The organism is Thioclava sp. F36-6 (genome assembly GCF_002020305.1).
In the GTDB taxonomy this organism is placed as follows: Bacteria; Pseudomonadota; Alphaproteobacteria; order Rhodobacterales; family Rhodobacteraceae; genus Thioclava; species Thioclava sediminum.
Map to the genome: position 1 here is coordinate 112,650 of NZ_MPZX01000001.1, position 54,860 is coordinate 167,509.

Annotated in this window: 60 protein-coding genes (2 of these 60 cut by a window edge); 33 read left to right on the forward strand and 27 right to left on the reverse strand. The window is 63.7% G+C overall.

Features of this window, described 5'->3' with window-relative positions:
* Positions 1-462, reverse strand: the beginning of a protein-coding gene (locus BMI88_RS00525) for a lytic transglycosylase domain-containing protein (protein ID WP_078545110.1). Its footprint begins 1,485 nt before the window's first position; only the first 462 of its 1,947 coding nucleotides appear in the window; the start codon lies at positions 460-462; its stop codon lies beyond the left edge, outside the window.
* A gap of 153 nt (positions 463-615) precedes the next feature.
* On the opposite strand from BMI88_RS00525, the gene dapA reads away from it, so the two are divergent.
* On the forward strand, positions 616-1,488 hold the full coding sequence (gene dapA, locus BMI88_RS00530) for a 4-hydroxy-tetrahydrodipicolinate synthase (RefSeq protein ID WP_078545113.1): 873 nt from the start codon (positions 616-618) through the stop codon (positions 1,486-1,488).
* Positions 1,489-1,564: 76 nt separating this feature from the next.
* Here dapA and BMI88_RS00535 read toward each other — a convergent pair whose 3' ends face one another.
* The 3 genes from BMI88_RS00535 to BMI88_RS00545 form a co-directional block, all read right to left on the reverse strand.
* Entirely contained in the window at positions 1,565-2,719 is a 1,155-nt protein-coding gene (locus BMI88_RS00535) for a flagellar motor protein MotB (RefSeq protein WP_078545116.1), read from the reverse strand.
* A 200-nt stretch (positions 2,720-2,919) separates the two neighbouring features.
* A complete protein-coding gene (locus tag BMI88_RS00540) occupies positions 2,920-3,384 on the reverse strand; it encodes a MucR family transcriptional regulator (protein WP_078545118.1) in 465 nt (154 codons plus the stop codon).
* Positions 3,385-3,553: 169 nt separating this feature from the next.
* Positions 3,554-3,823, reverse strand: coding sequence for a MucR family transcriptional regulator (locus BMI88_RS00545; RefSeq protein WP_078545121.1), 270 nt, complete (start codon positions 3,821-3,823; stop codon positions 3,554-3,556).
* 322 nt (positions 3,824-4,145) lie between these two features.
* Between BMI88_RS00545 and BMI88_RS00550 the strand changes: the two genes are divergently transcribed.
* From BMI88_RS00550 to BMI88_RS00575, 6 genes are all read left to right on the forward strand, one after another.
* Positions 4,146-4,895 carry a winged helix-turn-helix domain-containing protein gene (locus BMI88_RS00550; RefSeq protein WP_078545124.1) on the forward strand — a complete coding sequence of 250 codons (750 nt, stop codon included), beginning with the start codon at positions 4,146-4,148 and terminating at the stop codon, positions 4,893-4,895.
* A gap of 348 nt (positions 4,896-5,243) precedes the next feature.
* On the forward strand, positions 5,244-5,651 hold the full coding sequence (locus BMI88_RS19400) for a hypothetical protein (protein ID WP_146673441.1): 408 nt from the start codon (positions 5,244-5,246) through the stop codon (positions 5,649-5,651).
* Between the two features lie 240 nt (positions 5,652-5,891).
* Positions 5,892-6,635 (forward strand): sigma-70 family RNA polymerase sigma factor, encoded by a 744-nt coding sequence (locus tag BMI88_RS00560; protein WP_078545128.1) that lies wholly within the window; start codon positions 5,892-5,894, stop codon positions 6,633-6,635.
* 10 nt (positions 6,636-6,645) lie between these two features.
* Positions 6,646-7,410 carry a hypothetical protein gene (locus tag BMI88_RS00565; RefSeq protein ID WP_078545130.1) on the forward strand — a complete coding sequence of 255 codons (765 nt, stop codon included), beginning with the start codon at positions 6,646-6,648 and terminating at the stop codon, positions 7,408-7,410.
* Positions 7,411-7,423: 13 nt separating this feature from the next.
* Positions 7,424-8,794 carry a flagellar hook-length control protein FliK gene (locus tag BMI88_RS00570; RefSeq protein WP_078545132.1) on the forward strand — a complete coding sequence of 457 codons (1,371 nt, stop codon included), beginning with the start codon at positions 7,424-7,426 and terminating at the stop codon, positions 8,792-8,794.
* Between the two features lie 10 nt (positions 8,795-8,804).
* Positions 8,805-9,479, forward strand: coding sequence for a flagellar hook assembly protein FlgD (locus tag BMI88_RS00575; protein WP_168173916.1), 675 nt, complete (start codon positions 8,805-8,807; stop codon positions 9,477-9,479).
* 39 nt (positions 9,480-9,518) lie between these two features.
* Here BMI88_RS00575 and BMI88_RS00580 read toward each other — a convergent pair whose 3' ends face one another.
* Genes BMI88_RS00580 through flgF form a run of 5 tightly spaced genes read right to left on the reverse strand, consistent with a single transcriptional unit; the run spans position 9,519 to position 12,943 of the window.
* On the reverse strand, positions 9,519-9,953 hold the full coding sequence (locus tag BMI88_RS00580; RefSeq protein ID WP_146673442.1) for a hypothetical protein: 435 nt from the start codon (positions 9,951-9,953) through the stop codon (positions 9,519-9,521).
* A 9-nt stretch (positions 9,954-9,962) separates the two neighbouring features.
* Positions 9,963-10,718, reverse strand: coding sequence for a flagellar basal body L-ring protein FlgH (gene flgH, locus BMI88_RS00585; protein WP_332836458.1), 756 nt, complete (start codon positions 10,716-10,718; stop codon positions 9,963-9,965).
* Positions 10,715-11,392, reverse strand: coding sequence for a flagellar basal body P-ring formation chaperone FlgA (gene flgA / locus BMI88_RS00590; protein WP_078545138.1), 678 nt, complete (start codon positions 11,390-11,392; stop codon positions 10,715-10,717). Before flgA ends, flgH begins: the two co-directional genes overlap by 4 nt.
* 4 nt (positions 11,393-11,396) lie before the next feature.
* A complete protein-coding gene (gene flgG / locus BMI88_RS00595) occupies positions 11,397-12,182 on the reverse strand; it encodes a flagellar basal-body rod protein FlgG (protein WP_078522000.1) in 786 nt (261 codons plus the stop codon).
* A gap of 23 nt (positions 12,183-12,205) precedes the next feature.
* The gene (flgF, locus tag BMI88_RS00600) at positions 12,206-12,943 is read right to left on the reverse strand and encodes a flagellar basal-body rod protein FlgF (protein ID WP_078545140.1); all 738 of its coding nucleotides are present in this window, start codon (positions 12,941-12,943) and stop codon (positions 12,206-12,208) included.
* 170 nt (positions 12,944-13,113) lie between these two features.
* Between flgF and BMI88_RS00605 the strand changes: the two genes are divergently transcribed.
* The 4 genes from BMI88_RS00605 (at position 13,114) to BMI88_RS00620 (ending at position 18,820) form a co-directional block, all read left to right on the forward strand.
* Positions 13,114-14,868, forward strand: a complete 1,755-nt coding sequence (locus tag BMI88_RS00605) for a hypothetical protein (RefSeq protein WP_146673443.1) — start codon at positions 13,114-13,116, stop codon at positions 14,866-14,868.
* Positions 14,869-15,001: 133 nt separating this feature from the next.
* Entirely contained in the window at positions 15,002-16,300 is a 1,299-nt protein-coding gene (locus BMI88_RS00610; protein ID WP_078545144.1) for a flagellar hook protein FlgE, read from the forward strand.
* 27 nt (positions 16,301-16,327) lie between these two features.
* On the forward strand, positions 16,328-17,740 hold the full coding sequence (gene flgK, locus BMI88_RS00615; protein ID WP_078545146.1) for a flagellar hook-associated protein FlgK: 1,413 nt from the start codon (positions 16,328-16,330) through the stop codon (positions 17,738-17,740).
* A 12-nt stretch (positions 17,741-17,752) separates the two neighbouring features.
* A complete protein-coding gene (locus BMI88_RS00620; protein WP_078545148.1) occupies positions 17,753-18,820 on the forward strand; it encodes a flagellin in 1,068 nt (355 codons plus the stop codon).
* Positions 18,821-18,829: 9 nt separating this feature from the next.
* On the opposite strand, the gene BMI88_RS00625 is transcribed toward BMI88_RS00620, so the two are convergent.
* Positions 18,830-19,582, reverse strand: a complete 753-nt coding sequence (locus BMI88_RS00625) for a response regulator transcription factor (protein ID WP_078547203.1) — start codon at positions 19,580-19,582, stop codon at positions 18,830-18,832.
* Positions 19,583-19,734: 152 nt separating this feature from the next.
* On the opposite strand from BMI88_RS00625, the gene BMI88_RS00630 reads away from it, so the two are divergent.
* The 7 genes from BMI88_RS00630 (at position 19,735) to BMI88_RS00660 (ending at position 24,473) form a co-directional block, all read left to right on the forward strand.
* Entirely contained in the window at positions 19,735-20,892 is a 1,158-nt protein-coding gene (locus tag BMI88_RS00630) for a flagellar basal body P-ring protein FlgI (protein WP_078545150.1), read from the forward strand.
* Positions 20,892-21,209 (forward strand): rod-binding protein, encoded by a 318-nt coding sequence (locus tag BMI88_RS00635; RefSeq protein ID WP_078545152.1) that lies wholly within the window; start codon positions 20,892-20,894, stop codon positions 21,207-21,209. Before BMI88_RS00630 ends, BMI88_RS00635 begins: the two co-directional genes overlap by 1 nt.
* Positions 21,202-21,696 (forward strand): hypothetical protein, encoded by a 495-nt coding sequence (locus BMI88_RS00640; RefSeq protein ID WP_078545154.1) that lies wholly within the window; start codon positions 21,202-21,204, stop codon positions 21,694-21,696. Before BMI88_RS00635 ends, BMI88_RS00640 begins: the two co-directional genes overlap by 8 nt.
* Positions 21,697-21,815: 119 nt before the next feature.
* Positions 21,816-22,643 (forward strand): flagellin, encoded by an 828-nt coding sequence (locus BMI88_RS00645; protein ID WP_078521982.1) that lies wholly within the window; start codon positions 21,816-21,818, stop codon positions 22,641-22,643.
* A 159-nt stretch (positions 22,644-22,802) separates the two neighbouring features.
* Positions 22,803-23,204, forward strand: a complete 402-nt coding sequence (locus BMI88_RS00650) for a flagellar biosynthesis regulator FlaF (RefSeq protein WP_078545156.1) — start codon at positions 22,803-22,805, stop codon at positions 23,202-23,204.
* 13 nt (positions 23,205-23,217) lie between these two features.
* Positions 23,218-23,652 (forward strand): flagellar biosynthesis repressor FlbT, encoded by a 435-nt coding sequence (locus BMI88_RS00655; protein WP_078521978.1) that lies wholly within the window; start codon positions 23,218-23,220, stop codon positions 23,650-23,652.
* Positions 23,646-24,473, forward strand: a complete 828-nt coding sequence (locus BMI88_RS00660) for a DUF1217 domain-containing protein (protein ID WP_078545158.1) — start codon at positions 23,646-23,648, stop codon at positions 24,471-24,473. The genes BMI88_RS00655 and BMI88_RS00660 overlap by 7 nt, the downstream gene beginning before the upstream one ends.
* 24 nt (positions 24,474-24,497) lie before the next feature.
* On the opposite strand, the gene BMI88_RS00665 is transcribed toward BMI88_RS00660, so the two are convergent.
* From BMI88_RS00665 to fliF, 5 genes are all read right to left on the reverse strand, one after another.
* Positions 24,498-25,514 carry a flagellar motor switch protein FliG gene (locus tag BMI88_RS00665; protein ID WP_078521974.1) on the reverse strand — a complete coding sequence of 339 codons (1,017 nt, stop codon included), beginning with the start codon at positions 25,512-25,514 and terminating at the stop codon, positions 24,498-24,500.
* A gap of 124 nt (positions 25,515-25,638) precedes the next feature.
* A complete protein-coding gene (gene fliP / locus BMI88_RS00670; protein WP_246831834.1) occupies positions 25,639-26,460 on the reverse strand; it encodes a flagellar type III secretion system pore protein FliP in 822 nt (273 codons plus the stop codon).
* Between the two features lie 38 nt (positions 26,461-26,498).
* Positions 26,499-26,900: a FliM/FliN family flagellar motor switch protein gene (locus BMI88_RS00675; RefSeq protein WP_078545162.1), complete on the reverse strand. Its 402-nt coding sequence runs from the start codon at positions 26,898-26,900 to the stop codon at positions 26,499-26,501.
* Positions 26,901-27,551 (reverse strand): FliH/SctL family protein, encoded by a 651-nt coding sequence (locus tag BMI88_RS00680; RefSeq protein WP_078545164.1) that lies wholly within the window; start codon positions 27,549-27,551, stop codon positions 26,901-26,903.
* 1 nt (position 27,552) lies between these two features.
* Positions 27,553-29,205 (reverse strand): flagellar basal-body MS-ring/collar protein FliF, encoded by a 1,653-nt coding sequence (gene fliF / locus BMI88_RS00685; RefSeq protein WP_216644138.1) that lies wholly within the window; start codon positions 29,203-29,205, stop codon positions 27,553-27,555.
* A 195-nt stretch (positions 29,206-29,400) separates the two neighbouring features.
* Here fliF and BMI88_RS00690 point away from each other — a divergent pair, with 195 nt between their 5' ends.
* The 4 genes from BMI88_RS00690 to BMI88_RS00705 are packed head-to-tail and all read left to right on the forward strand — an operon-like array spanning position 29,401 to position 31,880.
* Positions 29,401-29,937 carry a flagellar basal body-associated FliL family protein gene (locus BMI88_RS00690; protein ID WP_078545166.1) on the forward strand — a complete coding sequence of 179 codons (537 nt, stop codon included), beginning with the start codon at positions 29,401-29,403 and terminating at the stop codon, positions 29,935-29,937.
* Positions 29,938-29,939: 2 nt separating this feature from the next.
* Entirely contained in the window at positions 29,940-30,893 is a 954-nt protein-coding gene (locus BMI88_RS00695; protein WP_078545168.1) for a FliM/FliN family flagellar motor switch protein, read from the forward strand.
* Positions 30,877-31,254 (forward strand): hypothetical protein, encoded by a 378-nt coding sequence (locus tag BMI88_RS00700; RefSeq protein ID WP_078547207.1) that lies wholly within the window; start codon positions 30,877-30,879, stop codon positions 31,252-31,254. Before BMI88_RS00695 ends, BMI88_RS00700 begins: the two co-directional genes overlap by 17 nt.
* The gene (locus tag BMI88_RS00705; RefSeq protein WP_078545170.1) at positions 31,248-31,880 is read left to right on the forward strand and encodes a hypothetical protein; all 633 of its coding nucleotides are present in this window, start codon (positions 31,248-31,250) and stop codon (positions 31,878-31,880) included. The genes BMI88_RS00700 and BMI88_RS00705 overlap by 7 nt, the downstream gene beginning before the upstream one ends.
* A gap of 77 nt (positions 31,881-31,957) precedes the next feature.
* On the opposite strand, the gene flhB is transcribed toward BMI88_RS00705, so the two are convergent.
* Genes flhB through BMI88_RS00745 form a run of 8 tightly spaced genes read right to left on the reverse strand, consistent with a single transcriptional unit; the run spans position 31,958 to position 38,215 of the window.
* Positions 31,958-33,091 carry a flagellar biosynthesis protein FlhB gene (gene flhB / locus BMI88_RS00710; RefSeq protein WP_246831789.1) on the reverse strand — a complete coding sequence of 378 codons (1,134 nt, stop codon included), beginning with the start codon at positions 33,089-33,091 and terminating at the stop codon, positions 31,958-31,960.
* A gap of 10 nt (positions 33,092-33,101) precedes the next feature.
* On the reverse strand, positions 33,102-33,863 hold the full coding sequence (locus tag BMI88_RS00715) for a flagellar biosynthetic protein FliR (RefSeq protein ID WP_078545174.1): 762 nt from the start codon (positions 33,861-33,863) through the stop codon (positions 33,102-33,104).
* Positions 33,864-33,866: 3 nt separating this feature from the next.
* Positions 33,867-35,957 (reverse strand): flagellar biosynthesis protein FlhA, encoded by a 2,091-nt coding sequence (gene flhA, locus BMI88_RS00720; RefSeq protein ID WP_078545176.1) that lies wholly within the window; start codon positions 35,955-35,957, stop codon positions 33,867-33,869.
* A 7-nt stretch (positions 35,958-35,964) separates the two neighbouring features.
* Positions 35,965-36,777, reverse strand: coding sequence for a transglycosylase SLT domain-containing protein (locus tag BMI88_RS00725; protein ID WP_078545179.1), 813 nt, complete (start codon positions 36,775-36,777; stop codon positions 35,965-35,967).
* The gene (fliQ, locus tag BMI88_RS00730) at positions 36,777-37,046 is read right to left on the reverse strand and encodes a flagellar biosynthesis protein FliQ (protein ID WP_078521954.1); all 270 of its coding nucleotides are present in this window, start codon (positions 37,044-37,046) and stop codon (positions 36,777-36,779) included. The genes BMI88_RS00725 and fliQ overlap by 1 nt, the downstream gene beginning before the upstream one ends.
* A 16-nt stretch (positions 37,047-37,062) precedes the next feature.
* On the reverse strand, positions 37,063-37,383 hold the full coding sequence (locus BMI88_RS00735; RefSeq protein ID WP_078540261.1) for a flagellar hook-basal body complex protein FliE: 321 nt from the start codon (positions 37,381-37,383) through the stop codon (positions 37,063-37,065).
* A 7-nt stretch (positions 37,384-37,390) separates the two neighbouring features.
* Entirely contained in the window at positions 37,391-37,801 is a 411-nt protein-coding gene (gene flgC, locus BMI88_RS00740) for a flagellar basal body rod protein FlgC (RefSeq protein ID WP_078522122.1), read from the reverse strand.
* Positions 37,802-37,822: 21 nt separating this feature from the next.
* A complete protein-coding gene (locus tag BMI88_RS00745; protein ID WP_281480127.1) occupies positions 37,823-38,215 on the reverse strand; it encodes a flagellar basal body protein in 393 nt (130 codons plus the stop codon).
* A gap of 65 nt (positions 38,216-38,280) precedes the next feature.
* On the opposite strand from BMI88_RS00745, the gene BMI88_RS00750 reads away from it, so the two are divergent.
* Positions 38,281-39,630 carry a FliI/YscN family ATPase gene (locus BMI88_RS00750; RefSeq protein ID WP_210401987.1) on the forward strand — a complete coding sequence of 450 codons (1,350 nt, stop codon included), beginning with the start codon at positions 38,281-38,283 and terminating at the stop codon, positions 39,628-39,630.
* A 21-nt stretch (positions 39,631-39,651) separates the two neighbouring features.
* Here the strand turns inward: BMI88_RS00750 and BMI88_RS00755 are convergent, their stop codons facing one another.
* From BMI88_RS00755 to BMI88_RS00765, 3 genes are read right to left on the reverse strand one after another with little or no spacing between them, the layout of a single operon-like run.
* Positions 39,652-41,508 (reverse strand): hypothetical protein, encoded by a 1,857-nt coding sequence (locus BMI88_RS00755; RefSeq protein ID WP_078545185.1) that lies wholly within the window; start codon positions 41,506-41,508, stop codon positions 39,652-39,654.
* A complete protein-coding gene (locus BMI88_RS00760; protein ID WP_078545187.1) occupies positions 41,505-42,851 on the reverse strand; it encodes an FkbM family methyltransferase in 1,347 nt (448 codons plus the stop codon). Before BMI88_RS00760 ends, BMI88_RS00755 begins: the two co-directional genes overlap by 4 nt.
* 3 nt (positions 42,852-42,854) lie before the next feature.
* Positions 42,855-43,991, reverse strand: coding sequence for a hypothetical protein (locus BMI88_RS00765; RefSeq protein WP_078545189.1), 1,137 nt, complete (start codon positions 43,989-43,991; stop codon positions 42,855-42,857).
* Between the two features lie 231 nt (positions 43,992-44,222).
* Here BMI88_RS00765 and motA point away from each other — a divergent pair, with 231 nt between their 5' ends.
* The 3 genes from motA (at position 44,223) to BMI88_RS00780 (ending at position 46,003) form a co-directional block, all read left to right on the forward strand.
* On the forward strand, positions 44,223-45,092 hold the full coding sequence (gene motA, locus BMI88_RS00770; RefSeq protein ID WP_078545191.1) for a flagellar motor stator protein MotA: 870 nt from the start codon (positions 44,223-44,225) through the stop codon (positions 45,090-45,092).
* 7 nt (positions 45,093-45,099) lie between these two features.
* A complete protein-coding gene (locus BMI88_RS00775) occupies positions 45,100-45,531 on the forward strand; it encodes a flagellar FliJ family protein (protein ID WP_078545193.1) in 432 nt (143 codons plus the stop codon).
* A gap of 79 nt (positions 45,532-45,610) precedes the next feature.
* Entirely contained in the window at positions 45,611-46,003 is a 393-nt protein-coding gene (locus BMI88_RS00780; RefSeq protein ID WP_078545196.1) for a DUF805 domain-containing protein, read from the forward strand.
* Between the two features lie 62 nt (positions 46,004-46,065).
* Here the strand turns inward: BMI88_RS00780 and ileS are convergent, their stop codons facing one another.
* Positions 46,066-49,050 (reverse strand): isoleucine--tRNA ligase, encoded by a 2,985-nt coding sequence (gene ileS, locus BMI88_RS00785; RefSeq protein ID WP_078545198.1) that lies wholly within the window; start codon positions 49,048-49,050, stop codon positions 46,066-46,068.
* A gap of 412 nt (positions 49,051-49,462) precedes the next feature.
* Here ileS and BMI88_RS00790 point away from each other — a divergent pair, with 412 nt between their 5' ends.
* The 7 genes from BMI88_RS00790 to pal all read left to right on the forward strand — a co-directional run.
* Positions 49,463-50,158 (forward strand): hypothetical protein, encoded by a 696-nt coding sequence (locus BMI88_RS00790; RefSeq protein WP_244176581.1) that lies wholly within the window; start codon positions 49,463-49,465, stop codon positions 50,156-50,158.
* A complete protein-coding gene (gene ybgC / locus BMI88_RS00795) occupies positions 50,148-50,549 on the forward strand; it encodes a tol-pal system-associated acyl-CoA thioesterase (protein ID WP_078545200.1) in 402 nt (133 codons plus the stop codon). The genes BMI88_RS00790 and ybgC overlap by 11 nt, the downstream gene beginning before the upstream one ends.
* Positions 50,550-50,664: 115 nt before the next feature.
* A complete protein-coding gene (gene tolQ / locus BMI88_RS00800; RefSeq protein WP_078521931.1) occupies positions 50,665-51,360 on the forward strand; it encodes a protein TolQ in 696 nt (231 codons plus the stop codon).
* 2 nt (positions 51,361-51,362) lie between these two features.
* Entirely contained in the window at positions 51,363-51,842 is a 480-nt protein-coding gene (gene tolR, locus BMI88_RS00805; RefSeq protein WP_078545202.1) for a protein TolR, read from the forward strand.
* Positions 51,843-51,861: 19 nt separating this feature from the next.
* Positions 51,862-53,106 carry a hypothetical protein gene (locus BMI88_RS00810; protein WP_078545204.1) on the forward strand — a complete coding sequence of 415 codons (1,245 nt, stop codon included), beginning with the start codon at positions 51,862-51,864 and terminating at the stop codon, positions 53,104-53,106.
* Between the two features lie 102 nt (positions 53,107-53,208).
* Complete coding sequence (gene tolB / locus BMI88_RS00815; protein WP_078545206.1) at positions 53,209-54,531, forward strand: Tol-Pal system beta propeller repeat protein TolB; 1,323 nt, start codon at positions 53,209-53,211, stop codon at positions 54,529-54,531.
* 71 nt (positions 54,532-54,602) lie between these two features.
* Positions 54,603-54,860: the start of a peptidoglycan-associated lipoprotein Pal gene (gene pal, locus BMI88_RS00820; RefSeq protein ID WP_078545208.1), read on the forward strand. It continues 276 nt past the right edge of the window; 258 of the gene's 534 nt are visible here — the first part of the coding sequence; the start codon lies at positions 54,603-54,605; its stop codon lies off the right edge, out of view.

Genomic DNA, 54,860 nt, shown 5'->3' on the forward strand with positions numbered 1-54,860 from the left:
GTCTTCGTCCATTGGCAGTTGGCGCCACGCGGTCTTGGCGACCTCGGCCGCCAGCGCCTTCTGTCCCAGGGCAAGATGCGCGCCTATCAACGCCAGCGCGCCGGTGCCGGTCTGCGGCGGGCCAAGTTTGAAATAGGCGATCACCTCGCGCGGCGGTATGCCATCGAGCTTGGCCTCGCCCTTCTCGCGCAGCCACGGCATGCCGGGCCAATCGGCGCGGCGGGTGGCGAAATCGAGATAGTCGGCGAAATCGCCTTCGCCGTCGCGCAGCCGTTTCCACTCGATGACATCGAAGCCCAGGGGGCCGACGCGACGCGCGAGATTTTCAGCCTCGTCCCAGTTGCCGGAATTGGCCGCGGCGAAAGCATCGGACAGCGCGGAACTCGCGGCGCGAAGCGCGGCCGGCGAGAGCGCGAAACTCGAAGCCGCAAGTGCGGCGAGGAACTGGCGTCGGATCATCATGGCTGCTCGTGGTCGCGGGTTTGTCCCTTTGATACGGGCCTCTCACAGATGGGGATGAATCACAAGTTGGCAACCGTCGCGCAACCGCCTATAACCCGGCCGATTTCCGCCGGGACGACTCACCCCCCGGCCCAACCAAAAAAGGAGCGTGTCATGTTCAAAGGGTCTCTTCCCGCACTGGTCACGCCGTTCAAGGACGGCGAACTGGATCTGGACACGCTCAAGAAACTCGTCGAGTGGCATATCGACCAGGGCAGCCACGGCCTCGTGCCGGTCGGCACCACAGGTGAAAGCCCGACGGTGAGCCATGCCGAGCATATGACCGTCATCACCGAGGTCGTGAAAGCCGCGAAGGGCCGTATCCCGATCATCGCGGGCGCGGGCTCGAACTCGACCGCCGAAGGCGTCCGTCTGATCCAGCACGCGGCCGAAACCGGGGCCGATGCGGCGCTCGTCGTGACACCCTATTACAACAAGCCGACGCAGCGCGGCATGATCGAGCATTACCGCGCGCTGCACGATGCCTGCGAACTGCCGATCGTGATCTACAACATCCCCGGCCGCTCGGTGATCGACATGATCCCCGAGACCATGGGCGAGCTGGCCAAGCTGCCGCGCATCGTCGGTGTGAAGGACGCGACCGGAAAGCTGGAGCGTGTGTCGATGCAGCGCGCGACCTGCGGGCCCGATTTCATCCAGTTGTCGGGCGAGGATGCGACCGCGCTCGGCTTCAACGCGCATGGCGGCGTGGGCTGCATCTCGGTGACTGCAAACGTCGCGCCGAAGCTTTGCGCCGAGTTCCAGGAGGCGACGCTTGCGGGCGATTACGCCAAGGCGCTGAGCTATCAGGACAAGCTGATGCCGCTGCATATGGCGATCTTCCTCGAGCCGGGCGTCGCGGGCGCGAAATACGCGATGTCGAAGCTGGGCATGTGCTCGGCCGAAGTGCGTCTGCCGCTGACCGAGCTTCTGCCCGAGACGAAGGCCGCGATCGACGCCGCGATGGCCCATGCGGGTTTGATCTGAGGGTCCGACCTAAGCGAACAAAGAAAAACGCCGGCGCGATTAAGTTCGCGCCGGCGTTTTTCTTTGATGATGGGGGTTATTGCAGGGCGCTGCGCAGATCGTCGAGCGCGACGGAGCTGTATTTCTGCGGCTGTTCCGACGTGCTCGGCGCGGCGGGCGCTGCAGCTTCGGGGGCCGCGTGTTCGACTGCCGGGGCCGGTTGCGGGGCCGCGGGCTCCGCATTCGCCTCGAGCCGCGGCGTCGCCGTATCGGTCGGCGCGGACGCATCGGTTTTCGGATGAAGATAGGCGAGGGTCACGGTGATCCGGCGGTTGGAGGGATCGCGGGGCTCTGCCGGTTTCAGCGGATCGGTGTCCGACAGGCCAGAGACCCGGGTGATACGCTCCGGAGCGACCCCGGCGGTCACGAGCGCCCGGCGCGTCGCATTGGCGCGGTCCGAGGACAGTTCCCAGTTCCCATAGGTGCCGCCCGCTTTCTGATAGGGGACCGAGTCGGTGTGGCCCGCGATCAGCACGTCATTGGGCAGATCGGAAAGGGCGCGCCCGAGCTGATCCATCAGCTTCGACGTCGGCCCGTCGATCTTCGCGCTGCCCGAGGCGAACATGGCTTTGCCAGCCTGATCCACGACCTCGATATTCAGCCCGTCCGGCGTGCGGCGGAACAGCACGTTCTGCTGCAGCGGGCGGAGGTCCGGGACGTGTTGGATCGCTTGCGTGATCCGGGTCTGAAGCGTCTCGAAGCGGGCGTCATCGACGGCATGCGGCGTGACCGCAGCGGTCTTGGCGTCGGTCGCATCTCCGGCCTCAGTCGTTGCCATTGCCGCGGCTGCGAGCTTGTCTGTCGTCGCGTCGGGCGTGGTGTCTTTGGATTTGCCGGAGGCGTTGGCCATCTCGGTCGAAGGATCGGTCGCTTGTCCGACGCCGGGATTGGCGGGGATGGCATCATTGGCACGCGACGCGTTCAAGACGCCTTTCGGCCCGATCGTCTCGCCAGCGAGCGGACCGGTGCCACCGGGCGCCTGCATCGAGATTTTCGCCGGCGCGAAGTAATCGGCGATCCCGGTCAGTTGGTTCTCGTCCGACACCGACAGGATCCACATCAGCAGGAAGAAGGCCATCATCGCGGTCATGAAGTCCGCGTAGGCGACTTTCCACGCACCGCCATGATGCTCGGATTCGTGATCGTCATCGCTCCGCTTCACAATGATCGGCGCTTGGTTCGACCGTGCCATGGATTGCCCTTTCCCACCTCGCCGACCGGAGCCAGCTGTATTCTCAGGGCATACGTCTTGTGCAGCCCCTGAGTGTGGGTTGTCGGATTAAAAATGGGCCAAAAGAGGGCGATAATCGTTCATGATCTGGAAACAAAGCCGCGCAACGGTGGCTCTGGAACCGTTTTCGAGCGACGGGCGTTGTGTTAGCCAGCTCGCGCTCAGGCGTCGTGAAGCGAAGCTTCGAGGTCGTCGCGGCTGTGCTTGCCTAGGCCGACTTTCTTGGCATAGGCCGCTTTGCGCGCCGAATAGCTGGGCGCGACCAGCGGCATATCCGCGGGCAGATTAAACAGAGTGCGATACTCGTCTTCGCTCAGCCCATGTTCCGAGCCGAGATGGCGCTTGAGCATCTTGAAGCCGCGCCCGCAGCACAGGCAGAAGACCTTATCCTCGGTCACCGCGTCTTCAATAGGAAGTGCGGGTTGCGGCCGTGCATGGCTGGCGTTCGCCGTGGCTGTGTCCGCTGCATGAGAGGCGCTTGCCTCGCCCAGCTCCTCGCCAAACTGCGCGGAGAGCTTCGCCACGAGGTCGACCACTTGATCCGCCGTTACATCCGCGCGGGCGGCATAGGCGGCAGCCACTGTCGCGATAATGTTAGCTGCATCCGTGGGCCGATCCTTCGACATGTGGTCTCTCCAATGCTTAAATTTTGCACTATCCCCGGATTAGTAGAGAAAGTTACGTGCAACATGCGTTTCTGTCAATAAACGCGAGTGTCTGTGCTTGGGTTTCCTGCAAATACATATTTTCTGCGCAGGATTGTTCTGTTGAGTGCTTCGACTGTCCTGGCGGTGATCAATGCAGTTTGTCGCACGTGCGCCAGCGCTGCTTGGCGAGCTGATAGTCCGGGGCGCTCGTGGGATAGTCCGGCGGCAGGCCCCATTTGGCGCGATATTCCTCGAAGGTCATTCCGAGCAGGTTTTTAAGATGACGCTTCAACATCTTGATCGGGCGGCCGGTCTCCAGGCAGATCAGCCGATCAGGAAAGACACTCTCCGAAATCGGCACCGCTGGGGGGCGGGAAGTCGCGGGCGCGCCGGCGCAAGCCGGGGATTGTTGCGTCATGTCTACTCTCACATGGTTTTGTTCTTAGGGGAAAGATTGAAGAAATTCTTAAAGTTAGGTCAAAGAAATCCAATTTTTCCGCTGAACGTCCGTCGATGCGTCCTATTTCAAGGCACAGGCTGGACTTGTCTGGCAAAAACACGTGAATTATCGCATATCGCAGGGATAATAATTCGAAAATGCAAAGATGTCAGGCTCGGCGGATTTTTGCTCTGCCATCCAATCTGACGCTCGGTGTTATTCGGAAGTGACGGTGCAACGGGGATGGGCGTGAGGCCTGAGTTTCGCCCCGAAAGCGCTGAGGGATACGGGGAGTTGCCTTTTGTTTGGCTCGGACGCCATGCGGAGACAGAACGTCATCATCGTAGCGGAAGAAGGCGCTAAGCAAGGACAGTTGGCCGACTTCTTTCGCGCATGCTGCGGCTGGGAGCCTTTGCCTTTCGCAACTGCGATTGAGGCCGAGCAATATATTCTGCTGCATGGAACCCCATGTATCTTGCTGATCAGCCTTGCCGACGCAGAGGGTGCCGCGGATCTTATCCGAACTGCGCGCGTCAGTACGAAGGAGAGCCTGATCTTCTTCGTCGACTCCACTCCGGACGGAGAGCTTGCTGCCGAGATGATTCTGGCCGGCGCCGATGATGTGATCCGAGAGCCTTATTCTCAGAGGGAATTGGTCGCGCGTCTCTGGCTTCGGGCGGGCAACAGCCTGCCCATCAGCTTCCCGAGCGAAGAAAAGCGGGTCGCTCGCCTCAAGATCGACGAGGAAAACCGCCTGACCGGCCCTGATGCCGTCGAGGCGGTGCAGCTTACCCCCACGGAGGGGGAGATCATGATCGAGCTGATCCGGAGCGGCGGACGAATCGTCACGCGGGACGCGCTGTCGCGACGAATCGACAACTGCATGTGGGTCTATGGTGATCGCAAATTCGACGTTCACATCACCAAGATTCGCAAGAAGCTGCGTGACGCGTTCGGCGAGAGATATGTCGTGGAAACAGTGCGTTCGGCTGGTTACTCGTTCTACGAGATTCCCGTCGGGAAGTCGCGCAGCCTTGCAACTTCAGGTTGAGTTGTTGAGTCTCTGAGACTGTTTTAGCGGTAGTCGCTGTCAAGCTATTAATTGTTAACATCTCGGCGACTGATCGTGAGCACACAATCTGTGGTCGCACCATCGACAAGCTGTGGATGATTGAGGGGGTGCCCACAACCGATAGTGTTTGAACCTAAGAAAAATAGGCTTTCCAACACTTCGCCCGTTGTCGGTCTGGGGATAACTTGGCGGTCACGGGCTCGCCGCCTTCACGTAGAATTTATCCTTACTCGCCTTACGGTTTAACAATCCTTAACCTTACCGGATCGTGAATCGCTGGTAATCTGCCGTTACTGGAATTTGGGGACTCGGGGATTAGGGATGTCCATGAAAAATAACGATTTGTTAGCGCAGATTTGGGAAGGTTCGGTGACGCAAACGTCATCGGGCGCAGGGTCTCAGGGAAGTTTGGTGGCGGCTGCGCTTCTGCCTGCGCACAGTGTTTTGCTGCGCTCGACTCGCAAGGATGCAAGCTTGCTCGTGCTGCCCGAAGCCGAAGAGCTTCTGCCGGGAATCTCGCTTGGTGATATTCTTGCGGAAGAGCTTGGAATCGAGGTGCCTTATGGAAGCCTCGTGGTGATCGAGCCGACGCAAGTCGCAGGGGTGAAGCATGGTTTTGGGGGCCGTGCGATCGACCTCCGGCTGCCGGCGATGGCGTCGCCCGCACGCGGTGGCTTTTCGCTGCACGAAGATGCACGGGATCGCAGCGCGACCGCGACGGGCAGTCACCTGTGAGCGCGAAGGCCGGGGAAAACGGCCGCTATGCGTTCTGCGCTCGGTTGGCGGACCGGGCCAGTCTGACAAAGTCATGAGAATGCCGCGCCGTCTCGAGAGGCGGCGCGGCCTCCCGCAGCATTAATCCGAGGTTAACCAGAAAGGCCTCCGATTAACTTGCCTTTAATCAAGTAAAGCTTTCTCCAAGCATGCCCCCGTGGTCTTCTGTTCTTCAAAGATAGAGCGGATAGAGGCGGAGTAATGTTTGCATTGAGCTTCCGTGCTGCACTTGATGCGCCATTTCTGAATGTTGAAGAAGAACGGCAGGCCATCTCGCGCTGGCAGGAATACGGAGATCGGGACTCGCTCGAAATTCTCCTGCGCTCGCATGTCCGTCAGGCCTATGCGCAGGCGCGTCGCTGGGCGACCAATCCGGTCGAGCTCGAAGACCTCGTGGCGGAAGGGATCATCGGTTTGATGCGCGCCGCCGAACGGTTCGATCTGACGCAGGATGTGCGGTTCTCCACCTATTCGCACTGGTGGGTGATGACCTGCGTCCTCAATGCGCTCGCGCGGATCAAGACGGTGATCGATGTGCCGGCGCGGGTCTATCTCGATGCGCGGATGGGGCGGCTCGACAATCCCGAGGCGAGCCAGCTTCTGACCGGACTGGTGGCGCTGGATGCCAAGTCGTTCGACGACAGCGATGCCGAGATGATGGAAATGATGCGCAGCCCGGACCTCACACCCGAGGAACAGACTCTGGCCGCGTCCGCCGCACGCGCGGCGCATGAGGTTCTGCAAGATGCGTTGGACGATCTGGATGCGCCGGATCGCGAGATGGTGCTGCGGCGCAAGCTGCAGACGCCGCCGGAATCGCTCGACGATCTGGCCCGCGATCTCGGGATGAGCCGCGAGCGCGCCCGGCAGGTCGAAAAGCGCGCGCTCATCCGGTTGAAGCGATGCCTTGAAAAGCGCGGGTTCAGCCCCGCGATGCTGAACTGAGAGGGCTGGGATGGCACGTCATCTGATGATCGCAGGGCATGGGCGCGCGGGCACGACACTGTTCTACAATATGCTGCGTGAGACCCTCAAAGGGTTCGAGATCCCGCCGCGCGAGACCAGCGCACTGTCCACGATCGGGCAACCGGGCGACTGGGTCAGCAAGCGGCCGCTGGATATCTTCCAGATCGCGAATATCGCGCGGGCCAATGTCCGCAACAAGCGGATCGATCTGATCGTGCCTCTGCGCGATCCGCGCGACATCCTCGTGAGCCGTCATTCGGCGGTGCCGGACGATTACTTCATCTCGGCAGATGCGATGTATTTCATCGGCGGCGCGGATGCGCCCGCGCCGGTCATGCCGGGGCTGCTGCAGATCCACGAGGCGATCGCGATCGTGCTGAAATCCGGCATTTTCACGCAAGGCGTCTTCCTTCTGAAATACGAAGACCTTGCCGATGATCCCGACAGGATTCAGGAGAAGTTGCGCGATGCGCTCGATCTGCAATTCGAGGGGCGTTTTTCCGATTTCGGTGCGGCCGAGATCCCGGAGGATTTGAAAGGGCCGCTAAACGGCATCCGCCCGGTCGAGAAGGCCCGCGCGAAGTGGCGCGACGAAGAACATCGGGCGCGCATCTGCGATCAATTCTCGCGCTTCCCGGTGCTGTTCGATCTGCTCGAGCAGCTTGGCTACGAAAAGAACCGCGACTGGTTCGCGCCCTTCATGGAGTGGCAGGCGGCGTCGGGGCGCCGGAGCAAGCGCTTGGGCTTGGTGTGAAGAGGACGATGAGATGGATGCGATAGCTGCGACATTGCTGAAGGCGACGGCCTCTGGCGCAGAGGCCGGGCGGAAGCCGTCATCGGAGGCGACCGGCTTTGGATCGCTTTTGCAGGGCGTGCAACCGGATGCGGGTAGTGCCGCGAAGGCGAGGGCGTCGGCGGCGGCCGCTTCGCCCAAGGGGGCGACAGCGGCGGTCCTTGCGGGGAATCCCGCGCTTCAGGCCGAACTGGCTGGGAAGCTGCAGAAGGTTCGGGATGGTGCGCTGGCGGAACTGGCGCAGGGAAAGCCGATCGGCGCGGTGCTGAAAGAGCTGGGCACGTCTCTCGCGACGGTGCTTGCCGAGTTCGACGCCGCGCATGGCACGAAATTGCAGGAAGCTCTCGCCCAAGCGCTCGAAGCTATGGATCTACAAGCGGGCGGCACGGAGGCAAAGCCCGCTTCGGATCATGCGCACGACCAAAGCGACACGATCGACGAGGTCTTTGCGAGCCTTCTGGTCTCGCTCGGTCTGCAAGCGAAGCCACCTGCGGCTGCATTGCCGCAAAAGAGCGGCACGCAGACCCCATCGGTAGCGGGGCTCATGCCCGCGCCCTCTGCGGGCGACCTTTCCTCTCCGGCGGCGCAGCCGAAGCCTGACGCACCGCAGACGCAGTCGCAGATCATCACATCCGTTCCGCAGGGGCTGGCCGGGGCGGTGCCCGCGCCACTTGCGCCGGAGGTCCCGCAGAACGACATGGACCCGCGCGTGCGCGCCGTTCTGGAAGCGGCCGCGAAAGGCGCGGGGAAGACCGGCAAGGCCGAGGCGCAGGCAGCACTGTTGCCCGCCGGGCCGAGCAAAGGCGATCCCAAACCGGCGCAGCCATTCGCCGAGGCCGCCCGCGCTGGCGCGCTGCCCGATGCGGCCGTGGCAAGGCTCACGCAGCATGACGCAAGTCACGCGGCCCGCAGTGAGGCTGCGGCGCAACCGGGGCAGACGGCCCAGCCCTCGCCGCGCTTTGCGGCCTTTGTCGCGACGCAGCTCCGCCGCGCCGATCTGCAGGAGGGACGCACCCGCGTGGCCCTGACCCCGCGCGGGCTGGGCGATATCGAGATCGACGTGGAGCGCGATAAGCGCGGTCAGGTCAACGTGGTCGTTCGCGCCGAAAGCCCGGCGGTGCTGAGCGCCTTACGCGGGGATCGCGAGACGCTCGCAGCGATCCTGGCGGGGCAGGGCCTGCAGATGGATAGCGGCGCGCTCGATTTCGAACAGTTCGGCGGTCATGACGAGGGTGGAGAAGAACGCCCCTCCGGCCAGAGCGCGAGCATTGACGAAGACGTCCCCGTGCTGGGCGCCGATTGGCAGCCCACCATCGACGACGGACAACTGGATATCAGGACCTGAGGAGCCACAGATGAGCATCTCCCCGACAAGCACCACGCCGACCGCGGCCACGACCGATGCCGCGACGAACACCGCGCAGTCGAAGCTCTCGGCGGATTACAACAGCTTCCTGCAGCTTCTGACGGCGCAGATCAAAAATCAGGACCCGCTGAAGCCGATGGACTCGACGCAATTCGTCTCGCAGCTGGCGCAGCTCAGTCAGGTCGAGCAATCGGTGCAGACCAATACCAACCTCAAGACCATCGACGCGAAGCTGAGCGCGATGGGCGGGATGGCGGATGTGGCCCTGATGGGCAAGACGGTGTCGCTCGCCTCCGACCGGATCGAACTGCGCGACGGTCAGGCCAGCACCAGCTACGAGCTTGCCGCACCCGCCGACAAGGTGACCGCGATCATCAAGACGGAGGACGGGACCGAACTGCGCCGGATCACAGGCCTGCCCGGGCGTTCGGGCGAGAAGATCGCGCTGAACTGGGACGGGCGCGATTCCGCGGGACTGCCGGTGCCCGATGACACGTTCCGGGTCGAGATCGACGCGCAGGATGTCGATGGCAATGCGGTTTCCTACGACACCTATCCCAGCACGCAGGTCGAGCAGGTGCGGTTCTCGTCGCAGGGGCAGTCGCTGGTTCTGCGCAATGGCGAGGAAGTGCCCAGCTCGCTCATCGTTGCGGTGTCGGGCTGACGCGAGTATCCCCCGGCGCGGTGCGCGGCGGGGGCTTTCCTATCCTTGCTTGAATGGCGCCGCGCTGTTCACCTTCGCCGCCTGTAGACCGGGCACACGGTCCTTGAGGCCACGCTCGAGCAGCGGGACGAGCTCGTCAGGCGTGACCGTATCGGGGTCTAAGATCCGATTATCCGCGAGTTTGGTCAGCAGATCGAGCGTCTCGTCGCGCAGTTTCGGCACCAGTGCCGGACCATCGGGAAGCTCTTTACCCTTCAGAACCAGCGTCACATCGACCGTCAGATAGCTGACCGCGCGCGCCCGGAAGATCGGGACCGTGATCGCCCCCAGCGCGATGTCGCGCCGGGCAGGCTCGGGCGGGGCTTCGGGCGCTTTGGGCCCCGGTGCGATCTGGCTGCCGCCAAGATAGCCGAGGCCCGCCGCGACGATCGGCACCACCACGATGAGCAGCACGAGTGTTCTCCAGCGCGGCATCGGTCGCGCTCAGTAGGGCAGGACGACGTCGAGCGCGTCTTCCCCGTAGCGGGGCTGTTGAACCTTGCTGATCTGGCCGCGCCCGCCATAGGAGATGCGCGCCTCGGCGATCTTCTCGTAGGGGATGGTGTTGTCCATCCGGATGTCCTCGGGACGGATGATCCCGGCCACGCGCAACTCGCGCAGCTCGTGATTGACCTTCACCTCCTGGCGTCCGGCGATCACGAAGTTCCCGTTTTGTAGTTTCCGGATCACGAGGGCCGCGACCTTGAGGCTGATCGTCTCGTTGCGTTTGATCGAGCCGGTGCCGCTGGCGCTCGATTGCGAGCTGAGATCGACGATATTGCTGCCCGTGGGCAGGTCTTTCTCGCTGACGCCGGGCAGGATCTTCGCGATCTTGCCGCCATAGCCGAGGAAGGTCGGGAAGCCGACGCTCTGGCTGCCGTCGCGGCTGCGCTGGGAGGCGTTCTGAAGCTGCGCCTCGTCGTTGATGTCGATATCGACCGTCAGCAGATCGCCTACCTTGTCGGCGCGCTGATCGCCGAAGAAACCGGTGGAGCCTGTCTGCCAGAGCGACGCGGCCTCGGCCCGTTGCGGAATGCGCGTAGGCTCCAGCGGCGGCATCGGCACACTGACCCGGTTCACCTCGGGGATCGTGTCTCCATCGACGACCATGTCGCTCACTTTCGGGTCGCGCTCGAAGGCCGTGCCGGGACCGCAGGCGGCCAGCGCGAGCATCGGCAGGATGTAGAACGGATGTCTCACTTCTGAATCTCCACTTTGCCGTCGGGCTTGGCGATGCCTTCGACAATCTTGTTGCTCACGAGATTGACCACGCGCACCGACTGATCCGCATGGGCGTCGGAGATCGCCTTGCCGGGCGCGGTCAGCGACATCGGGCCTTTCGAATATTCGATCGAGACCGGGTCGCCGCGCGAGATGATGACCGGCTCGGTGATCGACTGGCTCATCACCGGACGCCCGCGCGCCAGGACCCGGCGCACCTGCATCCCTGCCAGATGGTCGAGCTGCGTCACGGCATAGGCGCCGACTTGGCCATAGGGCAGGTCGACCATCTGGAAATCATCGCCCGACAGGATGGCGCCGGGGAGGATCTGCTGCGTCGGCACCGGGACGGGCACGTTCAGCAGCGCGAGCCCCGCGAGGCGCCGCACGTCGCCCGACGCCTCGACCGCATTCGCGAGAAACTGCCCCGTGGAGCGATCCATCCAGAAATCGCTGATCATCTCCGCGTCGCCCGGATCGCTGTCTTGCAGCGTGATCTCGAAATGGCCGCTCGGCGGCATCTCGAGGCCCCAGGACTGCTCCGCCTTCTCGGCGATGAGTACCCGCACGGATTCCGCGCTCGCGGGACCGGCGAGAAGCGCGGTGACGAGCGTGGCGAGAACGGCAGTCGCAGAGGCGAATTTCGGGATCATGGCATCACTTGATCTGGTTCGAGGTGGACATCATCTGGTCGGCCGTCTCGATCGCCTTGGAGTTCATCTCATATGCGCGCTGCGCCGAGATCAGGTCGGTGATCTGCTGGATGATGTTGACGTTTGAGCTTTCGAGATAGCCCTGACGCAGGATGCCGACGCCCGGATCGCCCGGCAGCGCCTCGGTCGGCTCGCCCGAGGCGGTCGTCGCCTGCAGAAGGTTGTTGCCCAGCGGTTTCATCCCCGCTTCGTTAACGAAGGTCGACATCGTAATCTGGCCGATCTGCACCGGGGTCGGGTCTTTGCCGACATAGGCCATCACGAGGCCCTGCTGGTTGATCTCGACATTGGTGGTGTTGGCCGGGACGTTGATCCCGGGTGCGACCTCGTAGCCGTCCATCGACACGATCTGGCCCTCCGGGCTCAGCTGGAAGGTACCGGCCCGGGTGTAGGCCTGACTGCCATCGGGCATGTTGAGGGTGAAGTACCCGCCGCCGTCGATCGCGAGATCGAGCTGATTTTCGGTCTGCACCAGACCGCCTTGCGTGTTGAGCCGCACCACGCCCGCGCTTTGCACGCCGAGGCCGATATCGACGCCTACAGGGCGCGCGGTCCCGTCGGCCGAGGTCAGCGAGCCTTCGCGTTGCAGCGACTGGTAGACCAGATCCTGAAACGCGGCGCGGCTGCTCTTGTAGCCGGTGGTGTTGGCGTTCGCGATGTTGTTCGAGATCACGTCCACATTGGTCTGCTGGGCCAGCATCCCCGTCGCGGCAATTCCAAGTGCTCTCATGGTTCAGCTCCTTTTCGCGCCGGTCAGACTTTGCCAAGCCTGCGCAGTGTTTCCTGACGAAGGGTGTTCTGTTCATCCATCAACTTCACCGCCCGCTCGTAGGAGCGCTGGATGTCCATCATCCGGGTCATCTCGACCACCGGCTGAACATTGCTCTCTTCGACGAAGCCCTGCGCGACCTGCGTCGTGTCAGACGGGGTGAAGGCGGGGGCGGTACCTCCGGGCGCGGCAAAGAGGCCGCCGCCCAGACGGTTGAAGCTCTGGATGTCGGGCACGGTGAACATGCCCAGCGTGCCGATGGTGCCGCTATTGGGCCCCGAGATCGTGCCGTCGCGGGAAATGGTGATCTCCTCGCCCGGCGGGATCGCGATCGGCGCGCCGCCCCGGTCGAGAACCTTGTTGCCCGTCAGCGTCACGAGATTGCCCTGCGGGTCGACGGCCAGCCGCCCGTCGCGGCCAAACGCTGTCTGGCCCGCGGGCGTCTGGTAGGCGAACCATCCATCGCCATTCAGCGCCACATCGAGCGGATTGGACGTCTTGGTTAGCGATCCCTGACGGTCGTCGAGATAGGAACCCTTGTCGAGCACGTAGCTCACATCGTCCTCGGCCCCGGCATTGCCCTTCGACTCAAAGCTCTCGGTCAGCGAGCGCTCCGCCTTGAAGCCAGCCGTGTTGGCGTTGGCCATGTTGTTGGCCGAAATGTCGAGACTGCGCCACAGCGTCGAGGCGAGGGATAGAGAGACGTAATTTGAGCTATCCATGAATTTCCGTCCGCGAGAATGGATCTTGTGGCTTTGTGCTTGGATCGCTGCCAATTTCTATTCAATAATGTTTGCTAATCTTGGAATAATCAATACTATTCTTTAAGGCACGAAGGAATTCTGGTGCGTTTGGGCAAGAGGTGATGGAATTGCGAGGCGGTTTCCCTTTCATGGGCGGCGTTTTGGCGCTCTGTCTTCTGTGCGGCGGCGCCGCGGCGGAGACGCTGCCCGCGCCCCCTCCTTTCGATTTCGCGCAATACACGCAGGCAGGGTTCCTCGCGGATCGCGATGCGCTGGCCGCTGGCGTCGCCACAGCCGAGCCGGGACCCTCGCGCGCCATTGCGCGGCTCGATCTTGCGGAATTCTATCTCGCCCATGTCATGCTTCCCGAGGGGCGCTCGGTGCTGGGCGACGAAATGCCCGACGGTTTGATCCCGGCAGAGCAGGCGCGCTGGCGCGCGATTGCGGCAGGGTTCAGCATCATGGAGGGGGAGGGCGTTCCGACTGGCACGCTCCTGCCGAATGCCGACTGGGCGAACTGGCAGGACTATCACCTCTGGGCGGCGCTGAACGCGATCACGCAGGGCGACGCGGTGGAGCTTGACGGCAATCTCGCGGGCGCGGCTGAGCGACTTCCGGCCTATCCACCCGTTTTCGTCGAGGCCTGTCTGCCCGCGCTTCTGGAAGGCGCGATCGCGGTCAGGAAATGGCCGCTGGCCCAGCGGCTGAGCCGGGATTTCGATAACTACCCCGAGCTTAAATCGCAGCCTGTCTATAGCTTCCTTATTGGGCGAGTGGCGGAGCAATCGCATCATCCCGACAAGGCCTATGCCGCGTATCGCGAAGCGGCGAAGGGGCAGGATCGTTACGCGCAGCGGGCGCGGCTCGCATTGGTCAGTTTGGGGCTCGAGCATGGAGCGCTGACGCCCGACCAAGGTTTGTCGATGCTCGCCGAGGCTAACCTTGCGTGGCGCGGCGACAGGTTCGACCTGCAGGCGCTCGAACAGCGTGCGCATTTGGGCGAGACGTCCGGCCACGATGTGGATGCGCTGATTGCCTATGGTGAGATCCTCACCCGGTTCCCCGAGCGTCCGCAAGCGCGCGCGGCGGCGCAGGTCGCCGACAATCTGCTCAAGGAGTTTTATGCGAAGGGCGCCGCGGGGAAGATTTCGCTCACGGATTTTGCTGAGGGGCATCAGCGGTTGGAGGCCTATTACGAAGTCCGCCCCGATTTTCAGACCTATGCCGAGCAATTCGCGGATCGCCTTTTGGAGCTGGGCGCGACGACTCAGGCCGCCACGGAATATCGCAAGATCCGGGAAGCTCTGAGCGCACAGCGCAAGGATACCCCCGAGGCGGTGTCGCAAGATCGCATGGCCTATCTGGCGCTGCGCGAGGCGGAGGCGCTTGCGCGCGGGGGGCAATTCGCCCGCGCCGCCAAGGTGTTGGAGGCTTCCGAGCGTCCCGCCGATGCGCAGGAGCTGAACCAGTTCAACGCGCTGCAGGCCCGCGTTCTGGCCGAGGCCGGGAAGACCGACGCGGCCTTGCAGGCCAAGGTCACCTCGCACTCGGTCGATCATCTGCGGCTTCAGGCACGGCTCCACTGGAAGAAGGGCGATTGGAAGGCGGCGACCCAGTCCTATCGCGAGTTGTGGCAGAAGGCCCCGGACGATTTCTCCGAGACCGACGCGGTCGAATTGCTGCTGGCCGCCTACCGCTCCGGCGACCTGACCACCGCCCGCAGCGTCGCCGAGGTCTTCCCGCGTCTGGCGGGGCGTGAGGATCTGAACAAGCTCGTCGCAAGCCTTCTGGCGGAGCCCGCCAAGCTCAGCCCGCTGATGGACGCGGCTGCGCGGGACCGGCTGCGCAAGGCGGATGACGCGCTCGAGATGGTTGGGTCGGAGGCGAAGCAGGCTGGCGGGTAGATATCTTTGCTATGCATTGCCCCTCACCAACATCGTCAAAGACAAAACGCAGATATTTTTAACTCCAGTTAAACATCGGTCGCCTATCTCCTAGATAGGACCCCCTTCTCTTCGGACATGAGAGGATAAAATCATGAGTATTTCGAGCGCGATGCAGACCGGCGTGAGCGGGCTGAACGCAAACTCCGTCGCCGTTGGCGAAATTTCCGAGAATATCGCGAATGCGAATACCACCGGCTACAAGCGCAGCTTCGCCCAGATGGTGACCATGACGCCGACTGGCGGGCTCAATGCGCCGTCCGGTGTCAATGCTGTCGTCTCCTCCGACGTGACGAACGGGGGCGCGGTGATCCCCACCAGTTCCGCAACCGATTTCGCGGTGAACGGGAACGGGTTCTTCGTCGTATCCGGCAGAGCCAATACGAGCGTCGAGTCCGATTACGTCCTGACGCGCGCCGGGTCGTTCAAGCCCGACGAGAATGGCGACCTTGTCAATTCGGCAGGCTATTTCCTTTCGGGCTACCCCTATACCGACGGCACGCTCGGCTCGATCGACGGCAACAGCTTCAATGGGCTGAAGACGGTGAACGTGACCGATGCGACGCTGAGCGCGAAGGCGACGACCACGGTCAGCGTGCAAGGCAATCTGCCCTCGCAGGAAACCGGAAACGCGACGCCGGGCGCCCCCTTCACCTCGTCCTCGCAATATTTTACGCCGCTCGGTGCGGCGAAGCGGCTCGAATATTCTTGGCAGCCGACCGCGACCCAGAACCAGTGGGACGTGACCGTGTCCGATGGCGACGGCGTTCCCTACGGTCAGGTCACGGTCGATTTCGCCGCCAACGGGCCCAATGCGGGTGCCCCGGTCAGCTATTCCGGCGTGACCAATCTCGCGACAGCCCCCGGTGCCTTCTCGATGGACACGACCACGGGCGTCATGAGCCTGACGATGAATGACGGTGGCACGACCCAGCCGATCGACGTCGGGCTCGGTGCGCTGAACAGCTTCGACGGGATGACTCAGTTCGCCGGCGATTTCACCCCGCAGAAATTCGACACCGACGGCTCGTCCGCCGGCGCGCTGACCCGGATGGAGGTCGATGATACCGGCACGATGTACGGGATCTTCGACAACGGCCAGCGGCAGGCGCTCTACAAGATCCCGCTCGCCCATGTGGCGAACCCGAACGGGATGCAGGAGGTCGATGGCGACGCCTATCGGCTGACCCGCAACAGCGGCGACTTCACGATCCACAAGGCGAACGAGGGCCCGGTGGGCGCGATTTCCTCGGGGACGCTTGAAGGGTCGAATGTCGATATCGCGCAGGAATTGAGCGATCTGATCCGCACCCAGCGGGCCTATTCCACCAACGCGAAGATCGTCACCACGATGGATGAGATGCTCGACGAGACCACGCGTCTCAAACGCTGATCGTCACGCTGAGAACGGAGTAAGCCGATGAGCCTGACGGGCGCCCTCCAGGCGAGCACGAGCGGTCTGCGCACGGCGCAGATGCAATCGGAAGCGACCTCGCGCAACATCGCGAATGCGAGCACCGAAGGCTATGTGCGCAAGGAATTGCCGCAGGTCACGACCGTGGGCGGCCTCGTGCAAACCGGCGAGGCGCGGCGCGAAGTCGACGCCTCGCTCAACCGCATGTATCGGCAGCATTCCTCGGCCATGGCGCGCGAGCAGGCGATCTACGAGGCGGTGGGCGAATATACGGCGACCCTCGGCCAGCCGGGCGACGGTCTGTCGCCCGCGGATCGCCTGACCGATCTGCGCAGCTCGATGATCGCGCTGGTGAACAATCCCGGCAGTAACGCGGCGCAAAATGGCGTGGCGGCCTCCGCGCAGGAGATGGTGACCTCGCTGAACCAAAGCAGCGACATGCTCGCGCGGGTCGGCGGCGAGGTCGATATGGAGATCAAATACGACGTCTCGGATTTCAACGAGACGCTGCACAAGATCACCTCGCTCAACAAGCAGATCTCGGACGCGCCGCCCGGCTCGCTCGGCGCAGCCGATCTGGGAGACCAGATGGATGTGCTGGTGGAAAAGGCGTCGAAGCTGATCGACATGCAGGTGCGTCGTTCCACCGACGGGCGCGCGACGCTCTACACGGCTGGGGGCACGCCGCTCGTCGATGGGAATCAGGCGAGCTACATCACCTATGATCAGGTGGCTGGAAAGCTGTTCGCAGGCAAGACGGAGATCACCCCGGACTCCGCCGACGCACGCGGCTTCCAGAATGGCAGCCTCGCCGGGCTGTTCGCGGTGAAGAAGGACGTTCTGCCGCGCTTCCAGCTTCAGCTCGACGAGATGGCTCGGGGGCTCGTGCAGGGCTTCGAGAGTGCGGACGCCTCGCTCGCGCCGGGGCAGGCGGGGCTCTTCACCGATGCAGGCGCAGCCTACGATCCCGCAAATCTCGAAGGGTTGGCGGGCCGGATTTCGGTCAATGCGGCGGTGGACCCCGCGCAGGGTGGGCAGCTCTCGCGCCTGCGCGACGGGATCGGCGCCACCGCGCCGGGTGCCGCAGGCGACTCGACCCAGATCGAAGCCTTCGTGTCGATGTTCGACGATCCGCTTTCGGCGGCCCCGGGCACTGGGCTGGAGCCATCGCTGTCGCTGCGCGACTATGGAAGCAACATGATCTCGGCGCAGGAGTTCGAGGGTACCCGCGCGCAGGAACGGTTCGCCGCCGCGCGCACCGCCGCCGAGACGGTGAACGGCACGCGCCAGGGCATTCAGGGCGTGAACATCGACGATGAGATGCAGAAGCTGATAACGATTCAGCAGAGCTATGCCGCGAATTCGAAGATGATGACTGCCGTCATGAAGATGATGGACACGCTGCTCGAAGCCGTCTGAGGAGACTGAACGATGATCCCCCTAATCCGGAATTCGCTGTCGACCCTGCAGATGAGCGTGATCTCGCGGCGGTCGGTCGATCGCACCACGGCCGAGTTGCAGCGGACGAGTGACGAGGTCGCGACCGGGCGCAAATCCGATGTCTATGCGGATATGGGGGCGAAATCGGCCTTCGTGCTCGCGCTGGAAGATCGCGCGACGACCAATTCGCATTTCATTACCTCGAACAAACTCCTCGGGAGCAAGCTGGATATGATCGCATCCAGCGCGTCGACGGCGCGCGGGGCCGCGCAGGATGTGCTCGGGCTCGCCGTCGGGAACCTCGAGCGCCCCGGCGCCTCGGCGGCGACCCTGCAGCAAAGCGCGCGCGCCGCCCTCGACACCATCATGACGAGCCTGAATGTCTCGCTCGACGGGGAGCATCTGTTCTCCGGGGTGGCTTCGGACAAGGCCGCGCTGCGGGGCTATGACGTGACGAACGGTGCGACGGGCCTTTCGGCGGGAGATGTTCTGTCGGGGATCGTGGGCAGCGGTCCCGCAGATGCCACTCAGGCGACGGCGATGCTGTCGCAGATCGACAGCGTATTCGACGACACCAATGCCGATCCGGCCAAACGCTACAGCTCGACCTTCTTCCAGGGCGATGCGACAGCCGGGACGCCGCGCAAAACGGCGCTGATCGGGGATGGCGAGACGCTCGATTACGGGATGCAGGCGGACGATCCCGAGTTCCGCAACCTGATCAAGGGGCTTGCGTTGTTCGCTTCGACCGACGTGTCGAAGATCACTGATCAGGATGCCTATAAAAGCTGGGTGGCAGCCGGCGTCAAAGCGCTGAGCGATGGCGTCGAAGGGCTGCGCAATTCCGAGACTGCGCTGGGTGCGAAGCAGAAGCGGCTCGACATCAAACTCACGCAGCAGCAATCGATGGATTCGGTGCTGAATAGCCGCCTGTCGGATTACGTCTCGGTCGATCCCTATGAGGCCGCGACCCGGATGACCGCGCTCCAGACGCAACTCAGCGCGAGCTACAGCGTAGCCGCGCAGATGTCGAAACTGTCGATCCTGAATTATCTCTGAGCCGCGCGTTTATCGCGCGGCTACCGTGCCCCGCGCGTCGGTTTGCTCATAGGCTGCGAGCTTCACGTCTCTCGTGCTTTCCAGCTCGCTGAACTTGTAGCCACGACCGTAGACCGTCTCGATATATTGGTGGCCGCTATCGGCCGCATCGGCGATCTTCTTGCGCAGCTTGCAGATATAGACGTCGATGACCTTGTCGAAGGGCTGGTCGTCGCTCATCCCGTAGACCGCGTCATAGATCGCGCCTTTCGCAATCACCTTGTTCGCGTTAAGCGCCAGGTGCTGGAAGATCGCGTGCTCACGGTTCGACAGCTTCAGCCGCGCGCCGGAGACCAGCGGATCGCGCCCGTCGAAGAAGGCGGTGATCTCGCCGACACTGATGCTCTCGGCGGCGTGGCCATAGGAGCGGCGGATGATCGAGTTGATCCGCGACAGCGCTTCGATCCCCTTGATCGGGCTGACCATGACGTCGTCGGCCCCGGCGTCGAGCGCTTCCGAGGCATCGCGTGAGTTCTTGAAATCGCGCATCACCAGAACCGGATTGCGGCAGCCGCAGCTCCGGATGGCCCGGATATAGTCGGTCACTTCCGGGCAGTCGCCGATCAGGATCGCCCGCGTATCGACGCCCTTCTGGTTCAGCGTGCTGAGATCGGACGCGAAGAAGGATGCGGGGACGAGGACGGGTTGCAGCCCAACGCTCTCCAGCTCGCTGAGCAGGCCGCGAACGCGGCCATCGCGAGGCTCAAAGACGTAAATATTCATGCAGGCCTCCATCCCGGGCAAGTTTCTCGCACAAGCGGCAAGATCACGCTAAGTTGCCACAAAGGATTAGTCAAGAATAGTACTGATTTATATTGGACACTATTTATGTTTTGCTTTAATTTGGCGGAATGTGCTGGTGATGTGAGGAAACTATGCTTGCTTCTTTGCGCCGAAAAGGTAATCGGGCGTCGTTTTCTCGCGCCGGGGTTCGTGGGGCGCTCGTCGCGCTCTCCGTCATTGCAGGGACGCTCTGCGCGCTCCCGGCCGCCGCGCAGGTTCGCATCAAGGATATCGCCAGTTTCGAGGGCGTGCGTGAGAACCAGCTCGTGGGCTACGGTCTCGTGGTCGGTCTGAACGGGACCGGCGACACCCTCAACGGCAGCCCCTTCACCAAGAAGTCGATTGAGGGGATGCTCGAACGGCTCGGGGTCGGCAATCTCTCCGGCGACGCGATCAAGACGAAGAACACAGCCGCGGTGATGGTGACGGCAAAACTGCCGCCCTTCGCCCGCCGCGGTTCGACGATCGACGTGACGATCTCCTCGCTCGGCAATGCGGACAGTCTGCGCGGCGGCACGCTGATCGTGACGCCGCTCGTCGGGGCGGATGGCGAGATCTATGCCGTGGGGCAGGGGCCGATCTCGGTCGCGGGCTATAGCGCTAAGGGCAACGCGGCGAGCATCGTGGATGGAGTGCCGACCGTCGCGCGGATGGAGAACGGCGCCATCGTCGAGAAGGAAATCGCATTCGAATTGAACTCGATGAATTCCGTGCGCCTGTCCCTCCGCGAGCCCGATTTCACGACCGCGTCGCGCGTCGCCGGGGTGATCAACGACAAGCTCGGCCACAATACTGCGCAGATGCTCGACCCCTCCACCATCGAGGTGCAGGCGAAGGGAAAATACGGCGTCCCGGAGCTGCTGGCGATGATCGAAAACCTGCCTGTCACGCCCGACTCCGTTGCCAAGGTGGTGGTCGACGAGAAATCCGGGACCATCGTGATCGGCTCGAATGTTCGGATCGATCAGGTCGCGATCAGTCAGGGCGGTCTGACCGTGAAGGTCAAGGAAAGCTACGCGGTCAGCCAGCCGAAGCCGATCTCTATCGGGGAGACTGTCGTAGTGCCCGAAACGGATGTGCAGGTCGAAGAGAGAAACACCCAGTTCAGCGTGCTCCAAGGGGGCGATGTCAGCCTTCAGGACCTCGTGGACGGCCTCAATGCGATTGGCGTGGGCGCCCGGCAGACGATCTCGATCCTGCAGGCGATCAAGGCCGCGGGCGCGCTTCATGCCGATCTGGAGATCATCTGATGAATCCGCTCGATCCGTCGAAACCGTCGCTCTCGGCTGCGTCGCTCAAGGCGCCTGCTGCATCCGGTGCGAAGTCGCAGGACGCGAAGGAGATCGCCAAGAATTTCGAGGCGACCTTCCTGCAGCAGGCCGTGGGCGAGATGATGAAGACCGTGAAGATGGGCGGTCTCGATGGTGGCCACGCCGAGGAGATGTGGAAGTCCTTCCTCGCACGCGGCATCGCCGACGAGATCGCCGCCTCCGGTCGGACCGGGATCGCGCAGAGCGTCGAGCGGATGATCGGCGCCTATAACTCGAACGGAGATGACCATGGCTGACGAGACCCCGTCGCGTTTTCGCAAGCGGATGCAGGCCCGGCGCGATATCGCCGCCGAAGGCCCCGTTCTGACCGACGAGGATGATGCCAACCTCGCCGCCTTTGAGGCGAATATCGATGCGACGCTCGATCTGTTGCGTGACGAAATCGCGGCGGTCGAGGCGGGGCATCTTGATCGCGTCACCGAGCTTTATGATCGCAAGGCGGACCTGCTGAAGCGGATCGAGTTAAAGATCCCCGTGGTCGAGCCATTCCTCGAAGCGTCTGAGGATGCTGCGCCCGCGCTTCGCGAAAAGCTCCGCCAACTGAAGACCGCCGTGCAGGACAATAGCGTTCTACTGTCGCGGATGTCCGAGGCGACCCGCGAGATCGTGCGCGAGATCGAGAAGATCCGGAACCGGCACAGTCTCGATGGTCTCTATGGAAAGAGTGGCAAACCGGTCACAGGACAGGACGGTCCGCAGATGCATATCGATAGGGAATTCTAGGTTTCCCGCATTCGTTAACCTGCGCTTAATCTTCGGCCCAAAATTCCTCTCCACGGCTCGCGCCGTTTTTCTGTCAGAAGACGAAAACAAATATCTTTCAGAATGAGGAGTGACTAGAAATGTCGTCCATTCTTACCAATACCTCCGCGATGAATGCTCTTGCGACCCTCCGTGGGGTCAACAAGGGTCTCGAAGACACGCAGAACCGCATCTCGACCGGCAAGAAGATCAATTCGGCGAAAGACAATGCCGCCTATTTCTCGATCTCGGAATCGATGAACAGCGACAGCGGCATGTACAAGTCGATCAACGAAGGTCTGACCCTGACCAAGAACTCGGTTTCGACCGCGCGTCTTGGCGCAGAGTCGGTGAAGGATCTCGCCCAGCAGTTCGTCGAGCGTGTTTCGTTCGCCCAAGGCGACGCGGTGGATCATGCTGCGGTCCAGAAGGAACTCCGCAGCATCGTCGATCAGATCGGCACCACGATCAGCCAGGCGACCTTCAACGGCGACAGCCTCGTCGACGGTTCGGCCAACGTGACGGTCGTCACTGGGATCAGCCGCGCAAGCGGTTCCTTCGCGACCACGTCGATGACCTTCCAGGCGGTCGATCTCTCTTCGCTTCAGGCGACGCTGAGCGGGATCGATATCTCTGGTGGTTCGGCGGCGGTTCTGACCAGCGCGCTGACGAGCGCCCAAAGCGCTCTCTCGACGGCGATCGACAACGCGACCTCGCTCGGTGTTGCGGAGAAGTCGCTGGAATCCCAGCAGGACTTCCTCGGCAAGCTGACCGACAAGCTCGACACCGGTGTCGGCAACATGGTCGATGCGGACATGGAGAAGGAGGCGGCTCGCCTTCAGTCCTACCAGGTCCAGCAGCAGCTCGCGACGCAGTCGCTCTCGATCGCGAACCAGGGCCCTCAGAACCTTCTGAGCCTGTTCCGCTAAGTCGTGGTGATGAACTGAATGGAAAGGCCCCGTATGTTGCGGGGCCTTTTCTTTTGCCGCTCTTGAGTTGTCTTTTCCGGCAAAGTTTAAAAACGCCTTTAACCGCGCCGTGCTAAGTTCGGCGAAAGAGAAGAAAAGAATATCGAGAGGAGAGCTTGCATGAGCGTCGCCGCGTATAAGCGAACCATTTCCGAAACCGAGTCTCCGCGGCAGATCGAGCGTCGTATTCTGTCCCGCGTCACCGGAGAGCTGGAGGCCTATCTGGCCGACTATGACGGCGCGCCGAAGGCCGGGCGGGGGGCAATCCTCGCGCAGGGTCTGCGCACCGCGCTCTGGGAGAATGAGCGCATCTGGACCGCGCTGCGTGATGACCTCGCGGAGCCGGCGAACCAGTTTCCCGCCGAGCTGAAAGCGGCGCTGATTTCTCTCGCGCTCTGGGTCGAACGGGAGACGCAGGTCGTAATGGGCGGCGGTGGCACGGTCTCGCCCCTCGTCGAGGTGAATCGCAACATCATCCGCGGGCTCAGCGGCGACGCTGGCGAGCCGGTGGCTGCGGAATAAAGGGGCGCGGGTCATGGCACTACGACTGACGTTGAAACCGAACGAGCGGATCGTGGTCAATGGATGCGTGATCCGAAATGCCAACCGTCGCCAGACGCTTCAGATCGAGAACACCGCCGACGTGATCCGGGCCGAAGATTTGCTGGATGAAAACTGCGAGCCGACCCCGGTGAAGCAGGCCTACTTCCTGATTCAGACGGCGCTGATCCGCGCCGATACGCGCGACACGCTGGTGCCGGTCATTCAGGAAAAGCTTGCCGATCTTGCCACGATTTTCAGTGCCCCCGTGGTCGGCGGCGTCTTCGAGGCCGCGAACTGGGTTTCCCAGGGCGATTACTACAAGGCGTTGAGCGCGCTGCGCCCGGTCATGCGACGCGAAGAGGAGCTGTTCGCGCGTCTGTCCGGAGATGCGAGCCCGGCGGTGGCGCTGGAGGGGGAAGAATGCTGACGATTTCGGGAATGAGCAGCCGCCTCGCGCTGAACCTGATCGACCGGACGCAAGCCAAGCAGCTCGATCAGCTGGCGAAAGAGCCGCAACATGCCCGCGCGATCAGCCGTTTCCGCGAGAATATCGCCAATATCCACACTGCAGCCGATCTGGTGGACAATTACGACGCCTATAGCTTCGTGATGAAGGCCTTCGATCTGGAAGACCAGATGTTCGGCAAGGCGATGATGCGCGAAATCCTGTCGAGCGATTCCGCCGACAAGACCTCGCTTGTGAACAAGCTCACCGATCCGCGCTTCCGCAAGCTCTACGATGCGCTCGGATTCACTAACGGCGGGACGGCGAATACGAATACCTCCTCGTCCGCGTGGCAGGACAAGATCGTCGATCAGTATGTCAGCCAGCAGTTCATCAATGGCGAGAGCGAGCAGAACGCGACTGTCGGGTCCGTGCTCGAATTCCGCCAGAAGCTCGATGGCGTCAAAACGTGGTATTCGGTCCTGAAAGACAAGGATACCGCGCAGTTCATGCGCACGGCATTGGGGATTCCGAATGACGTGGTGAAGCTCGATGTCGAGCGGCAGAAACAGATCTTCGAGGACAAGTTCGACATCACGAAGCTCAAGGACCCGAAGGAGGTCGACAATCTGATCTCTCATTTCGTCGCCGTATCCGATGCGCAGAGTTTCGCGACGAACGGCGCGGGGAGTGCTGCGGTGACGCTGATGCAAGGCGCGGTTCAGGGCGGCTCGGGCCAGTTCGTGCCCGCGACCTTCGATCTGACCGCGATCGCGACCTTCTCGGCCTCGCGCTACCGGTAAGCCTGCCTTAGATCGCGGCTGACCTCAGTCGATAATCACGTCGTCATCGTCGAGCGGGATCCGGATCTCGTCGTCGCGCGACAGCTCCAGCGCATAGTCCACCAGCGCGGATTGCGCCTCTTGCACTTCGCGCCCGCGCACCGGGCCCATCGCGGTCATTTCCTCGTTCAGCATGTCGCGTGAGCGGGCGGGCAGGGCGCTCAGGAAGTAATCGCGCACCTCCTTCTTGGCCCCGCGCAAGGCGAGCGGAAGCGTTTGCCCTTCGACCCCGCGCATGACTTTGACGAGGCTCTGCTGGTCGAGCTTGCACAGATCGTCGAAGGTGAACATCTTCGCCTTGATCGCGCCGAAGGCATCCGGGATGCGCTTCTCCAGACGCTGGGTGATGTCGTCGAACAGCTTGCTGTCGAGCTTGTTGAAAAGATCGGCCATGCGCTGCTGCGGGTCCGGCCCGGTGTTGCGAGTCGCCGAGCTCATGAACTCTTTCTGCAGCGTCTCCTCGATATTCTGGAAGACATAGCGCGGCACGGTGTCGATGCCGATCATCCGCTCCAGCACCTCCATCATGCGCTCCTCGCCCAGAAGCGGCAGCACTTTCGAGGCCACCTCGGGCTTCACCTTGCTCAGAATCGCCGCGACCGTCTGATCGTGCTCTTCCTTCAGGTAATTGGCGATGACCTGCTCGTTAAGCGCGGAGAAGTTCTCCCAGATATTGCGCCCCACCAGCGGGCCCTGGATCTCCTGCATGATGTCGCTCACCCGATCCTCGGGCAGGAAGCCTTTGAGCATGCTTTGCGCCATTTCCATCGACCCGACGATACCGCCGCCATCGCCTGCGGTTTCCATGAACTCGCTCATCACCTCTTCCACGACATCGGCGGGAATCGTGCCCAAAGACGAGATCGCGTGGGTGATCGAGTGGATGTCGTAATCGTCGAGCCTCTGCATCAGCCCGGCGCCATGCTTCTCCCCAAGGCAGAGGAAAAGGATTGCCGCCTTCTCGGGGCCGCGGAGTTTCTTGTAATCCCGGGAGGTTTTCATCGTCGGCGCTCGATCTGTTCTGAGGTCTCGGCAAGAATAGCAGTCTATCCTTGTATTCTCAATCAGGATCGCGCGCTATTCTTTGGCGTGAAGCATTTTCTAAGGATAGGGACGGCGCCGAGGCTTAGCCGCCCCCGCCATAGGCAACATAGGATTGCATCATGCTGCCTGCGAGCATGTACCAGCCGTCGATCAGTACGAAGAAGATCACCTTGAAGGGCAGAGAAATCATCACCGGCGGCAACATCATCATGCCCGCACTCATCAGCACCGAGGCGACGATGAGGTCGATCGCGATGAAGGGCAGGTAGATCAGGAAGCCGATCGTGAAGGCGCGCCGCAGCTCGGAGATCATGAAGGCGGGGACGAGGGTGCGCCAGCTCGCCTCTTCCGCCGTGGCAGGCGCGGGTGTCTCGGGCGCGGGTTCGGCGTTTTGCCCCGCCTCGTTGTCGCGGACGAGATCGGCGAAGAGCTTCAGATCCTTCGGGCGCGTATTGGCGAACATGAAGGCCTTGAACGGCGCGCCGATCCCGACGAGCGCCTGTTCCTCGGTCACCGTGTTGTTCAGAAGCGGCCGCAGCCCGCCGGTCCAGGCATCGTCGAAGACCGGCTGCATCACGAAGAAGGTCATGAACAGCGCCATCGCGCTCAGCACCATGTTCGGCGGCGTCTGGTTCAGCCCCAGAGCGGAGCGCAGCATCGAGAAGACGATCACGAAGCGGGTGAAGCTGGTCATGACGACAAGGACGCCCGGCGCAATGCTGAGCACGGTCATCAGCGCGATCAGCTGGATGATCCGCCCGCTCAGGCTGGCGGCGGCGTCGCTGCCCGGGGCGGCGTTGTTGAGCCCCTGCGCCAGATCGCCAAGCAAGCCGCCCGCCTCCTGCGCCTCGGCGCCGCCGCTGAACGCGAGCGACGCGGCGAGGGTCAGGACGAAGAGCGGCAGGCCAGCCTTCACTGTCAAAGAACGCTTCGCGAGGGTGGTCATCGTGTCGGGACGTAGTCTTTGACGATCTCGGTCAGGGTGACGCCGAGGCGGTTCTCGCCCACTTTCACCAGATCGCCGCGCGCGACGAGCCGGTCATTGATCACCACGTCCACCGGCTCGCCGATCTTTTTCTCCAGCTCGATGACTGAACCGCGGCTGAGGTTGAGCAGCTGCGAGATCGGGATACGGCTCTGGCCCAGCACGATCTGAACCGAGAGCCCGACATTGAGCATCGCGTTGACGTTCTGCCCGTCACCGTCGTTCGCGGCCTGCTTGCTGGCGAGGCTGTGCAGCAAGCTCTCCGCCGCAGCCGCGCGGGCTTCGTCCTGCGTCGGCTGCGCTTCGGTTTCCGGCGTCTCAGGCGGTTGCGTGGATTCGGGCGTATCGTTGTCGGACATTTACACGGCTTTCCTGATTGGTGTGGCTTGGGGCGAGACGGTCTGGCGCAGAGCGATGAGGATGCTGCGGCAGACCGTCTCGAAGCTGTAATCCATCACGCCGTCATCCCAGTCGGCATGGATGTCGCCATCGGCAAGCGCCGGATCCGCGACGATGTTCAGGGCGGGGCTGTTCGGCCCGGCGCTGGCCTCGATCACCGGTGCCAGCCCCGCGACATTGGCGGGGGAGAGGCGGATCGTGAGACTCGGTTTGCGCAGCGCGATTTCCATCGCCCGCCGGATCTGCGTCTCGACCCGCGCGGTCGAGCAGCTCGCGATGAATTCGGGGAAGACCTTCTCGCAAACGCGCAGGGCGAAGCCGCAAAGGTGCCGCTCCAGCGCGGCCTGATGGGCCAGCTGATTGCCCAGAAGCGTCGCGATCTCGGGGGCGAGTTTTTCCAGTGCCTCTGTCTGGCGCGCCTCGAGCGACGTCGTGATTTCGGCGCTGGCCTCGTTGCGGCCCTGCGCACGGCCCGCCTCGAACCCCTCGGCGCGCGCAGCCGCCGCTGCCGCATCGAGATCGGCCTGGGTAAACACTTTCAGCCGTTCGGCGGCGCGGCGGGCATCTTCCGCCTGCATCTCTTCATCGAAATCGCGCTGGAAAACCGTCATCTCACGCCTCGTTCAACAGCCAGCCGCGCAGGACCTTGAGGGCCTCTTGCGGCTCGTCTTCGGCGATCTTCTGGATCGCGGAGACCTTGCGCTTCAGGATCGCACCGCTGATCGCGAAATTGGTGATCAGTTCATCATCCCCGGCGGGGTCGTAGCGCTCCGCACGTTGAACGGGCGCTGCGGGCTCGGCGGCCTCCTGCGTGCGGGGCGCGACGGCGTTGGCGGGCGTTGCGGGCAGGTTGTTACTCGCCGGCGCCGCTGCTTCCGCCTCGCCCTCGGGGGCTGCGAGCGCCCCTGCGCCGGGCGCCTCGCTCAGCCGCGCGCGCTCGCGGTCGGCCCGGTTCAGCAGCGGGCGCAGGCCGAATACAAGCACGGCGACCACGATCAGCAGAGCGAAGACCCAGCGCAGGATCGAGACGATATTGTTCGAAAGCCGCTGCATCAGCGTCGGGCCAACGGGGCCGCCGACCTCCATCGAGTAATCGATGAAGCGCAGGCTATCGACAGAGACGGTATCGCCACGGTTCTGGTCATAGCCGATCGCCGATTTCACCAGCGCAGTAAGGCGTGCGATTTCTTCCGGCGAGCGTTGTTCGTATTTCAGCGACCCGTCGTCCTGCACGTTGTAGATGCCGTTCACCAGCACGGCGACCGAGACGCGTTGCACCGCACCGGCTTCGGTCGTGGTCTCGCGCCGGGTGTTGCCGATCTCGTATTGCACCGACTCGCCGTTCTTGCTGCGGCTGTCGGTCGTGCTGCTCGCACCCGGACCGCCAAGCGCGCCAGGGATGTTGTTGCCGGTGTTCACGCCGGAATCGCCGTTCTGCACGCCCTTCTGCTGCTCGGCATTGTTCTGGGTGGAGCGCACGACCTGCTGATCGGGATCGAAGCTTTGCTGAACCACGACTTCGCGCTGGTTGGACAGGTCGACATTGACCTGCACGCGGGCGTTGCCCGCACCGACGCGCGCCGTCAGGATCTGCTCGATTGAGCGCGCCATCCGGTCCTCGGTCGCGGCCTTGTTCGACTGCAGCGTCGCTTGCCCGGCGGCGTCGGAATTCTCCGCGAGGATCGTCTCGCCGCTGGCCGAGAGCACCGTCACCCGGTTGCCGTCGAGATTGGGCACCGCAGCCGCGATCAGGTTGCGAATCGCCAGTGCTTCCTTGCGGCTGATCCCGCGAGAAGAGGCGGCGCGCACGATGACGCTCGCGCTCGGATCGGGGCTGGTGCGCGAGAAGGCTTCGCGTTCGGGCAGAACCAGATGGACGCGCGCGCTGCGCACCCCGTCGATGGTCTGGATCGAGCGCGCCAACTCGCCCTCCATCGCGCGCAGCCGGTTCACATGCTGCATGAAAGTGTTCATGCCGAAGCCGCTCGCATTGTCGAACAGCTCCCAGCCGGGTTCGCCATCCACGGGCAGGTTCTTCTCGGCCAATGCCATGCGGGCGCGGGCAATATCCCCTTCGGGCACCGACACCGCGCTACCGTCTGCGGAAAGCTGCGTCTTGAACCCTGCCTGTTCGAGCGTGTCGACGATTCCGGCGGCGCTGGAGGGTGAAAGCTGGCTGTAGAGCAGCTTGTAGCTCGGGGCCGTCACGACGGAGAGGCCGAAGACCAGCGCGAGAACGCTGACGACACCGACAGCCCCAAGCATCAGGAGCTTGCGTCGTCCCAAGGATTGAAGGTTCTGCAAGAATTGCTGCACGGCGAACACCAGTTATTCTTAATCGATCCTGTAGAAGCTATTCTATCTTTGTATTGCAAGTAAAGTGCGGATGTATATACTTCATGATATCCAGTTGAGATCGAATTTTATCTTTAAATTCGACGAAGAGAGGCGCGATAGCCGATGATTGATGCGGCCATTGATGAAGAAGAGGTTGCCGAGGCGCCCGAAACGCGCTGGCGGACGTTGCGCGACCATAAACGTCTCATCATGGCGGCGGGTGCGCTCGCGGTCGTGGCCATGTTCTGCGGTGGCTTCGTGGCCTTCGGCGGCGTCTCGGCGCTCACCGGGGGCACCGCTGCAGAGCCGGCCGGGCATGGCGCTTCAAGCGCGGTTGGCGCGGATGCGCTGCTGGATTTCGACGACATCGTGGTGAACATCACCGAGACGACCGCAGACGGCACACCCGCTGCGCGCTACCTCAAGATTCACCTCGCGCTAGTCTATCCCGATTCGCCGGATGCCGAGGCCAAGATGGCCGAGAAGAAGCCCTTCATCCGCGACACTTTTACCGGGTTCCTGCGTCAGATGACGGTCGAGGATCTGCGCGGCAGCATCGGCCTCATCAAGCTCAAGGCGGAACTGCTCAAGCGCGCCCGCGCGGTCGTGGGCAATGACACGCCGAGCGAAATTCTCATCAGCGATCTCGTGGTGCAGTGACGATGGCGGAACAGGCGGACATGGCGATGGCGGCCACGACGACGGCAGAGGTCGAAGACGAGATCATCCGCATGTCGATGCTCAATTACGAGCGTCTGCCGATGTTGGACGTGATCTTCGAGCGCTTCGTTCTGTCCTTCTCCAGCTCGCTCAAATCTCTGACCGGCTCGGTGCTGGACGTGACGCTGGGCGAGGTCGAATACCTGCCCTTTGCCGACGCGATGAAAAGCCTGCCCAAGCATGGTTTGATCGCGGTTGCGCAGGCCGACCCTTGGGATGACCAGTTTATCCTTTCGCAGGATCCGGTCTTCCTGTTCTCCGCGCTCGAACTGATGCTGGGCGGACAGCCGTCGGGCCGGGCGAAGGATGCCAAGCATGGTTTCACCACGATCGAGCGCCGGATGGGCGAGCAGGTCGCCGAACGTATCCTTGCCGATATGGCGGTGGGTTTCCGGCAGATTTGCGAGGTTTCCTTCCAGGTCGACCGGATGGAGAGCAATCCGCAATTCGCCAATATCGCCCAGCCCAACAGCCCCACGGTCCGCGTGCCGCTCAAGGTCAGTCTCGAGGGCTATGATGGCGAGGTCCACCTGATCCTCCCCTATGCCACACTCGAGCCGGTGCGCCCGTTGCTCACGAAGATCTTCTTCGGGGATCGGCTCGGCGCGGACAGCTCGTGGCGCACGCAGCTGAAACAGAAGATCGAAGGGTCTTCGGTGGCGCTTACCGCGCAGCTGCGCGAGCTGGTGGTGCCGATGCGCGAAATCCTGGACTGGAAAGTGGGCGACACGCTCGATCTCGGGATCGACGACAGCCATCCGGTCCTGTTGCTCTGTGCCGGGAGCCCGGTTCTCGAAGGCGAAATGGGCAAGAAGCAAAACGGGTCGATGGCACTGAAGGTGACCGCGAACCTCATGGGAAAGGACGAGTGGAGCAATGATGTCGATGCTGATTAACGCGATTATTCTCGTGTCTCTTGCCGGGCTGATGGCCTATGGCGTGGTCATCACGCGGCGGGTGAAAAAGCTCATGCTCGTGCTCGAAGAGATGGAGCCGCTGGTCGTGGCTTTCTCCGCAGCCGTGGACAAGTCGCAACTCTCCGTCGAAGAGATGAAGGACGCGGTCGCCGAGGCGCAGAAAGCGCCCGCGCCCGAACCGGCACCCTCGCAAGAGGCCGCGCCCGCCCTGACCTTCAACTCGCGCCGCGCCGCGCCGAAAGCGCCGATGGGTCTGACCCGCGTGACCGGCAAGGCCGAACTGGTCAAAAGCTTCTTCGAGCAGACCCGCGTGCGCCGGGAGGCGCAGGGCCAATGGTGAAGGGCCGTCCGCTTCAGGTTCTCGTGGGCGTATTGCTGCTCTCTGGCGGTGCGAAACTCGCGACCAGCCTTCCCTCCGACATGATCCCGTTCCCGGATTCGCTGTTGCAGGCCGCGCTTGCCAGCGGAGCGGAGAAGGACGCCGCTGCGACGCCGGCGAGCGATACCTCTGCCGATGCGACCGGTGGCTGCGGCCCGACGCCGGAAGAGCTGTTGATGTCCGTGCGTCAGGAGCGCGACCTCCTCGCCGAGCAGAAGAAGAAACTCGACGCCCGCAGCGCCGAGATCGAGCTTGCCAAGCAGGGTCTCGACACCCAGTCGCAGCATCTGACCGAGTTGAAGGACAAGGTGACCAAGCTGCTCGACCAAGTCGGCAAATCGCATACCGCAGACGTCGATCGCCTCGTGTCGATCTACAAGAACATGAAGCCCGCGGCGGCGGCCTCGATCATGAACGACCTCGATATCGAGGTGACGGTCATGGTGCTGGCCACGATGAAGGAGCGCGAGGTCGCCCCGATCATGGCCGAGATGAACCCGGTGCGCGCGCGGGCCGTCTCCAAGATCATTCTCGAACGCTCGAAGCTGCCGGGCGATCAGAAGCTGGTGAACGTCAAGCTAAACTGAACCGCGCGGGCGTCATGCTCCGTGCATCGCGGCGCAGTTGTTGCTGATTGGGGAAAGGGGGCGCGCAGCCCCCTTTTTTAGTCTTCGTCGACCCGCAACACCGAGCCTTTCGGCGGCGCGCGCCGGATGTTGCGGCGCAGGTCCATGACGTAGCCGATGATCTCCGCGACCGCCTGCCAATGCTCGACCGGTACCGTGTCATCCACTTCGATCGTGGCGTGAAGCGTGCGGGCGAGGGGCTTGTTCTCGACGATCGGCACCTCGTTCTCGCGCGCGATCTGGCGGATGCGGGCGGCCACGGCATCGGCCCCTTTCGCGACGCAGACCGGCGCGGCGTCGCTGCCCTGCTCGTATTTCAGTGCCACGGCGTAATGCGTCGGGTTCGTCACGATCACGCTCGCGGTCGGCACCGCCTGCGCCATGCGTTGACGGGCCCGCTGGCGCGCGATCTCGGCGCGGCGGCCCTTGATCTGCGGATCGCCCTCGGAATCCTTCATCTCGTCACGGATTTCCTTGAGCGACATGCGCAGCTTGCGCCGCCACTCGAACCGCTTCCAGATGATATCGCCGATGGTGATCGGCACGAGAAACACCATCGCCGCGCTCAGTAGCCAGCTCGCCCAATGGGCCGCGTAGCTGGGGATATGCTCGGGCAGGAAATTCTCGCCCTGCCAGATTCCGGTGACCGCGCGTTTGGCGACCCAGAGCGCGAGCGCACCGATGACGAGAACCTTGGTGATGCTCTTCGCGAACTCGACCAGCGCGCCGGGCGAGAACATCTTCTTGAGCCCTGCGAGCGGCGAGAGCTTCGACAGTTTCGGCTTCATGCGTTCCGACGAGACCACGGTCTCGCCCTGGATCAACACGCCGAACAGCGCGGCCAGAAGCATCACGCCGAAGATCGGGGCGGCCCAACCGGCGATCTCGCCGAAAAGCAGGCTGAGGATGTCGCCGATATCGCGCGCGCCTGCCGACCCCTGGCCGATCGTCACCTGGCCTGCCCCGGCGAAGACCTGACCGAGCGACGTCATCGCCCGGCCCGCGACGACCGGGAGGACGAACACCACGATCATTAGCAAGGAGAAGACCGACATCATGTTGCCGGTCTCGCGCGAGGAGGGCACGTCGCCTTTCTCGCGCGCCGATTTCAGCCGCTTGTCTGTCGGCTCTTCGGTCTTGGAGGATTTGTCCTGTTCTTCGCCTTCGGCCACAGCGCGCTCCTTAGGGTATGACGAAAGTGCCGAGCCAGTCGGTGAACTGGCCGAGGAAGACATGCAGCATGCTGGGCGAGGCCGCCGCGAGGATCAGCAGGCCCGACGCGATCAGCGCGGGCGCTGCGACGAAGAAGACCGGCAGCGCGGGCATCATCCGGTTCGCAAGCCCCATCCCGAGATTGAAGATCAGCCCCATGACGAAGAACGGGGCTGCGATCGCCGCCCCGATATAGAGGCTCGCCGACGCGGCTTTGACGATCTGCTTCGCCATGTCGCCCAGCAGAAGCGTGCCCGGCGGGAAGACGTCGTAGGAATAGAGCAGCGCACGGATGATGACGTGATGCGTATTCGTGACGAAGATCAGCGCAACGCCGGAGATCAGCAGGAAGCTCGCGATCATGGTGGAGCCCTCGAACGATCCGAGGCTGGGCGCGAAAGCATTGGCGAGGCCCGAGACCTGACCAGCCTGATGGCCCGCGAATTGCAGCGCGCTGAACAGCACCCGCGCGGTCAGCCCGATCCAGAGGCCCGTCGTGACCTCGAGGCCAAGGTAGACCGCGAATGTCACGAGATTGTCGGGCTGCATCGGCATCACCGGCGTGGCGGGATAAAGCGCGAGGCTGAACACCACCGCCATCGCCAGACGGCTGCGGGTCGGCACCTGCATCTCGCCGAAGCCCGGCATGAACATCAGCGCGCTGCCCAGCCGGGCAAACACGATGAAGTAGCCGAAGAGCTGCCCGTCGAGAAATGCGCTCAGCCCGCCCATCGCTCAGGCCCCGATCGTCCCGACCGTCTTCATCGCGGCCTTCCGGTGCACCTCGTTGTGCGAGATTACCTGCGTCATCGGGCTCACGCGTTCGAGCATCGAGCGGACATAGCCGCGCACTTCCGGTGCGACCATCAGCGCGGGCCATTCGTCGCGCGCCGCGTGGCGCTGGATTTCCTGCCGCGCTTCCAGCACGAATTCCTGCACCCGCTGCGGCGACATCAGGAAGGTCCGGTCCTTGCCGTTGATCTTCACCGCCTCGCCGAATTCATGCTCCCACGCGCCCGACATGGTCAGCACCGGCACGAAGCCGGAACCATCCGCCAGCGCGCGGCAGATCTGGTTCGCAAGGCGAGCGCGGACCCGCTCGGTGATCACGGCGGGGTTGGTGCTCGACGGCGCGGCCTCGGCCACGGCCTCGATGATCAGCGGCAGGTTGCGGATCGAGATCCGCTCGGCCAGCAGCGATTGCAGCACCTGTTGCAGCAGGATTTCCGGCGCGGAGTTGGAGATGTCGCTCGCGAGTTTCTGGTAGTCGCGGTCCAGCTCGGCCAGAAGCTTCTTCACCGCGCCATAGGTGAGCAGTTCGGACATATGCTCCTTGATGATCTCGGTGAGGTGGGTGGTGATCACGCTCTCGGGGTCGACGACCGTATGGCCCTGCTGTTCGGCCTCGGAGGCGCGGGCTGGGTCGATCCAAACCGCACTCAGCCCGAAGGTGGGCTCCTTGATCCGTTCGCCGGGCAGCTTCACCTGATCGCCGGACGGGTCGATCACCATCACCAGATTGGGGCGCAGCTCGCCTTTCGCCGCTTCGACTCCCTGCACGAGGATCGAATAGCTGTTCGTCGGCAGCATCGGGTCGTCCTTGATGCGCACCGAGGGCAAGACGAAGCCGTAATCCTTCATGAAGAGATTGCGCAGGCTTTTGACCTTGCCGGGCAGGGCGGCATCCATGCTCGAGATGAGCGGCACCAGTCCTGCGCCGAGGCTCAGGCGCAGCTCGTCGAGCTTGAGTTGCTGCTGCGTCGTCTCTGCCGAGGTCTCTTCCATCTGGGCCGCGCGGGCTTCCGCCGCCGCCTCGTCGCTGGCGCGCAGGGCGGCCTGTTCCTGCATCACATAGCCCAGCCCGGCGAGCAGCCCGGCCAGCGCGAAAAACACCACGATCGGGAAGCCGGGCAGCAGGCCGATCCCGAATAGCAGCACCGCCGCCATGTAGAGCGCCTTGGGGAAGTTCGACAGCTGCCCCAGCACCGCCTCGTTCGCCGCGCCTTCCGTGCCGCCTTTCGTGACGATCAGGCCCGCCGCCAGCGAGACCACCAGCGCCGGGATCTGCGTCACCAGCCCGTCGCCGATCGTCAGGACCGTGTAGTTGCCCGCCGCCTGAGAGACGCTCAGCCCGTGCTGGACGACCCCAATCAGAATCCCGCCCACGACATTGATCAGCGTGATGATGATCCCCGCTACCGCATCGCCGCGCACGAATTTCGACGCACCGTCCATCGCGCCGAAGAAGCCGCTCTCGTCCTCCAGCTCCTTGCGGCGGCGCTTGGCTTCAACCTCGTCGATCAGCCCGGCACCGAGATCGGCGTCGATTGCCATCTGCTTGCCCGGCATCGCATCGAGCGAGAACCGCGCGGAGACCTCGGCGATCCGGGTCGAACCCTTGGTGATGACGACGAAGTTGATCACCACGAGGATCGCGAAGATCACGATCCCGATCACGAAATCCCCGCCGACGATAAAGCGCGAGAACCCTTCGATGACGCCGCCCGCCGCGCCGGGGCCGGTATGGCCCTGGCTGAGAATGAGCCGCGTCGAGGAGATGTTGAGCGACAGCCGCAGCATCGTGACGACCAGCAGCAGCGTCGGGAAAGAGTTGAACTCCAGCGGCTTCGGGATCCACAGCGCCACCATCAGGATCAGCACCGACAGTGACAGCGAAATCGCGAGGCCGAAATCGAGGATGATCGGTGGCAGCGGGACGAACAGCATCCCGAGGATCAGCGTCACGCCAATCGCGAAGCCGATATCGCGGTTCTTGATGCCAAGCCCTACGAGGTTCTTGCCGAAACTGGTCTGATTTTGGCTCATCCGTCGCTCAATTCGTTCGCGTGAAATTGGGAAGCACGGGTTGCAGGTCATTGGTCGAATAGATCGACAGCCGCATGTCCTGATCCGCCGTCAGGTCAGCCGACCAGAAGACGGGCAGTTTCCGGCGCGCAGGGCGCGGCGAGGGGCTCGGCGCGGGCGCATCAACGGGGGCGGCGCCTGCGAGCTGGACGAAATAATCGCCACGTTTCTGCGCTACCGCGAGATTGCGCTTGAGCGCGGTCAGGTAGGTCTGGCGCGCCTCTGGCGTGAAAGAATGATACGAGCCCGCGGCAATCCACCAATCCCCGGTGCGCCGGTGCAGATCGACCAGAAACCGCGCGGCATAATCCACATTCGCCGCCGGATCGAAGGACTGGGCCAGCGAGTCGAACGCGTCGGGGTGCCACTTGCGGTTCACCTGCATGCAGCCCGTGTCGATCGAGGTGACCCCCGCGGCCTGCTTCTGGTGAACCCACGCCATCGCCGCCTCGCGGCTGTCGAACACGCGCCCTTCGCCCGCGGCATTCACGCTCCACGGCCAGACGGTCAGACGGCCCTCGTTGCGATACCCTGCCTCCTGCAGGCCGATCGCGAGCAGCAGGTTGTCGGGGATGCCGTAGCGGTCCTGCGCCGCGAAAATCTGGCGCAGGCATTGCTGGTCATTGCCGAAGGTAGAGGGGAGGGGCGTCGTTGCCTCGGGCACGCTCGGGCGGCTCGAGGTGTAGAATCCCGCCCAGCCTTCGGCCCGTGCGGGGCCTGTCGCGGCGAGGCTCGCAATCGCAAGCGCCGCCAGGGATTGAAACCACCCCGCCCGCGCCATCACGCGGGCCCGTTCATGATGAGATCGAAGACGGTGTCCGACAGATGCGACAGCGTTGCGTAGATGAAGGGCAGGGCAAGCACGAGACCGACGAAGATCGCGACGATCTTCGGCACGAAGGTCAGCGTCATCTCCTGAACCTGGGTCAGCGCCTGAAAGATCGCGATGCCGAGGCCGACGATCAGCGCGAGCGCAAGAATAGGGCCGGCCCCCATAAGGATCGTCCAGATCGTGTCCGACATGATCGCATAGACATCGGCCTCTTCCATGTCGCCCCCGCCTGCCTCAGATCGGCATCCGCATGATTTCCTGATAGGCCTCGACCAGCTTGTCGCGCATCGCCACCGTGACCTTGACGGTGGATTCCATCGCCATGGTCGCCTCGACGACCTGCTGCGTGCTGGCCTGCCCGGTCAGACCTGCCTGCGCGGTCGTATCGGCCGTGCGCATGGTCTGCACCGCCTCTTCGGCGGCGCTTTTGAGCATGTCGCCGAAGCTCTGTCCGGCAGATTTTGCTTCATGTGCGGAGGCCGGGCCGCCGCTCAGGCTGCGCGAGGCGCCATAGGCGCCCCGGATCGCTGCATTGGAGAGGACTGGATCGCTCATGCTTCACCTATTTCAGGAGGTCGATCATCTCGCGGCGCATCTGGCGGCCGGTCTCGAGCATGTTCAGGTTGGCTTCGTAGCTGCGCGCGGCTTCGCGCATGTTGCTCATCTCGATGATCGGATTGACGTTCGGCAGTTTCACGAAACCCTCGGCATTCGCAGCCGGATGGGCGGGGTCGTATTTCAGCACGAAATCAGACGTGTCGCGGCCGACATCGGTCACATCGACCATCGAGGCGCCCGAGGCGTCATCGACCAGCTCGCCGAAGGAGATGGTCTTGCGGCGATACGGATCCGCGCCCGGCGTCGAGCCCGTCGAATCCGCGTTGGCCACGTTTTCGGAGACGACCTTCAACCGCTCCCCTTGCGCCCGCAGCCCGCTTGCTGCAATCGCACCGATTGATTTCAGAGGGTCCATGCTCATGGTTGTCTCCTCGCGTTATTCCTTGCCGCTGGCGGCGTTGAGAAGTTGATAGGCCTTGCGATAAAGGTTCGCCGCCAGCCGGTATTGATCGGCATTCTCGCTCGCCATCACGGATTGCTGTTCCAGCGCCACGTCGTTGCCGTCGAGGCTGCTGTCCCACGCGCCGCTGCCGCCCACGGTTTCGACCGTGGTTTCGTGCGGCGGGCCGCCCGCCGAGCGGTTCGCGTCGCTCTTCTCGAGGAAGCTCTGGAAGTCGGTCACATCCCGCGCGCGATAATTCGGCGTGTCGGCGTTGGCGATGTTTTCGGCCAGCACCTTCTGGCGGGCCGCAAGCCACTGCATCCGATCCGATGCGAGGTTAAAAAAGGATATCGTATCAAGTTTCACGTTGGATCGCTCCGTTTTCATGGATAGTATATCGGTATGAGAATGGATTGGTAGGGTTTATCCTTGTGAATACGATTTTTTCTTCCTTGAATTATGCGGTTGATGAGACCGATGAGGCAAGAATTGTCGGTCATGTCCATTCGGTCACGGGCCTGTCGCTGACTGTCGTCGGACTCGAACGCGCGATGGGAATCGGTCAGCGGTGCATCGTGCACGGTCGGCGCGGCCCAGTGCTGGCCGAGGCGGTCGGGTTGAACGAGGCCGGAACCCGCGTTCTGCCGTTCGGCAGCTGGGATGGCGTCTCGGTGGGGGATCGGGTCGAACTCGATCAGCACGGCGATCTGATCCATCCCGATGAAAGCTGGATCGGTCAGGTCGTGGATGCGCTGGGCCGCCCCGTGCGCAGCGGCACGGGTTGGACCCCGGGCGAGACGGCGCGCGACCTCAAGGCTGCCCCGCCGCGGGCCTTCGACCGCAAGCGGGTCGGCGCGAAGCTGGAGACGCAGATCAAGGTTTTCGACATTTTCACCCCGATCTGCCGGGGCCAGCGCATGGGCGTCTTCGCGGGATCGGGCGTTGGGAAATCGACCCTGATGGCGATGCTCGCGCGCAACACCGATACGGATGTGATCGTGATCGGCCTCGTGGGCGAGCGGGGTCGCGAAGTGCAGGACTTCATCCAGAACGATCTCGGCCCCGAGGGGATGGCGCGCGCGGTCGTCGTGGTGGCCACGGGCGACGAGCCGCCTTTGCTGCGCCGTCAGGCAGCCTGGACCGCCACCGCCGTGGCCGAGCATTTCCGCGATCAGGGCAAGCAGGTGCTGCTGCTGATCGATTCCGTTACCCGCTTCGCGATGGCGCAGCGCGAGATTGGTCTCTCCGGGGGCGAGCCGCCGACCACCCGTGGCTACCCGCCGACCGTCTTTGCCGAGCTGCCGCATCTGCTGGAACGGGCCGGCCCCGGCGTCGAAGGGACGGGCGATATCACCGGGCTCTACACGGTTCTGGTGGATGGCGACGACATGAACGAGCCCATCGCCGACACCGTGCGCGGGATCGTGGACGGCCATATCGTGCTGGATCGTCACATCGCTGAGCAGGACCGCTACCCGGCGGTGAACGTGCAGAAAAGCATCTCGCGGATGCTGCCTGACTGCCACACGGATGCAGAGTATCGCATCATGCAGGCAGCCCGGCGCGCGCTCGGAAAATACGCGGATATGGAGGATCTGATCCGGGTGGGCGCCTATCGCCCCGGCGCGGATCCCGACACCGATGCCGCGATCCGGTTCCACCAAAGCGCGACGGTGTTCTTCTCGCAGCGGAAATCGGAGCAGCTTGGATCGATGCGGGCCTTCGCGGAAACCTACAGGCTGCTACTGGAAGCGGGGTTCGACGTGCCGCTTCCCGAAGAGGTGGATGGCGAGGGCGCGTAAGCCCCCAATCCCGAGCGGCCCTTAAAGCGCGGCGATCTCGGAGAGCGGACCGCTCCAGTCGCCAAGTTGCGTCTGACGATGAAGCTGCAGATTGCCGTACCAGCGATCCGGGCTTCCGTGGCGGCCCCAATACCACATGCACGCCGCCCCTTTCGGGATCAGCACATGGCTGTCGGGATGCCCCAACGCGCCGCAGACATGGGCGGTGGTGTTGTCGATGCTCACCACCCGGTCGAGCGCCATGATCTGCGCGGCGAACCCGTCGAGATCGGCGAGCTGGTCGATCTCTGGATCGCCGAAAAGTGTCAGATCGGGGCGCGTGCGGGCGGCCTGTGCAAGCTCTGCTTCCCGGTCGCCATATTGCAGGTTCACCACCAGCGCACCCTCGGGCAGCGCCGTCAGCAGGGTGTCGAGCGCGAGGGAGCGATGCGCGCCGGTGATCGGGTCGTTGCTGTGCCAGGCGATGCCCACGACCGGGCCGCCTTGCGCCATCTCGCGGTAGCGGGCGCGGATCGCCTCGACCCGCTCGGCATCCGCACGCAGATAGCCGCCCAGCGACTGTTCCGCGAGCGCCTCGACGCTGAGATAGCGCACCAGATCGCCCACGAAGATCATCTCTTCCGGCGCGACGTTCATCTTGTCGACCTCGGTGGTCTCCGCGAAATCGACGCTAAGGCCGCAGCGCTCGATCAGCGGCTTCATCCTTGCCTCGCCCACGAAAGTCACCTTCGCCCCAGGGGGGAGGGGGGCTCGGTCGATGATCGGCAGCAGCGCAAGCTGATCGCCGATCCCCTGCTCGTCGACCAGAAAGAGACGCTCGCGCGCGGTGAGGCGATCGGGTTCGGAGTTCTCGTAGGGAATACGGCGGCGGTTCGCCTCGGGTTGGCGTCCCGCGTAGTAAGGCGCGCCGCCAGCGAAATCGCCCTGTCCCATCAGGAAAGTGCCATAGGCGCGCTTCACCCAGAGCCCGCCGCCATCAACAAGATGCAGTGCCTCCCGGAAGGCAATATGGGCCTCGTGGAACGCCTCGCGGTCGAGGTGGCAATTGGCGGAGAACCCGAGGGCACGCTGAAACTGGGCCGGATCCTGGAAGCGATGCGAGAGGGTCTCGAGCGCGCGCGGGATATCGCCATGCGCTCGCAGCGCGGCCATGCGCAGAGTCACGACGTCGTCTCGAAGCGCGTTCGTTTCCTGAAGTTCGGACAGCAGGGCGTCAGCTCCGACGATGAGGCCCTGATAGTCCTGCCGGAAAAGTTTCGCCTTTAGCAACCCGATCCGGTGGGAAAGGGGCTGAGGGGCAAGACGCGCGGCTTCCTCGTAAGCGGGTGCGGCCTCCGCGTTACTTTCGCCGGAGGCAAAGGCGTCGGCGGTGATGAGCCAGATCTCGGCCGTTTTCATGCGCTGAGCCATCTTGCGCAGATTTTGTCCGGCCGTGGTCGACCGGTCGAGCCGCCCCATCAGATCGGCATAAAGGCGGGCCATCGGGACGTCTTCGCTGCCACGCTCGATCGCCTGCGCGAACAGATCGATGGCCGCGAAGATGTCGGCCTTCAGGACCCGCGCTTTGGCCAGCCCCGCTAACGCCATCGCATCGGTGGGCGCAATCAGCAGCGCGCGGTCGAAGAACTGCGCCGCCGCCTCGGTCTCGCGGCGATCCAGCGCCACAGTGCCCAATACGAGCCACGGATGGCGGTTGGCCGGATGCGTCTGGCTGACCTCATGCGCCAGTCGCGCGGCTTTCGGGCCGTCGGCCGCAGCGAGCGCCTCATAGGCTTCGTGCATCGTCAGCGCTGCGGCACCGTCAGCGATGCCGTAGTATTTCGACGCCTTGGCGGCCCGGGCGCGTCGGTCTCCGCGCGAGAGGGTTGTCTGGGTCATGCGCGTTCCCTCGGAATGGCGAAGTAGTCGATCGAGTGGACGTAGAACACGCTGTCGATCAGCACGTAGTCATGCGCGCGGCACCACTCCTGCGCGAAGGCAAGGAGATTGTCGCGGCGGGTCTCAACCCAGATCAGCGGGCGGTCGCGCGCGATCAGCGCCTCGGCCCCGGCGAGCACGTCCAGCTCCATCCCCTCGGCGTCGATCTTGAGGAAATCGGCGCGGGCATCGATCATCAGCGCATCCAGCGTCACGACCTTCAACTCGCCCGCCTCATCGGCGACCAGTGTCGTAGCCCCGAGGTTGTTTTCCTCCGTCGTCTCGGCGCGGAAACTACCCTCGGCGCGGCCCACGCCGAAGCCCATTCCGCGCCGGTCGATCAGGTCTTCGATCCCGTTCGCGGCGATATTGCCGTCCAGAAGCGTCAATGCGGCCGGGTTCGGCTCCACCGGATAGATCCGCGCCGGGCTCAGATGCTGCGCATACCAGACGACGTGGTTGCCGATATTCGCGCCGACCTCGACGATATGCGGGTGCGCCACGCCGATCAGATCGCGCAGCTTCTCGAGCGAGCTATCCTCGAAGAACCGCCCCTGAAGATGAGTGTTCTGGATGATGTCGAGCGGGTTGGTGATCTGCATCTTCGCAGCCACGCCCCGATGTTCGAGCTGCGCCCAAACCGGATCGCGTTCGACCGCGTCGGCCCACATCCGTTCGACTTGTCGGGCCCAATCGGCCCCCGTCGCAGAGCGCGGACCGGTGGAGTGTTGATCGCGGCGATTGACGAAGAAGATCTCGGGGCGTTTCGCGCAATTCCCGGTCTGCCAGAGCTGCAGGTAGAGCTTGTAATCCTCGCCCGTATCCATCGCTTCATCGAAGCCGAAGCGCGCGACCAGTTCGGTGCGGATGAAGGCGCCGATCTGAACCGCGAAGAAGGGCGGCGTGGCGAGAAACTCCGCATAGGTCGAAATCTCGGCCGGTTGACCGTCGCGCAGTTGCGGCTCGCCCGCCGCGTCGAATTCGCAGATCAGACCCCAAAGCGCGTCGAGATCAGCCTCCGCTGTAAGGCGCGCGCCGAAGGCCTCGAAGGCATTCGGGGTCAGCACGTCGTCCGCATCGAGGAAGAAAATCCACTCGATGCCTGCCTCCTGTGCCTGCCGGATCGCGGCGTTGCGGCGCGCAGACCGGCCGTGAAGCCCTTGCGTGTCGTCCATGGCGTAGTGATGGATCTGATCGAACGGGCCCTTGGAAAAGCCGATCGCGGTCTCGACGGAAGGCGCACAGCTCTCTTCGAACAGCGCGCGGTGGCCGGGGCCGATGGGGGTGATGATGGCGCAATCCATGGCTCAGCGCTCCTCGCCTGTTGGGGCGTCCGCAAGCGACTGGAAGACGGATTCGCGGATCGTATCGAGCGAGACCTTCCGCGCCTCGCCGTGGCTGAGCGCGGGCGTCAGGCCAAGTTGCAGCGCCAGCGCGGAGAAGAAGATCAGCGCCGCACCGCCCAGCATCGTGCGCATCTGCGGCTTCGCGCCCGCGCGCTTCGCCGGGAGCTTGCCTGTCTCTTCGCGCAGCGGTGCGGCGAGGGGGGCGGCCGGTTGCTTCGCGGCTTCGGGAGCGATGAAGATGAAATGGTCGAGTGCCGTCAGCCTCGCCGAGAGCGGGGTCCGCCGCAGCGTCGCAAGAAGCGAGGCGGGGAAATGGTCTGCGGGGGCGTGGATCTGACCGGGCATGGCGGTCGCGCCCTGACGTGCCAGTTCGGCGACCGGAATGGCGAAGCTGTGCAGATCGTCACGGAAATAGACGTCCCGCACCCCGAAACTTTGCGCATCGGCACCGGCGTCTTCGATGGAAATGCGCACGGTGTCGGCGCTCAGGCTAATTTCGCAAGTCGCCATCAGCGCCTCGGCCCGGTGCGTGTCGCTCAACCGCCGGAAGCCGGGCGGGCCGCCATCCTCGCCGATGGGGCGCGCGGCTTCCGCGGCGGCACGTGGCGGGGACGCGGCGATCTTGCTCGCGGGCGGCGTGGTCGCGGATTGCTCCGGGTTCAGCTCCGACAGAAGCCGCTCCACCTCTCGCATCGCGGGCGAGACAGAGGCCGATTTCGCATCGGTCAGCGCTTCCGGGTCGAGCCCCTCATCGGCGGCATAGGCGAAGTTGATCGCGTAATCGCGCGCGATCTCGGGAAGATCGTCGGTCTCATGCACGAGGGACAGGATCTTCTGCTCGTCGGAAAACAGCATCCGCCGGGTCCGGTAGCCCTCGACCTTCGGGATGACGGCGTACTCATCCGCCCGCCAGTTCATCGAGCGCGCAAGCCGGGGCAGGACGCGCTCGGCCTCGCTTGCGTGAAAGACCAGCATCGCGCAGCCGCCTTCCGGGTCGAGGCCGACGGCCAGACACATCTGCTGCGGCCATTGCTGGAACAGATGGCGCAGGTCCTGCTCTTCGAGCAGAAAGGCTATGGCTTCCGCGCTGGCGCTCATGAAATGCCCTGAATGCAAGATCCGTGTTGGATTGAACCTATCCATTCATGAATAATCGGTCAAGTTTCCTTGTTAAGTCTCCGAAATCTTAGATTTGTGCTTAATCTTGCTCGCGATTCCGGCATTTATACTTGACTTAACGGGAGCGTCACCGGAGATTTAGCAAGAATTTCAGGAAACGGCGGCTGTCGGTGAAAGACCGCAGGGCGCGCAACACACGGACAACGTATAATGACGATCATCCTTGGCCTGTTGGCCGTCGTGGGCCTCGTGTTCGGCGGCTTCCTTCTCTCCGGCGGTAGCATGGACGTTCTCATCCACGCTCTGCCCTTCGAGGGGATGATGATCGGCGGCGCGGCCTTGGGCTCTTTCCTGATCGCGAACTCGTTCAGCATGATCCGCCGCTCGGGGCGCGGGCTTGTGAAAGTGATGAAGGGCAGCCAGTGGAAGACGGCGGATTACACCGATCTGCTCAATCTGCTGTTCGAACTGTCGCGGCTTTATCGCAACAAGGGGATCATCGCGCTCGACTCGCATATCGAATCCCCGGAAGAGAGCGAGATCTTCGGCCGCTACCCGCGCATCCTGAAGGACCATTTCGCGATCCAGCTGATTACCGACAGCTTCCGGATGCTGGCGATGAACTTCGATGACAAATACCAGACCGAGGACGTCATCAACCGCAAGCTTAAGAAGCATCACCGCGAGGTCATGGCGCCCGCTTCCGCGCTGCAGACCGTCTCTGACGCGCTTCCTGCCATCGGCATCATCGCGGCCGTTCTGGGCGTGATTAAAACAATGGGGGCGATCGACCAGCCGCCGGAAATTCTGGGCGGCATGATCGGCGGCGCGCTCGTCGGTACCTTCCTTGGCGTGTTCCTTGCCTATTGCTTCGTGCAGCCGATGTCCGGGCGTCTGCGCCAGATCGAGGAAGAGGATTCCGCGTTCTATGCCGTGATCCGCGATATCTTCGTGGCGCTGGTGAGCGACCACCCGCCGAATATCTGCATCGAGATCGGTCGCGGCAGCATCCCCACCGTCTATCAGCCCGATTTCTACGCCGTCGAACAGGCGCAGAAAGAACTGCCACAGGCGGCGTAAACAGGCGATGGCGCACAACCGGATCGCGGCTCTGGAGGTGATCGGGCGGCTGCGGCGGCGCGAGCTCGAAGAGCAGGCTGGCGAGCTGTCGAAACTGAATGCGCAGGTGGCGCGGCTGGAAGGCGAACGCGATACGCTGACAGAGCGCGCCCGCGCCGAGCTTCACGTCACCTCGCCCGAGACCGCGCCCTATGCGGCCGGGTTTCGCGAGGCGGTGCGCGAGACGGTCTCCTGGCTCGATCAGGAAATCGGCGCGCTGAACGAGCGCCGCGTGCCGCTCGAAGACCGGATGCGAGAGCTGTTTCGAGAGGCGAAGACCTACGACACGCTTCTCGACCGTGCCCGCGCCGAACGGGCAGCGGAGCTGGCAAAGCGCGAGCAGGCTCAGGCCGAGGAGCGCACGCTGCAGCGCTGGCTGCGCGACAGGGATGCCGTCTGAACCTGCATTGAGGCTGGCGTCGAGAGCGACCCTGCGGCTAAGCTTTCCCTACGGCACATAAACAGAGGGAGACGCTCCGATGGAGTTCAGCGATGCAATCCGCAAATGTTTCTCGAACTACGTGACCTTCACTGGCCGCGCGGCGCGGCCCGAATTCTGGTGGTTCGTTCTGTTCATCTTTCTCGGCAACATCGTCTTCGGCATCTTGGACCGTATCCTTTTCGGTCCGATGATGATGCGGCACGACGCATCGCTGCTCGGCGGGATCTTCTCTCTCGTCGTTTTCCTGCCAGCGCTCGCGGTGCTGGTGCGGCGGCTGCACGATATCGACCGGACCGGCTGGTGGGCTCTGATCGCGCTGATCCCGGTGATCGGGACGCTGGTTCTGCTCTTCTTCACCGTTCAGCGCGGCTCCACGGGCGGCAACCGGTTCGGTCCTCCGGCTCTGCCGCCGCATCAGATGCCGTCCTGAGCTGACATGAAAAAGGGCACCCGCGCGGGGTGCCCTTCATTCTGTCTTTGGAAGCGAGCTGCTCAGTCCAGCGCCGCATCGCACCGTTTGCAGGTGCCGGGATGCTTATGCGTGCCGACATCGGGCAGGATCTTCCAGCAGCGTTCGCATTTCTCGCCATCCGCCTTCTCGAAGACCACCGAGATGCCCGAGACTTCGGGCAGGCGGTACGCTTCCTGTGGGGCCGGATCGGCGGTCAGCGCGATATCCGAGGTGATGCAGAGATCCTCGAAGGGCACAGATTTCAGCGCCGCAAGAACGTCCGCATCCTCGACATGCACGACAGGTGCCGCCTCGAGCGAGGCCCCGATCACCTTGGCCGAGCGCTGCACTTCCAGCGCCGCCGTCACCACGCGACGGGCGCGGCGGATGCCGTCCCATTTCGCGGCAAGGCTCGCGTCGGCCCAGGCTTCGGGCGTCTCGGGGATGTCCTGCAGGTGGACCGAGTCGTCATCGCCCGGGAAGCGCGACAGCCACACGTCTTCCATCGTGAAGACGAGGATCGGCGCGAGCCAGGTCGTCAGGCGGTGGAACAGCAGATCGAGCACCGTGCGCGCCGAACGGCGACGCAGGCCGTCTTCCGGGTCGCAATAGAGCGCGTCCTTGCGGATGTCGAAATAGAAGGCCGACAGATCCACCGTGCAGAAGTTGAACAGCTGCTGGAACACGCCCTGGAAGTCGAACGCGTCATAGCCCTTGCGGACCTCCACATCGAGCTGCGCCAGACGGTGCAGCACCCAGCGCTCCAGCTCCGGCATCTCCGCCGGATCGACGCGCTCGGCGTCGGAGAACCCGTCGAGGTTGCCCAGCATGAAGCGCAGCGTGTTGCGCAGACGGCGATAGCTGTCGGCGACGCCTTTCAGGATCTCCGGGCCGATGCGCTGATCCTCGGTGAAGTCGGTCTGCGCGACCCAGAGGCGCAGGATATCCGCGCCGTATTGCTTGATGACTTCCTCGGGCACGATCGTGTTGCCCAGCGATTTGGACATCTTCATGCCCTTCTCGTCGAGCGTGAACCCGTGCGTCACCACGTTGCGATAGGGCGCGCGGCCTTTCGTGGCGCAGGCCTGAAGCAGCGAGGAGTGGAACCAGCCGCGGTGCTGATCGGTGCCTTCGAGATAGACATCGGCGATGCCATCCTCGGTGCCGTCTGCGCGGTCGCGCAGCACGAAAGCATGGGTGGACCCGCTGTCGAACCACACGTCGAGCACGTCGAAGACCTGCTCGTAATCGTCGGGGTTCACCAGACCTTCGAGAACCTTCGCTTTGAAGCCGTCCTCATACCACGCATCCGCGCCCTCGGTCTCGAAGGCGGCGATGACGCGGGCGTTGGCTTCGGCATTGCGCAGCAGGAAGTCCTCGTCGGTGGGCTTGGCGCCCTTCTTGACGAAGCAGGTCAGCGGCACGCCCCAGGCGCGCTGACGGCTCAGCACCCAGTCGGGACGGTTCTCGATCATCGAATGCAGGCGGTTCTTGCCCTTCTCGGGCGTGAAGGTCACCAGCTCCTCGATCGAGGTCAGCGCGCGCTTGCGGATCGTGTCGCCATAGGTGCCCATGCCATCGTCGAGCGTGTGGTCGATCGCTGCGAACCATTGCGGCGTGTTGCGATAGATCAGCGGTGCTTTCGAGCGCCAGCTATGCGGGTAGGAGTGCTTGATCTTGCCCTTGGCGAGAAGCGCACCGGCCCAAGCGAGCTGCTTGATGTTCGACACGTTCGCGGGGCCGTCCTTGCCGTCCGCCGCGACGATCGCCTCGCCGCCGAACAGCGGCAGATCCTTGCGGTAGGTGCCGTCGGGTTCGACATTGTAGGTCATCGGCAGGCCGAACTTAAGGCCCATCTGATAGTCGTCGTCACCATGCGACGGCGCGGTGTGCACGAAGCCGGTCCCGGCGTCGTCGGTCACGTGATCGCCCGGCAGGACCGGCACGTCGAAATCCCATTCGCCATTCGCGCCGTCGACGCCGGCATAGGGGTGCGACAGGGTCAGCCCTTCCAGCTCCGCTGCCGACACGTCGCGCACGCGGGTGAAGCTCTCGACCTTCGCCTGATCCATCACCGATTGCGCCAGCGCATCGGCCATCAGCAGCAATTCGCCTTCCTCGGCGGTCGATTTCTCGCCCAGCGTATCGACCCGGTAGAGGCCGTAGCCGATCGTCGGATGGAAGGAGACGGCGCGGTTTTGCGGGATCGTCCACGGCGTCGTGGTCCAGATCACGACGCTCGCCTCGTGCAGCTGATCGGCCAGCAGCGCCTGATCGGCCGCGTCATACTCGACCGCATCCTCGGTCGGCATCGCCGCGTTGCCGCCCCGGCGGACCTTGAAGCGCACCCAGATCGTGTGGCTGGTGTGGTCGTGATACTCGACCTCGGCCTCGGCCAGCGCGGTCTTCTCGACCGGCGACCACATCACGGGCTTGGAGCCCTGATAGAGCGTGCCGTTCATCAGGAACTTCATGAACTCCTCGGCGATCACCGCCTCGGCATGGTAGTTCATCGTGAGGTAAGGATCGGCCCAGTTGCCATAGACGCCCAGACGCTTGAATTCCTCGCGCTGGATGTCGACCCAGTTCTCGGCAAAGGCGCGGCATTCGCGGCGGAAATCCACGACGTCGACCGCGTCCTTGTCGAGACCCTTGGCACGATACTGCTCTTCGATCTTCCACTCGATCGGCAGGCCGTGACAGTCCCAGCCCGGAACGTAGCGCGCATCGCGGCCCATCATCTGCTGCGAGCGGGTGATGAAGTCCTTCAGGATCTTGTTGAGCGCGTGACCGATATGGAGATGGCCGTTCGCATAGGGAGGGCCGTCATGGAGCACGAAGCTCGGGCGGTTGTCCTTCGCGGCCTTCTCGCGCAGGCGGTCGTAGACGCCGATCTTCTCCCAACGTGCCAGCCAGTCGGGCTCGCGCATTGGCAGGCCCGCGCGCATCGGGAAATCGGTTTTCGGCAGGAAGACGGTGCCACGATAATCGGGGGCGGTCGTCTCGGTGGTCTGGTCGGAACTCATGGAATTGTCGTCCTTGGGAAAGGGAAGGGCGTGCGCGCGCACGCCTCGGGGCTTGGCGCAATATCCCGGCTACCCTGACGCGTCAGAGCGCCGGGCAGGTAATTCGCGGATATGCAGCCAGCAAGAACATGCCGCCCTTATAGGCGTGCGACCGCAGGGCGGCAAGCGCAGATCAGGGAGCGCTGCCGCCCGTCACTGTGGGGGCGCAGATGCCGAAGAAGAGGGGGCGCTGCCCCCACGCCCTGTCGGGCGCTCCCCCGGGATATTTGTGCCAAGCCGAAATAAGGCTGGAGGCAAGAGCCGGGGATGCGCAGCAGAGGGGTTGGCCCCTTTCCCCCTCCGTCGCGATCTCTTAGGGTCAGGGCGAAGCGAGGGAGGCGGCATGTCGGAACAGGCAGAGATCACGGGCGAAATGGTGGAGCAGCTCTTCCGGCGCTCTTCCGACGAGTATCTGTTCGCGCGCTGGGGGCGTCCCGTCGTTCCGGTGGTCTTCGGGGTCGAGGCTGCGACGCTGGCGACCGTGAAAGGCGCGGTCGAGGCGGTGGTCGCGCTGGCCGGGCACAAGATGGCCGAGACCGATCCTGAGCTTGGCGCGAACCTGATGATCTTCTTCTTCCGTGACTGGCAGGAATTGCTCGAGGTGCCCAATCTCGATCATCTGATCGACGGGCTGCAGGATCTGGTGATCCGGCTCGACGATCAAGGCGCGAACCAGTATCGCGTCTTCCGCTTCGACAAGGACGGCGCGATCCGGGCCTGTTTCGCCTTCGTGCGGATGGATGCGGGGCTCGACGAAGTGCCCGCCGAGGTGATCGCGCTGAGCCAGGCGGTGCAGATGATCCTGCTCTGGTCCGACAAGGCTTTCGTGAAACGCTCGCCGCTGGCGGTGGCGCGCGGGGTGACCGTGCTGCGTCCCGAGATCGCCGCGATTATTGCGGCGGGCTACGACCCGACGATGCCGGCCGTTGCGAAAGATCCGAGCCACGCGCTGCGCCTTGCCGCCCGCGCAGGTCTGCGTCAGGGCGAGGCCGCAGAGGCGGTGCGGGAATTGTCGCGCGAAGTGGGCGAGGCGGAGCCGGACGATCAGGAGAACGAGAATGGCGCATGAGTTTCCGATCCGTGTCTATTACGAGGACACCGATCTCGCGGGGATCGTCTATTACGCCAATTACCTGAAGTTCATCGAGCGCGGGCGGTCCGAATTCGTCCGCGCGCTGGGCGTGGATCAGGTCGCGCTGAAGGCCGATCACGGCGTGGTCTTCGCGGTGCGACGGGTCGAGGCCGATTACCTGCGTCCCGCGAAATTCGACGACGAGCTGGTGGTCACGACCGATCTGGTGGCCGAAACGGGCGCGCGTTTCGTGATGGAGCAGACCGTGCAGCGCGACGGCGAGGTGCTGTTCACCGCGCAGGTCACCATCGTCTGTCTCAATGAGACGGGCGCGGCTCAGCGGCTTCCCGCCGATATTCGCCGGAAACTGGCCCCGAAACTGCATTGAAAAGCGGCGGGGTTTCGCCGGTTACATTGTTGTTATGGCGTTCCCCTTACTGCTGATATAGAATCGCTGGTAATCAGAGGCCCGATAACGTGGCCCCAACCGGCGAGCAGTACCTATGGACCAATCTTCGCTTGCGATGGCGCAGGAGATCGACTTCTCCCTGCTTGCGCTCTTTCTGCGCGCATCGCTGACCGTCAAACTCGTGATGATCATTCTCGTGGTGGCCAGCTTCTGGTCCTGGGCGATCATCATCCGCAAATTCATCGCCTATCGCGCGGCGCGCTCCGAGGCGGAAGCCTTCGACCGGGCCTTCTGGTCGGGGGAGCCGCTCGATGAGCTGTTCGACCAGATCGGCCCTGCGCCCGAGGGCGCGAGCCAGAAGATCTTCGCCGCCGGCATGCTGGAATGGCGTCGGTCGCACCGTCAGGACGGCGCGCTGATCACCGGCGCGCAGGCGCGGATCGAACGCTCGATGGATGTCGCGATCCAGAAAGCCACCGAGAACCTCAATTACGGGCTGAATTTCCTTGCGACCGTGGGCTCGATCTCGCCCTTCGTGGGCCTGTTCGGCACGGTCTGGGGGATCAAGGTCGCCTTCGAGGAGATCGCGATCTCGCAGAACACCTCGCTCGCCGTCGTGGCGCCCGGCATCTCGGAAGCGCTCGTCGCGACCGCGCTGGGCCTGCTTGCGGCAATCCCGGCGGTGATCTTCTACAACAAGCTGTCGTCCGATGCCGATCGCATCGCGGGCAACTACGAGGCCTTCGCGGACGAGTTCTCGACCATCCTGTCGCGCCAGTTGGATAGCTGATCATGGGTGCTGGTGTTGCAAAACGCGGATCGGGCGGATCGCGGCGCCGCAGGAGCGGGCGCGGGCGTCACGCCGCGATGAGCGAGATCAACGTCACGCCGATGGTCGACGTGATGCTGGTGCTCTTGGTGATCTTCATGGTCGCCGCGCCGATGATGACCGTGGGCGTGCCGCTGGAGCTGCCGAAGACCGCAGCCAAGGCCGTGCCGACCGAGCAGGAAACGCCGCTGACGATCTCGCTTCAGGCGGACGGGAAAATCTCGTTGATGAACTCGGAAGTGCCGCAGGACCAGCTGATCGATCGTCTCAAGGCGATCTCGGCCGAGCGTAACAGCAACAAGGTGTTCCTGCGCGCGGATGGCAAAATTTCCTATTCTCAGGTGGTGCAGGTGATGGGCGCGCTCAACGGCGCGGGGTTCTCGAACATCACGCTCGTCACCGATACCGGAGGGCCGCAATTGACGGCGCCTGCGGGGAACTGAGCCCAGGGGGCAGCATCGCATGAACCGTGCGGACAAGATCGGTTACGGCCTGTCGGGCGCGCTGCATGTGGGCGTGCTCTTCTGGGTCATTGCCGGGGGGCAGTGGTTCTTCCCGAAGCCGAACGAGCCGGTGGTGATCAGCCAGGTCGCGGTGATGTCCGAGCAGGACTTCAACACGATGATGGCCTCGGCCCCGAAGGACGCGCCGCAGCCGACGCCGGACCCGGTCGCGCCCACGGCGCCCGATACGCCCTCCGAGACGACACCGCCGCCCGAGACGCCCGCGCCCGAGCCGCAGGCCAAGCCGGAACCCGAGCCGCAGGCGATGCAGCAGCCCGATCCGGCCCCTGATGCGCAGCCCGACGTCTCGGCCCTGCAAGAGCCGACACCGCCCGCCGAGGTGAGCGACACGCCGCCCGAAATCGTCCCGCCGGTCGAGGAGCCCTCGCCGACGGTCACGCCCGATATCTCTCCCGCGCCGAAGCCGAAACAGGCGCCGCGCGTGGCGCCGACCCCTGCGCCAGAGCCGCCGCCCGAAGCGAAGGTCGATCCGCAGGCACAGCCGCAAGAGGCGCCCAAACCCGCCGATACGCCCGATCAGCCGGTCGAGAAGCCGAAGGAGGCGACTGCGCCGCCGGAAGCCTCGACGGAGATCGTGACCGAGGCGAACAAGACCGAGGACAAGCCGGAAAGCTCTGCGCCGCTGGCCTCGCCGCGTCCGAGCGCCAAGCCCAAACCGCCTGCGCCGAAGGAGACTCAGACGGCTGCCGCGCCTGCCGAGAAGAAGCCCGCGGAGAAAAAGCCCGCCGAGCCGAAACCGGCAGAGACCAAGCCCGCGCCGAGCGAGCCGAAGAAGGTCGACAGCGCCTCGGTCAACGACGCACTGGCGGCAGCTTTGGGCGGCGAAGGCACGGGCGGCACCGGCTCCGCGCCGACCGGTCCGCCGATCACCGCGGGCGAGAAAGACGCGCTGATCGTCGACATCAAGCAATGCTGGAACACTGGCGCGCTCAGCTCGGATGCGCTGCGCACCACGGTGACGCTCTCGGTCGACATGCAGCCCGACGGCCACCCGATCATCTCCTCGATCAAGCTGGTCGGGGCGACGGGCGGCAGCGGCAACGCGGTCGATCAGGCCTTCGAGGCCGGGCGTCGCGCTATCGTTCTGTGCGGCTCGGACGGGTTCCCGCTGCCGCCGGAGAAATACGACCGCTGGAAAACGATCACCATCGACTTCAATCCCGAAAAAATGAGGATGAAATGACGATGGATCGGCGAATTTCCGCGCGGTGTCATGGGGTTGTGATGCACGATCGTGCCGCAGCGCGTTACAAACCGGGCAAGACCCGGAAAGGGAGTGTGTGACATGATGCGTTTCGTTCTCAGTTTGCTGGCGGCTGTGATGCTGGCACCCATCGCCGCAACCGCGCAGGATTCCGAACCGCTGCATATCGAGATCACCGACGGCGTGATCGAGCCGATGCCGTTCGCGATCGCGGGGTTCATCCCCGAAACTCAAGATGCGGGCCAGATGGCGAGCCAGATCACGCAGGTGATCTCGAGCGACCTGACGGGAACGGGCCTGTTCCGCGAAATCCCGAAATCCGCCTATATCCAGAACGTGTCGAGCTTCGATACGCCGGTGAAATATTCCGACTGGCAGGCGATCAACGCGCAGGCGCTGGTCGTGGGTTCGGTCGGGATGCAGGGCGGCAAGGTGGTCGTGAAGTTCCGCCTCTTCGACGTGTTCTCGGGTCAGCAGATGGGCGACGGGCAGCAGCTTGCGGCCTCGCCGGCAAGCTGGCGGCGTCTGGCGCACAAGGTCTCGGACGTGATCTATTCGCGCATCACGGGCGAGGGTCCTTATTTCGACAGCCGCGTGGTCTTCGTCTCGGAAAGCGGGCCGAAGGACAACCGTCAGAAGCGGCTCGCCGTGATGGATTACGACGGCGCGAACGTGACCTATCTCACCGATGCCTCGACCATCGTGCTCGCGCCGCGCTTCTCGCGTGACGGCACCAAGGTGCTGTTCACCACCTTCGAGACCGGCTTCCCGCGCATCAAGATGCTCGACGTGGCCACCGCCTCAGCGCGGCTTCTGCCGGAAGTGCCCGGCACGATGACCTTCGCGCCGCGCTTCTCGCCCGATGGCACGAAGATCGTCTATTCGATGGAGCAGAACGGCAATACCGACCTGTGGATGATGAATATCAGCTCGGGACAGACCCAGCGCCTGACGACCTCGCCTGCGATCGAAACCTCGCCCAGCTTCTCGCCCGACGGCTCGCGGATCGTGTTCGAATCCGACCGCTCGGGTACGCAGCAGCTCTACATCATGCCCGCGGGCGGCGGTGACGCGACGCGGATCAGCTTCGGCGACGGGCGCTACTCGACCCCCGTGTGGTCGCCGCGCGGCGACATGATCGCCTTCACCAAGCAAAATCAGGGCCGTTTCCATATCGGCGTGATGCGTACCGACGGCTCGGAAGAGCGTCTGCTGACCTCGTCCTTCCTCGACGAGGGCCCGACCTGGTCGCCCAATGGCCGCGTGATCATGTTCACCCGGGAGAGCCCCGGCGCCGAAGGTTCGGCCTCGCTCTATTCGGTCGACATCTCCGGGCGCAACCTGAAGAAAGTCTCCACGCCGGGCGCCGCATCGGACCCGGCCTGGTCGCCGCTTCTGCCCTGAGGGCGGATTAACAAGCGTTAGAGAAACTGGTAGGCTCGCCCGCAATGGGCAGATCAACAAAGGCGGAACCAATGAATTTTGCAGTGAAGGCCGTGTTGGCCATCTCGATGCTGGGCCTCGCGGCCTGTTCGAACCCCGATCAATACGGCTCCGGCGCGACCGGTCCCGGCGGCGCGCTCGGCCCGGGCGGCGCTGGCATGGACGGCGTCAGCCAAGGCGGGATCAACGATCCCAACTCGCCGGCCTATTTCAGCCAGACCATCGGCGACATGGTGCACTTCATGGTTGACCAGTCGACGCTGACCGACACCGCACGCGGAATCCTGACC

Coding starts and splice junctions, on each gene's coding strand:
- dapA (WP_078545113.1), top strand. CDS start 616: ATGTTCAAAGGGTCTCTTCCCGCACTGGTCACGCCGTTCAAGGACGGC.
- BMI88_RS00535 (WP_078545116.1), bottom strand. CDS start 2,719: ATGGCACGGTCGAACCAAGCGCCGATCATTGTGAAGCGGAGCGATGAC.
- BMI88_RS00540 (WP_078545118.1), bottom strand. CDS start 3,384: ATGTCGAAGGATCGGCCCACGGATGCAGCTAACATTATCGCGACAGTG.
- BMI88_RS00545 (WP_078545121.1), bottom strand. CDS start 3,823: ATGACGCAACAATCCCCGGCTTGCGCCGGCGCGCCCGCGACTTCCCGC.
- BMI88_RS19400 (WP_146673441.1), top strand. CDS start 5,244: ATGAAAAATAACGATTTGTTAGCGCAGATTTGGGAAGGTTCGGTGACG.
- BMI88_RS00560 (WP_078545128.1), top strand. CDS start 5,892: ATGTTTGCATTGAGCTTCCGTGCTGCACTTGATGCGCCATTTCTGAAT.
- BMI88_RS00565 (WP_078545130.1), top strand. CDS start 6,646: ATGGCACGTCATCTGATGATCGCAGGGCATGGGCGCGCGGGCACGACA.
- BMI88_RS00570 (WP_078545132.1), top strand. CDS start 7,424: ATGGATGCGATAGCTGCGACATTGCTGAAGGCGACGGCCTCTGGCGCA.
- BMI88_RS00575 (WP_168173916.1), top strand. CDS start 8,805: ATGAGCATCTCCCCGACAAGCACCACGCCGACCGCGGCCACGACCGAT.
- BMI88_RS00580 (WP_146673442.1), bottom strand. CDS start 9,953: ATGCCGCGCTGGAGAACACTCGTGCTGCTCATCGTGGTGGTGCCGATC.
- flgA (WP_078545138.1), bottom strand. CDS start 11,392: ATGATCCCGAAATTCGCCTCTGCGACTGCCGTTCTCGCCACGCTCGTC.
- flgG (WP_078522000.1), bottom strand. CDS start 12,182: ATGAGAGCACTTGGAATTGCCGCGACGGGGATGCTGGCCCAGCAGACC.
- flgF (WP_078545140.1), bottom strand. CDS start 12,943: ATGGATAGCTCAAATTACGTCTCTCTATCCCTCGCCTCGACGCTGTGG.
- BMI88_RS00605 (WP_146673443.1), top strand. CDS start 13,114: ATGGGCGGCGTTTTGGCGCTCTGTCTTCTGTGCGGCGGCGCCGCGGCG.
- BMI88_RS00610 (WP_078545144.1), top strand. CDS start 15,002: ATGAGTATTTCGAGCGCGATGCAGACCGGCGTGAGCGGGCTGAACGCA.
- flgK (WP_078545146.1), top strand. CDS start 16,328: ATGAGCCTGACGGGCGCCCTCCAGGCGAGCACGAGCGGTCTGCGCACG.
- BMI88_RS00620 (WP_078545148.1), top strand. CDS start 17,753: ATGATCCCCCTAATCCGGAATTCGCTGTCGACCCTGCAGATGAGCGTG.
- BMI88_RS00625 (WP_078547203.1), bottom strand. CDS start 19,582: ATGAATATTTACGTCTTTGAGCCTCGCGATGGCCGCGTTCGCGGCCTG.
- BMI88_RS00630 (WP_078545150.1), top strand. CDS start 19,735: ATGCTTGCTTCTTTGCGCCGAAAAGGTAATCGGGCGTCGTTTTCTCGC.
- BMI88_RS00635 (WP_078545152.1), top strand. CDS start 20,892: ATGAATCCGCTCGATCCGTCGAAACCGTCGCTCTCGGCTGCGTCGCTC.
- BMI88_RS00640 (WP_078545154.1), top strand. CDS start 21,202: ATGGCTGACGAGACCCCGTCGCGTTTTCGCAAGCGGATGCAGGCCCGG.
- BMI88_RS00645 (WP_078521982.1), top strand. CDS start 21,816: ATGTCGTCCATTCTTACCAATACCTCCGCGATGAATGCTCTTGCGACC.
- BMI88_RS00650 (WP_078545156.1), top strand. CDS start 22,803: ATGAGCGTCGCCGCGTATAAGCGAACCATTTCCGAAACCGAGTCTCCG.
- BMI88_RS00655 (WP_078521978.1), top strand. CDS start 23,218: ATGGCACTACGACTGACGTTGAAACCGAACGAGCGGATCGTGGTCAAT.
- BMI88_RS00660 (WP_078545158.1), top strand. CDS start 23,646: ATGCTGACGATTTCGGGAATGAGCAGCCGCCTCGCGCTGAACCTGATC.
- BMI88_RS00665 (WP_078521974.1), bottom strand. CDS start 25,514: ATGAAAACCTCCCGGGATTACAAGAAACTCCGCGGCCCCGAGAAGGCG.
- BMI88_RS00675 (WP_078545162.1), bottom strand. CDS start 26,900: ATGTCCGACAACGATACGCCCGAATCCACGCAACCGCCTGAGACGCCG.
- BMI88_RS00680 (WP_078545164.1), bottom strand. CDS start 27,551: ATGACGGTTTTCCAGCGCGATTTCGATGAAGAGATGCAGGCGGAAGAT.
- fliF (WP_216644138.1), bottom strand. CDS start 29,205: ATGCTTGGGGCTGTCGGTGTCGTCAGCGTTCTCGCGCTGGTCTTCGGC.
- BMI88_RS00690 (WP_078545166.1), top strand. CDS start 29,401: ATGATTGATGCGGCCATTGATGAAGAAGAGGTTGCCGAGGCGCCCGAA.
- BMI88_RS00695 (WP_078545168.1), top strand. CDS start 29,940: ATGGCGGAACAGGCGGACATGGCGATGGCGGCCACGACGACGGCAGAG.
- BMI88_RS00700 (WP_078547207.1), top strand. CDS start 30,877: ATGTCGATGCTGATTAACGCGATTATTCTCGTGTCTCTTGCCGGGCTG.
- BMI88_RS00705 (WP_078545170.1), top strand. CDS start 31,248: ATGGTGAAGGGCCGTCCGCTTCAGGTTCTCGTGGGCGTATTGCTGCTC.
- BMI88_RS00715 (WP_078545174.1), bottom strand. CDS start 33,863: ATGGGCGGGCTGAGCGCATTTCTCGACGGGCAGCTCTTCGGCTACTTC.
- flhA (WP_078545176.1), bottom strand. CDS start 35,957: ATGAGCCAAAATCAGACCAGTTTCGGCAAGAACCTCGTAGGGCTTGGC.
- BMI88_RS00725 (WP_078545179.1), bottom strand. CDS start 36,777: ATGGCGCGGGCGGGGTGGTTTCAATCCCTGGCGGCGCTTGCGATTGCG.
- fliQ (WP_078521954.1), bottom strand. CDS start 37,046: ATGGAAGAGGCCGATGTCTATGCGATCATGTCGGACACGATCTGGACG.
- BMI88_RS00735 (WP_078540261.1), bottom strand. CDS start 37,383: ATGAGCGATCCAGTCCTCTCCAATGCAGCGATCCGGGGCGCCTATGGC.
- flgC (WP_078522122.1), bottom strand. CDS start 37,801: ATGGACCCTCTGAAATCAATCGGTGCGATTGCAGCAAGCGGGCTGCGG.
- BMI88_RS00745 (WP_281480127.1), bottom strand. CDS start 38,215: ATGAAAACGGAGCGATCCAACGTGAAACTTGATACGATATCCTTTTTT.
- BMI88_RS00755 (WP_078545185.1), bottom strand. CDS start 41,508: ATGACCCAGACAACCCTCTCGCGCGGAGACCGACGCGCCCGGGCCGCC.
- BMI88_RS00760 (WP_078545187.1), bottom strand. CDS start 42,851: ATGGATTGCGCCATCATCACCCCCATCGGCCCCGGCCACCGCGCGCTG.
- BMI88_RS00765 (WP_078545189.1), bottom strand. CDS start 43,991: ATGAGCGCCAGCGCGGAAGCCATAGCCTTTCTGCTCGAAGAGCAGGAC.
- motA (WP_078545191.1), top strand. CDS start 44,223: ATGACGATCATCCTTGGCCTGTTGGCCGTCGTGGGCCTCGTGTTCGGC.
- BMI88_RS00775 (WP_078545193.1), top strand. CDS start 45,100: ATGGCGCACAACCGGATCGCGGCTCTGGAGGTGATCGGGCGGCTGCGG.
- BMI88_RS00780 (WP_078545196.1), top strand. CDS start 45,611: ATGGAGTTCAGCGATGCAATCCGCAAATGTTTCTCGAACTACGTGACC.
- ileS (WP_078545198.1), bottom strand. CDS start 49,050: ATGAGTTCCGACCAGACCACCGAGACGACCGCCCCCGATTATCGTGGC.
- BMI88_RS00790 (WP_244176581.1), top strand. CDS start 49,463: ATGGTGGAGCAGCTCTTCCGGCGCTCTTCCGACGAGTATCTGTTCGCG.
- ybgC (WP_078545200.1), top strand. CDS start 50,148: ATGGCGCATGAGTTTCCGATCCGTGTCTATTACGAGGACACCGATCTC.
- tolQ (WP_078521931.1), top strand. CDS start 50,665: ATGGACCAATCTTCGCTTGCGATGGCGCAGGAGATCGACTTCTCCCTG.
- tolR (WP_078545202.1), top strand. CDS start 51,363: ATGGGTGCTGGTGTTGCAAAACGCGGATCGGGCGGATCGCGGCGCCGC.
- BMI88_RS00810 (WP_078545204.1), top strand. CDS start 51,862: ATGAACCGTGCGGACAAGATCGGTTACGGCCTGTCGGGCGCGCTGCAT.
- tolB (WP_078545206.1), top strand. CDS start 53,209: ATGATGCGTTTCGTTCTCAGTTTGCTGGCGGCTGTGATGCTGGCACCC.